Annotated in this window: 37 protein-coding genes; 22 read left to right on the top strand and 15 right to left on the bottom strand. The window is 36.3% G+C overall.

Translation table 11 applies throughout. The annotated features are described in order from the left end of the window. Positions 1–414: 414 nt before the first annotated feature. Entirely contained in the window at positions 415–1659 is a 1245-nt protein-coding gene (serA, locus tag BMW37_RS11580) for a phosphoglycerate dehydrogenase (RefSeq protein ID WP_093321250.1), read from the bottom strand. Positions 1660–1829: 170 nt separating this feature from the next. Next, positions 1830–3194: a Trk system potassium transporter TrkA gene (gene trkA, locus BMW37_RS11575; RefSeq protein ID WP_093321248.1), complete on the bottom strand. Its 1365-nt coding sequence runs from the start codon at positions 3192–3194 to the stop codon at positions 1830–1832. A 385-nt stretch (positions 3195–3579) separates the two neighbouring features. On the opposite strand from trkA, the gene recN reads away from it, so the two are divergent. Both recN and gorA read left to right on the top strand, forming a co-directional pair. Next, positions 3580–5265 (top strand): DNA repair protein RecN, encoded by a 1686-nt coding sequence (gene recN, locus BMW37_RS11570; RefSeq protein ID WP_093321246.1) that lies wholly within the window; start codon positions 3580–3582, stop codon positions 5263–5265. 218 nt (positions 5266–5483) lie between these two features. Then, positions 5484–6836, top strand: a complete 1353-nt coding sequence (gorA, locus tag BMW37_RS11565) for a glutathione-disulfide reductase (protein ID WP_093321243.1) — start codon at positions 5484–5486, stop codon at positions 6834–6836. A 93-nt stretch (positions 6837–6929) separates the two neighbouring features. On the opposite strand, the gene BMW37_RS11560 is transcribed toward gorA, so the two are convergent. After that, entirely contained in the window at positions 6930–7445 is a 516-nt protein-coding gene (locus BMW37_RS11560; RefSeq protein ID WP_093321241.1) for a C40 family peptidase, read from the bottom strand. 11 nt (positions 7446–7456) lie between these two features. Beyond that, positions 7457–8758 (bottom strand): glutamate-1-semialdehyde 2,1-aminomutase, encoded by a 1302-nt coding sequence (hemL, locus tag BMW37_RS11555; protein ID WP_093321238.1) that lies wholly within the window; start codon positions 8756–8758, stop codon positions 7457–7459. Positions 8759–9197: 439 nt separating this feature from the next. Between hemL and pyrB the strand changes: the two genes are divergently transcribed. Then, a complete protein-coding gene (gene pyrB, locus BMW37_RS11550) occupies positions 9198–10130 on the top strand; it encodes an aspartate carbamoyltransferase (protein WP_093321236.1) in 933 nt (310 codons plus the stop codon). 115 nt (positions 10131–10245) lie between these two features. After that, a complete protein-coding gene (gene pyrI, locus BMW37_RS11545) occupies positions 10246–10719 on the top strand; it encodes an aspartate carbamoyltransferase regulatory subunit (RefSeq protein WP_093321233.1) in 474 nt (157 codons plus the stop codon). 131 nt (positions 10720–10850) lie between these two features. Here pyrI and BMW37_RS11540 read toward each other — a convergent pair whose 3' ends face one another. The 3 genes from BMW37_RS11540 to BMW37_RS11530 form a co-directional block, all read right to left on the bottom strand. Continuing rightward, positions 10851–11609 carry a DeoR/GlpR family transcriptional regulator gene (locus tag BMW37_RS11540; protein WP_093321230.1) on the bottom strand — a complete coding sequence of 253 codons (759 nt, stop codon included), beginning with the start codon at positions 11607–11609 and terminating at the stop codon, positions 10851–10853. A gap of 29 nt (positions 11610–11638) precedes the next feature. After that, the gene (locus BMW37_RS11535; protein ID WP_093321228.1) at positions 11639–13624 is read right to left on the bottom strand and encodes an ATP-binding protein; all 1986 of its coding nucleotides are present in this window, start codon (positions 13622–13624) and stop codon (positions 11639–11641) included. A 112-nt stretch (positions 13625–13736) separates the two neighbouring features. Beyond that, the gene (locus BMW37_RS11530) at positions 13737–14678 is read right to left on the bottom strand and encodes a LysR family transcriptional regulator (protein WP_218139529.1); all 942 of its coding nucleotides are present in this window, start codon (positions 14676–14678) and stop codon (positions 13737–13739) included. Positions 14679–14838: 160 nt separating this feature from the next. Here BMW37_RS11530 and BMW37_RS11525 point away from each other — a divergent pair, with 160 nt between their 5' ends. From BMW37_RS11525 to BMW37_RS11515, 3 genes are all read left to right on the top strand, one after another. Next, positions 14839–15420, top strand: a complete 582-nt coding sequence (locus BMW37_RS11525; protein WP_093321225.1) for an NAD(P)H-dependent oxidoreductase — start codon at positions 14839–14841, stop codon at positions 15418–15420. Positions 15421–15595: 175 nt separating this feature from the next. After that, positions 15596–16216: a superoxide dismutase [Mn] gene (gene sodA / locus BMW37_RS11520; protein ID WP_093321223.1), complete on the top strand. Its 621-nt coding sequence runs from the start codon at positions 15596–15598 to the stop codon at positions 16214–16216. Positions 16217–16518: 302 nt separating this feature from the next. Beyond that, a complete protein-coding gene (locus BMW37_RS11515) occupies positions 16519–17658 on the top strand; it encodes an NADH:flavin oxidoreductase/NADH oxidase (protein ID WP_093321220.1) in 1140 nt (379 codons plus the stop codon). 181 nt (positions 17659–17839) lie between these two features. Here BMW37_RS11515 and BMW37_RS11510 read toward each other — a convergent pair whose 3' ends face one another. The 7 genes from BMW37_RS11510 to BMW37_RS11480 all read right to left on the bottom strand — a co-directional run bounded on the left by BMW37_RS11510 (position 17840) and on the right by BMW37_RS11480 (position 24781). Beyond that, the gene (locus tag BMW37_RS11510) at positions 17840–19387 is read right to left on the bottom strand and encodes a methyl-accepting chemotaxis protein (protein ID WP_093321218.1); all 1548 of its coding nucleotides are present in this window, start codon (positions 19385–19387) and stop codon (positions 17840–17842) included. Between the two features lie 53 nt (positions 19388–19440). Beyond that, positions 19441–20271, bottom strand: coding sequence for a thiol:disulfide interchange protein DsbG (dsbG, locus tag BMW37_RS11505; RefSeq protein WP_093321215.1), 831 nt, complete (start codon positions 20269–20271; stop codon positions 19441–19443). A 155-nt stretch (positions 20272–20426) separates the two neighbouring features. Continuing rightward, entirely contained in the window at positions 20427–22295 is a 1869-nt protein-coding gene (locus BMW37_RS11500; protein ID WP_093321212.1) for a protein-disulfide reductase DsbD, read from the bottom strand. A 334-nt stretch (positions 22296–22629) separates the two neighbouring features. Next, entirely contained in the window at positions 22630–23445 is an 816-nt protein-coding gene (locus BMW37_RS11495; protein WP_093321210.1) for a sulfite exporter TauE/SafE family protein, read from the bottom strand. Then, a complete protein-coding gene (locus tag BMW37_RS11490) occupies positions 23445–23870 on the bottom strand; it encodes a DUF6691 family protein (RefSeq protein ID WP_093321207.1) in 426 nt (141 codons plus the stop codon). Before BMW37_RS11490 ends, BMW37_RS11495 begins: the two co-directional genes overlap by 1 nt. 44 nt (positions 23871–23914) lie before the next feature. Further along, positions 23915–24343 (bottom strand): YeeE/YedE family protein, encoded by a 429-nt coding sequence (locus tag BMW37_RS11485; protein ID WP_093321204.1) that lies wholly within the window; start codon positions 24341–24343, stop codon positions 23915–23917. Between the two features lie 150 nt (positions 24344–24493). Further along, positions 24494–24781: an ArsR/SmtB family transcription factor gene (locus tag BMW37_RS11480; protein ID WP_093321253.1), complete on the bottom strand. Its 288-nt coding sequence runs from the start codon at positions 24779–24781 to the stop codon at positions 24494–24496. 305 nt (positions 24782–25086) lie between these two features. Here BMW37_RS11480 and BMW37_RS11475 point away from each other — a divergent pair, with 305 nt between their 5' ends. The 3 genes from BMW37_RS11475 (at position 25087) to BMW37_RS11470 (ending at position 26914) form a co-directional block, all read left to right on the top strand. Beyond that, positions 25087–25950, top strand: a complete 864-nt coding sequence (locus BMW37_RS11475; RefSeq protein WP_093321202.1) for an MBL fold metallo-hydrolase — start codon at positions 25087–25089, stop codon at positions 25948–25950. A 141-nt stretch (positions 25951–26091) separates the two neighbouring features. Next, positions 26092–26247: a hypothetical protein gene (locus BMW37_RS15160; protein WP_177168656.1), complete on the top strand. Its 156-nt coding sequence runs from the start codon at positions 26092–26094 to the stop codon at positions 26245–26247. Positions 26248–26569: 322 nt separating this feature from the next. Next, positions 26570–26914: a protein tyrosine phosphatase family protein gene (locus BMW37_RS11470; protein WP_093321199.1), complete on the top strand. Its 345-nt coding sequence runs from the start codon at positions 26570–26572 to the stop codon at positions 26912–26914. Between the two features lie 33 nt (positions 26915–26947). Here BMW37_RS11470 and BMW37_RS11465 read toward each other — a convergent pair whose 3' ends face one another. Next, positions 26948–27550: a YhgN family NAAT transporter gene (locus tag BMW37_RS11465; protein ID WP_093321196.1), complete on the bottom strand. Its 603-nt coding sequence runs from the start codon at positions 27548–27550 to the stop codon at positions 26948–26950. 870 nt (positions 27551–28420) lie between these two features. Between BMW37_RS11465 and BMW37_RS11460 the strand changes: the two genes are divergently transcribed. From BMW37_RS11460 to BMW37_RS11405, 12 genes are all read left to right on the top strand, one after another. Beyond that, positions 28421–28711, top strand: coding sequence for a co-chaperone GroES (locus BMW37_RS11460; protein ID WP_093321194.1), 291 nt, complete (start codon positions 28421–28423; stop codon positions 28709–28711). Between the two features lie 95 nt (positions 28712–28806). Continuing rightward, positions 28807–30450 carry a chaperonin GroEL gene (gene groL / locus BMW37_RS11455; RefSeq protein WP_093321192.1) on the top strand — a complete coding sequence of 548 codons (1644 nt, stop codon included), beginning with the start codon at positions 28807–28809 and terminating at the stop codon, positions 30448–30450. A 415-nt stretch (positions 30451–30865) separates the two neighbouring features. Continuing rightward, a complete protein-coding gene (locus tag BMW37_RS11450) occupies positions 30866–32107 on the top strand; it encodes a pyridoxal phosphate-dependent aminotransferase (protein WP_093321190.1) in 1242 nt (413 codons plus the stop codon). A 57-nt stretch (positions 32108–32164) separates the two neighbouring features. Next, entirely contained in the window at positions 32165–33379 is a 1215-nt protein-coding gene (gene metC, locus BMW37_RS11445) for a cystathionine beta-lyase (RefSeq protein ID WP_093321187.1), read from the top strand. 112 nt (positions 33380–33491) lie between these two features. Beyond that, positions 33492–34649 carry an alcohol dehydrogenase gene (gene yqhD / locus BMW37_RS11440; RefSeq protein ID WP_093321184.1) on the top strand — a complete coding sequence of 386 codons (1158 nt, stop codon included), beginning with the start codon at positions 33492–33494 and terminating at the stop codon, positions 34647–34649. 43 nt (positions 34650–34692) lie between these two features. Continuing rightward, the gene (locus BMW37_RS11435; protein ID WP_093321182.1) at positions 34693–36354 is read left to right on the top strand and encodes a Na+/H+ antiporter; all 1662 of its coding nucleotides are present in this window, start codon (positions 34693–34695) and stop codon (positions 36352–36354) included. A 93-nt stretch (positions 36355–36447) separates the two neighbouring features. Beyond that, complete coding sequence (locus tag BMW37_RS11430) at positions 36448–37719, top strand: CynX/NimT family MFS transporter (RefSeq protein ID WP_093321180.1); 1272 nt, start codon at positions 36448–36450, stop codon at positions 37717–37719. 135 nt (positions 37720–37854) lie between these two features. Further along, a complete protein-coding gene (locus BMW37_RS11425) occupies positions 37855–38634 on the top strand; it encodes a hypothetical protein (RefSeq protein ID WP_143047644.1) in 780 nt (259 codons plus the stop codon). 100 nt (positions 38635–38734) lie between these two features. Then, positions 38735–39781, top strand: coding sequence for a hypothetical protein (locus BMW37_RS11420; RefSeq protein WP_093321174.1), 1047 nt, complete (start codon positions 38735–38737; stop codon positions 39779–39781). Between the two features lie 169 nt (positions 39782–39950). Next, positions 39951–41078, top strand: coding sequence for a hypothetical protein (locus BMW37_RS11415; protein WP_093321172.1), 1128 nt, complete (start codon positions 39951–39953; stop codon positions 41076–41078). Beyond that, positions 41071–41661 carry a hypothetical protein gene (locus tag BMW37_RS11410; RefSeq protein WP_093321169.1) on the top strand — a complete coding sequence of 197 codons (591 nt, stop codon included), beginning with the start codon at positions 41071–41073 and terminating at the stop codon, positions 41659–41661. Before BMW37_RS11415 ends, BMW37_RS11410 begins: the two co-directional genes overlap by 8 nt. Before the next feature lie 52 nt (positions 41662–41713). Next, positions 41714–41997: transposase (locus BMW37_RS11405; RefSeq protein WP_143047643.1), on the top strand; the 284-nt coding region annotated here is incomplete at its 3' end.

Raw genomic sequence — 41997 nt, 5'->3', positions numbered from 1 at the left:
CGATAACTAAGATTTATAGCGTTCTTGGTTATCTGTTTTTTGTCATATCTTGCGAGTGCCCACACAGATTGTCTGATAAATTGTTAAAGAGCGTTCGGTATATTGACCGAAGGTGTCGGGAAGTTTCTTCTCATCGACAGGGCGCGTATTATACTCACCCAATTTAGCGTGTCAAGTTAATTTTTAAAATTATTTTAACTTTTCTCGCTACGATTGTGTTTAAATTTTGCTATTTTATTTCACGAAACTTAAATCAACCGCTTGTTGGCTCTATTTGCTTATTCTATTAAGAATTTGCTTAGTGGCTAACAGGCGGCGAATTATAGGCGATAATTTTTATTGCGCAAGTCTTTTTTTTCAATAATATAGTTATATGAACAAAAAACAAACCGAAAGACTAATATAAAAGCAATGTTAGTATAACAAACGCGCTTTTATGGTGCCTTCAATTGCTTTCATTGATTCAATAACCTTCTGAGCAATTTCTTTCTCAGCTTCTAAATCGATTACGACATATCCTATTTCAGGCGTTGTTTGTAAATATTGTGCGGCAATATTAACGCTATTTTCAGCAAATACTTGGTTAATCTGGGTCATAATTCCAGGCCTATTTTCATGTATATGAAGTAAGCGACTAGTGTCACCTGTATGAATAGGAAGTGAAACCTCAGGAAAATTGACCGCTGATAGTGTAGAGCCGTTATCAGAATATTTAGCAAGTTTACCAGCGACTTCAATCCCTATATTCTCTTGAGCTTCCTCTGTCGAGCCGCCTATATGTGGCGTCAATATTACATTATCAAACTCACATAATGGCGAGATAAACGGATCGCTATTTGTTGCTGGCTCTTCAGGAAATACATCTATAGCAGCACCTGCAAGATGCTCATTTCTTAATGCATCAGCTAGTGCATCGATATCAACCACTGTTCCTCTTGAAGCATTAATTAACATAGCACCTTTTTTCATTTGAGCTAATTGCTCTTTAGAAATCATATTTTTGGTTGATGCATTCTCAGGGATGTGCAAAGAAATAACGTCAGACTGAGCTAATAGTTCATTGAGTGACTGCTCTTGCTGGGCATTTCCAAGCGGTAATTTATGCTCTATATCATAAAACTTAACCTGCATACCCAGACCTTCTGCTAAAATACCAAGCTGAGTACCTATATGGCCATACCCTATAATGCCAAGTTTTTTACCTCGTGCTTCAAAACAGCCAGAAGCGAGTTTATGCCAAATACCTCTATGTGCTTTTGCATTCGCGGCTGGGATCCCTCTGAGTAACAAAAGAATTTCACCAAGTACCATTTCAGCGACAGAACGTGTATTAGAAAATGGTGCATTAAAAACAGGAATACCTTTACTTGCCGCAGCATTTAAATTAACCTGGTTTGTTCCAATACAAAAACATCCCACAGCTATTAATTTTTGTGCTTCATTAAGAATATCTTCTGATAAATGTGTTCGTGAACGAATCCCGACAAAATGAGCATCTTTAATTGCTAATTTTAGTTCATCATCTTTTAGCGCACCTTTATGATATTCAATATTTGTATACCCTGCATTCTTAAGTACTTCGACAGCACTTTCGTGCACTCCTTCTAATAGTAGAAACTTAATCTTATCTTTTCCTAATGATGTTTTTACTCTGTTCACTTATGCCTCACTTATCTTTAATCGACGGTTAACAATTACTTTGTTTCATTCTTACATTGTTTTGAGTTTTGAAATTTACACATCTGGTAAAAATAATATTGCGCTGCTTGATTATTTTTATATTATCACGAATGGAAAGACACTTTATTTAAATTTTTATAACTGATCAACTAATCAACTTGGAATAATCGCTCAACATCTGGTACTACGCGCTTATCTGTCAAAAATAAAATTACTCTATCATTCGCCTCTATCACAGTTTGATTATCCGCGACAATAATGTCTTCATCTCTTGCGATAGCACCAATAGTTGTACCTGTTGGTAGTTTAATTTGATCGATTCGCTTGCCAACAACATGAGAGTGATTTTCCTCTCCATGAGCAATCGCTTCAATCGCTTCAGCGACACCTCTTCTTAAAGAGGCGACGCTTACTATATCTGCCTTACGAACATGAGTTAACAACGCTGATATTGTTGTTTGTTGCGGAGATATCGTCACATCGATATCGCTATCTTCCAGAAGTTCAAAATAAGCTTTATGCTGTATTAATACCATAGTCCTTTTTGCACCTAAGCGTTTTGCTAACATAGAAGACATAATGTTATCTTCATCTCGATTTGTAAGCGCAACAAATAAATCTACCTGTTCAATATTTTCTTCTTTCAACAACTCTTGATCTGATGCATCACCACAAAATACAGTTGTATGCTGCAACGACTCAGATAAATATTCCGCCCTACCTTGATCTTTTTCAATTAATTTAACCCGACATTGCCGTTCAATTCTAGCAGCTAAACCGGCACCAATATTACCACCACCTACTATCATAATATTCTTATATGGTTTTTCTAATCGTTGTAACTCATTCATTACAGCCCTAATATGCTGTGTTGCACAAACAAAAAACACTTCATCCCCAGCTTCAATAATCGTCGAACCTTGCGGCTTGATTGGGCGGTTGTGCCTAAATATTGCTGCCACATGTGTATTAATGTGAGGCATATGCTCTTTAAGAGAGGAAAGCGCATACCCGATGAGAGATCCACCATAGTAAGCTTTTGCAGCCACAATACTGACTTTTCCCTCAGCAAAATTGACGACTTGCAGCGCACCTGGGTACTCGATTAAACGATGTACATAATCAGTGACTAATTGTTCTGGAGAAATTAAGTGATCAATCTCTATTGCATTTTGATTAAATAATTCTTCAGCTTCCTCAATATATTGTGGTGAGCGAATTCTTGCGATTTTCTTCGGTGTTTTGAATAATGCAGAGGCTATTTGACATGCCACCATATTCGTTTCATCAGAACTCGTTACAGCAACTATCATGTCTGCGGTTTCAGCACCCGCTTCACGTAATATTTGTGGGTGAGAGGCTCGGCCATGCACAACCCGTAAATCAAGTTTATCTTGAAGCTGCTTTAATATTTCATTGTTATGGTCAACGATGGTCACATCATTCTGCTCACCAACGAGTATTTCGGCAAGTGTTCCACCAACTTGCCCAGCTCCGAGTATAATAATTTTCATAGTGAATCAAGATTGCTCATTAAAGTAAAGTTCAAATACGCCATAGGGTATAACAAAAAAATCTAAGTTCAGTTTAGGTATAGCTAGAAAAATAATTACAAACATCAGCAAGACAGCACTTAGCTAATCTTTTACCGAATAAAAAATCAGCCGCCAGAACTTATCTCAATCAGTTTTTTTTCAAAAAATTATTGCACTTGTTGTGCGACTTTTAAAAAGGGAATTTACGCCAGATTGATTAGAATGTCATGCGAAAATATCGTTTTTTTATGTTTAATAACTTTTTTCGAAAAAAATTTTACAAATAGCGCAATAATATCTTGCAGAGTTTTTTTTTGTCTTCTATTATACTGTACAAAAAAACAGTATATATTGAGGTTATCTAATGCTAATACAACTTAACATACAAAATTTTGCAATCGTTGAACAACTAGAAATCGATTTAAAAAAAGGAATGAGTGCGATTACAGGAGAAACAGGTGCAGGTAAGTCAATCGCAATAGATGCTCTTGGATTGTGTCTAGGGAATCGTGTTGAAGGCAATATTGTACGTAAAGGTGCCACTAAAGCAGATTTATCAGCCCGTTTTTTATTAGATAAAAACCCTGATGCAGTTAAATGGCTTGAAGAACATGAACTAGATGATGAATTACCCAAAGAATGTTTATTAAGAAGAGTAATTGGGGAAGATGGCCGGTCAAAAGGGTTTATCAATGGCACCCCTGTTCCTCTATCTCAATTACGAGAAATTGGGGAACTACTAATTCAAATACATGGTCAGCATGCTCATCAAACCTTATTAAAAAGTGATAACCAACGGAATTTACTAGATGCCTACCTTGATGATACTAACCTAGTCAAAGCAATGCGTTCCGCCTACAAAACATGGAGTGAGAGCTGCAAGGCACTGTCACAGCATCAAACTTTGGCTGCTGAACGACTTGCAAGAGCTGAACTATTAAACTATCAATTAGAAGAACTTGAAGATTTCTTACCTGTAGAAGGTGAGTATGAATCTAATGATGAAGAGTACAAGCGCCTCTCAAATAGTGGTGATTTACTTTTAACAAGCCAGAATATTATCAATTTTCTTCAAGATGATGAGCATGTAAATATTACAACGTTACTAAATAAAGCAAAACAACAATTACAAGGCATCATTCGTTATGATAAAAAACTTGGCGACATTCTTACAATGTTAGAAGAAGCCGACATCCAAATTAATGAAGCATGCGAGGAATTGCGTCATCATGCAAGCTCGCTTGAAATGGATCCGCAAAGGCTTTACGAATTAGAAAAACGTTTATCTAAACAATTACAATTAGCCAGAAAACATCAAGTCACTCCTGAAGCCTTACCTGCTTATTATGCCCAATTAAAACAAGAATCCCTACAATTTAAATCTCAGCAAGAAAATCAAGAGACACTTGTAGCGAAAATAGATGAACAATATAAAATTGCACTTTCTGCAGCCAGCAATTTAAATCAAGCCAGAAGAAAATCAGCGCAGGAGCTCAGTGCTAAAATCACTGAAAGTATTAGAGAATTATCTATGCCACATGGCCAATTCGAAATACTGATTGCCCATGAACCTGAGTATCTAAGTGCTTATGGTGCTGATAAAATTGAATTTGTAGTAACCACAAACCCAGGTCAACCTCTTGCTAGTCTAGCAAAAGTCGCATCAGGCGGTGAATTATCAAGAATGTCATTAGCAATACAAGTTATTACTGCTCAAAAAATGGCAATGCCAGCATTAATTTTCGATGAAGTGGATGTGGGAATAAGTGGTCCTACCGCTGCAATTGTTGGCAAACTATTGAGACAATTGGGAGAAACAACCCAAGTGCTGTGTGTTACACACTTACCACAAGTTGCAGCTGCTGCACACCAACACTTTTATGTCAATAAAACAGTTGAGCCTGATGCTAATCAGGAAATGATGACAACAACACAAATGCATGCATTAGATCACCAAGGTCGATTAAATGAACTGGCTCGTTTATTAGGTGGTACCCAAATTACGGAAAATACACTCGCTAATGCAAAAGAACTAATTGACAGTTTTTAGTAGTTGATAATTGATTTGGCAGTATCATACATATCTTTGATGATACTGCTTTAAAGTACTACACCAACATTATTAACATTGAAATTAGCTACCTATCCCTTACTCTATATTTCTGCCTAAAAGACCACATATTTAACGTCACACGACTATCTCTTTTCATTTTAGATTAAATATAATACCATCGTTTAAATTATTAACTTTTCATTAGGAGAATACCAATGTCTAAACATTTTGATTACATCGCTATTGGCGGTGGCAGTGGCGGAATCGCATCAATTAATAGAGCTGCGAGTTATGGTAAGAAGTGTGCCATTATTGAAGCTAAATTTTTAGGAGGAACCTGCGTTAATGTCGGTTGCGTGCCTAAAAAAGTTATGTGGAATGCTGCTCAAATTGCCGATGCGGTGAAACTTTATGGTTCTGATTATGGATTTGATCTAACTTTAAACGAATTCAATTGGTCCAAACTTATTGAAAATAGAGAAGCTTACATATCACGCATTCATGCTTCATATGATACTGTCTTAAATAGAAATAAAGTAGAAGTTATCAAAGGGTTTGCAAAATTTACGTCTCCAAATAGCATAGAAGTAAATGGTGAAATTATCACAGCGTCCCATATTTTAATTGCAACAGGCGGAAGGCCCACATTACCAAACATCCCTGGCGCAGAGCATGGAATAGATTCAGATGGTTTTTTTGCTTTAACTCAACAACCTAAAAGTGTAGCAGTCGTTGGAGCAGGCTATATTGCTACTGAACTGGCTGGTGTGTTAAATGCCCTTGGTACTGACACTCATCTCTATGTCAGGCAGCATGCTCCACTTCGACAATTTGATAGTTTAATTGTCGACACTTTAACTGAAATCATGAAAAACGAGGGACCAACCTTACACACCCACGCTGATATTGATTCAATAGAAAAGTTAGATAATGGCTTATTACAGGTTAACGCTAAAGATGGTAGCCATGTTATTGTAGAGCAGCTTATCTGGGCAATAGGCAGAGAACCTATGACTGACAGCATTAATCTTGATGCCGCTGGCGTAAAAACGAATGAAAAAGGCTATATTATTGTCGATAAATACCAAAATACTTCTGCTGAGAATATCTATGCCGTTGGGGATAATACAGGAGCGATTGAACTGACCCCTGTTGCAGTTGCAGCCGGTAGACGTCTCTCTGAGCGATTATTTAATAACAAGCCTGATGAACACTTAGACTATGATTTAATCCCAACTGTAGTTTTCACCCACCCACCGATTGGCACTATAGGCCTGACTGAAGCGGCAGCAATCGAGCAATATGGAAAGGAAAATATCAAAGTTTATACATCCTCTTTCACTGCGATGTACACAGCAGTAACACAACACCGCCAACCATGCAGGATGAAACTTGTCTGCTTAGGTGATAATGAAAAAATTATTGGTTTGCATGGAATTGGATACGGGATGGACGAAATGCTACAAGGATTTGCAGTAGCCATCAAAATGGGAGCAACGAAAAAAGATTTTGATAACACGGTTGCTCTTCATCCAACCGCTGCAGAAGAGTTTGTGACGATGAGATAATTATTCCCTTTCAATTAATATATTTCAAAAATAGAAAAACAAAGTGAAGCGATTAATATCATCTTCTGATTAACATTAATCGCTTAGCTTGATTTAATTTAGTACCCTTCTTGAATACAAATAATTTTTTTTCCAATACTCATTACTTAGATTCGAGCGAGTCACACCTTTGCTGGTTGAAGCATGAATAAATGTGTTATTTTCAGCATAGATACCAACATGATTAACCGATTTAGAACCATCAGTTCTGAAAAAAATCAAATCCCCAGCTCTATGTTCTTTAGGGTTTATCTTCTTTCCTAACTTAGATTGATCAGTTGTACTTCTTGGTAAATTTTTTCTAAATACATCTCTAAACGCTATTTGGACAAAAGCAGAGCAATCAATCCCCTTTTTAGTCGTACCACCATAACGATAAGGCGTGCCTTTCCATTCATTTAAATGGTTACTCAGTGCTTTAGCAATCGGCCCTTCTTTCACCACAGGTGTTTGCTTACTCGAACAAGCTGTTAGCAAACACACTAATAAAATAGATAAGTACCTAAGAAATAGTCCCCGCTTAAATGGGCTTATTGAAAAAACACTATTTGGCGTTAAGCTGATTGCCATGGTTTATCCTCTTATTGAGCTAATAATTTTTGAAAACAACGGCGTGCAGCATCAATCGTATGTTGAATATTTTCATCTGAATGCGCCACTGACATGAATCCCGCTTCAAATGCAGAAGGGGCTAAATACACGCCTTCGTCTAGCATAAGATGAAAAAATCGTTTAAAGCGTTCAGTGTCACATGCGATTGCATCTTGATAACTATTTACAGAAGGCGCATCTGTAAAGAAGATTCCAAACATTCCGCCTACATGATTAATCACTAGCGGAATGCCAACTGTTTGAGCTGCATGTTTTAATCCTAATGCCAGTTTTTCAGTTAATTCACTTAATCTTGGATAAATGCCATTTTGGGTGAGTTCAGTAAGGCAAGCTAACCCTGCTGCCATAGCAACGGGGTTACCAGATAATGTACCAGCTTGATAAACAGGCCCTGTTGGCGCAAGTGCTTCCATAATTTCTCTTTTTCCACCAAACGCACCGACAGGCATTCCTCCCCCGATAATTTTACCAAGGCACGTCAAATCAGGCACAACATTATAATGAGCCTGTGCGCCCGCTAAAGCAACCCTAAACCCTGTCATCACCTCATCAATTATCAATAACGCGCCAAATTCATCGCATAATGCTCTCAAGCCAGGTAAAAAATCTTGATTAGGTAAAATACAATTCATATTACCGGCAACAGGTTCAACAATAATACAGGCAATATCTTTCGGATGAGCTTCAAAAGCTTCCCTCACAGACGCTAAATCATTAAATTGACAGGTTAATGTATGTTTTGCAAAATCTGCTGGCACCCCAGGAGAATTGGGTTGACCAAATGTTAATGCTCCTGAGCCAGCTTTAACTAATAAACAATCAGCATGACCATGATAGCACCCTTCAAATTTGATAATTTTATCACGTGACGTATAGCCTCTTGCTAACCTAATAGCACTCATAGTCGCTTCTGTACCAGAATTGACCATCCTGACAAGTTCTATATTTGGCATTATCTCGGTAATTTTATGCGCCATAATCACTTCAATTTCAGTTGGTGCACCAAAACTTAATCCATTATGAACCGCTGATATCACTGCATCTTTAATAGCAGGGTGATTATGACCTAATACCATAGGTCCCCATGACCCAACATAATCAATGTACGCTTTTCCATCCACATCATATAAATAGGCGCCATCTGCTTTGCGGATAAACAGTGGTGTGCCGCCTACACTTTTAAACGCTCTGACAGGTGAATTGACGCCGCCAGGGATAACAGTTTGGGCATCTTGATAAAGTGATTCAGATAAATTTTTATTATGATTCATAAGGACATTCCTTTTTTATTTAAGTATGCTAAAAACATATAAGCTATGTTGAAATCTATTAAGAAGGGCTATTGCATTACATTTTTGGCTATAATAGCAGATATTTCAGAAAATTTATTTGCACATTTTTATTCAAAGCGTATAATCCTACGCCGTTTGCGTCTAATTCAATTTGATAGGCGAGTTTAAAGTCAATTTTTCTTTCTCAATTCTACGCAAACTCTCACATAATAAAGACTAAATAGGAATAACCATGGATATGACAACTAATACTAAGGCTTACACGGAAAAACTCAAAAATATGTTTTTTTGCCATTTTGTCACCGTTGATATTTTTATTTAAGGCCCCTTTTAAAGGGGCTTTTTTTTGGACTCAATTCCTAAAAATCTAAACGCTATATTTAATTGTTATCCTATCAATTTTGACCAAGGAGCCTGTATGCAACACTCACTTTATCAAAAAAATATCATTTCGATTAATGATCTTTGCCAAGAAGAATTATTATTAGTGCTAAAAAGAGCTGTTGCTCTTAAATCTAAACCAATGCCAACAGCATTAGAGAATAAAGTGATTGCGAGCTGTTTTTTTGAAGCTTCGACCCGAACAAGACTCTCGTTTGAGACTGCTATTTTACGATTAGGCGCTAACGTTGTTGGATTCTCAGATGGTGCAAATACTTCGCTTGGTAAAAAAGGTGAAAGTCTTGCTGATACCATTTCTGTTTTAAGTACTTACGTCGATGGTATTGTGATAAGGCACCCTCAAGAAGGCGCAGCTCGATTAGCTTCTCAATTTTCAAATGGTATCCCTATTTTTAATGCTGGGGATGGTGCAAACCAGCACCCAACGCAAACACTGCTTGATCTGTTCACAATACAGGAAACTCAATCAAAACTCGAAGGCTTGCATATTGCAATGGTAGGTGACCTAAAATACGGCAGGACTGTTCACTCACTTGCACAAGCACTTGCAAAATTTCCTAATAATACATTTCATTTCATCTCTCCACAAACGCTTTCAATGCCACCGCATATTTTAGCTATGCTAGATGAGAAAAATATTGAATATTACACCCATCCCTCTATTGAGGCCGTTATCAGCGAAATGGATGTACTGTACATGACCAGGGTACAAAAAGAGCGGTTAGACCCCTCTGAATATGCGAATGCTAAAGCGCAATTTATTTTAAAAGGTCAAGATCTTGAGAAGGTCAAAAATAATTTTAAAGTCCTACATCCATTACCTAGAATAGATGAAATTGCAGTCGATGTGGATAAAACTCCTTATGCATATTACTTTCAACAAGCAGGCAATGGTATTTTTGCAAGACAAGCTTTACTGACTCTGGTACTCAATCCAGAACAATCCTAAATAACACTGAAAAAATGAGTACATACTTGCAAATGTAGATATTAAAAATCGCATAAAAATAATTCTTTATCAATTAAATACACTATAGTACTTCATAGACCAAAGGGAGTTAACCATGCCTTCAAATAAAAGTTTAGATAATAAATTGCATGTCGAAGCCATATGTCACGGCACTGTGATTGATCATATTCCAGCAAATATTGGTTTTAGATTGCTTCATCTATTTAAATTAACAGAAACACATGAAAGAGTAACAGTAGGACTTAATCTACCGTCAAGGGAGATGGGCAGAAAAGATTTGATTAAAATTGAAAATACTTTTTTGACTGATGAACAAGCAAATCAACTTGCTATGTATGCACCTAAAGCAACCATCAACCAAATCCAAGATTATGAAGTCATCAAAAAATTTGTCGTTAGCCTACCTGCTAATATTGAGGATGTATTAGTATGCCCTAATAGCAACTGCATTAGCCACAATGAACCAGTAGTTTCAAATTTTGCCGTACTAAATCGTAGTGTTGGCCTACATTTCAGATGCCATTATTGCGAAAAAGAATTTGCGCAAAAAGCGATTATGGATGTTTAGTTTTAACCGTTAAATACGATTCGCCAATGCATTGATAAGATAAGTAGTGTGTCAATGAATTGGCGAAAAACAACAGAGCTCATCTAACTCGGATAAGATTGCTTTAGAACAAGCATGTAACGGCATATTTATTAACAAACAATCATCTCAACATTATGTTTTGAAAATGCCTCTGCAAATGTAGCTTCAGGTTCTTGGCTTGTAAAAAAATAATCTATTTTTGTTGCATCAGCTACTTTTGCTATCGCACTTCGACCAAACTTTGAGTGATCACTGACCAGAATCGTTTTTCTTGAATTTTCAATAATTGCTCGTTTTGTCCTAGCTTCGTGATAATCAAATTCCAGCAACGTACCTTGTTCATCAATACCACTTATTCCAAGTATTCCAAAATCCAGTTGAAATTGATTAATAAAATCAATTGTTGCCTCACCAAAAATCGCACCATCACGAGTTCTTACCTCTCCACCTGCAATAATCAACTGACTATCTTCTTTGCCACTAAACAATGTTGCGACATTAATATTATTCGTCACAATTTTTAAACCATTATGATTCAATAGAGCAAAAGCAACCGCTTCTGGTGTGGTGCCAATATCAATAAATAAACTTGCACCATTAGGGATAAGCTTAGCAACATTTTGTGCAATCCTTGCTTTTTCAGAAGACCACATCGTTTTTCTATCCGCGTAAGCTGCATTAACAGAACTCGATGGTAACGCTGCGCCACCATGATGACGTAAAATCTTATTTTGCTCTGCTAATTCATTTAAATCGCGTCGAATGGTTTGAGGGCTGACAGAAAAGTGCGCAACAAGCTCATCGGTTGAAACATAATTCTTAAGCTGAACCAATTCAATAATAGCATTATGCCGGGTTATTTGTTTCATAATATTGTCTCATTTAGCGTAAAAATAGCTTACTTAGATTTTAAGTTTATCCATGATTGTAACGTACTGACATCCTGTTGCCAGTGAGCCAATAATTGTTGAGTTTGATCGGATATTTCAACCCAATCTACAGGTTCAACTTGATCTTGTAAAATTTTAGCAATTGCTTGTAATCTTATCAAACCTAAAGAAGCGCAGGCACCCTTAATTTTATGTGCTATAGATTTCACTTCCTCTAAATTCATTTCAAGCAAAGACTCATTCAATTTCTGTAGGTAGTCTTTTATACTCTGTGCAAAAACATCTATATTCGAATTTAAGGCATCACTTCCAATCATTTGGATATATTCAAGTAAAATAATTTCATCTAAAATAGGAGTTTCTATTTGTTGAGTCAATTTTTGATTTTGTCCAGATGAATGATAGGCTTCTGAAACTAACATTTGTCCATCAATTCCAGTCAGAACAGAAGCTAACGCAGGAATTGATAAAGGTTTATTCAAAACAGCCTCAATTCCTGCGTTATGGTACTCACTATAATCTTCAAGTACATTCGCAGTTAAAGCAATTAATCTTGGTGTGGCACTAAGTTTCATGAGTTTAAACTGCTTAGCAATATCTAAACCTGTCATATCTGGTAATTGAATATCCAAAAGTACCATATCAAATTGATTATTTTCAAGATAAAACAAAGCTTCTTTTCCAGTTCTGGCAACCGTAACCAGGCAGCCTAACTTTTCAAGCACTGAACTGGCCACTAAAATATTAAGCTCAATATCTTCAATCAATAAGACACTTAATCCTTTAAATTTATAAAGTTCAGATAGATTTTCTTCAATTAATTCAGTTGTAGGTGCATTTAAGGTTAAATAAAAACAGGACCCTTTTGCAGGAATACTTTCAACTGTAATATCTCCCCCTAACTTTCTAGCTAAGGTTCTCGAGACTGCTAAACCAATTCCGGTACCGGTTGCAGGTTTTCCTCCATATTTATCTTTCACTTGATAATACATTTCAAAAATGGCTTCGTGTTCTGTAGTAGGGATACCTGAACCACTATCCTCAACTTCAAATACCAATATTTGCGAAGAAAGTGGTTCGTTATAATAAACCCGAATTTCCACATAACCTGTTTGGGTAAATTTAACAGCATTACTAATTAAATTCCAGAGTATTTGTCTGAGTCTTGTCTCGTCGGTAGCAATACTTAGAGGCATAACTTGGGCTTTTTCCTCAAACAAAAGCTTGAACCTAAATTGAATGCCTTTTTGCTGGACTAATAAACTTGCGATATTTTCCAGATCCGCTAAGAACCTAATAAAATCGATTGGCTTAATATCCATTTTTTGTTGCCTGCGTTCTAATTTATCGACTTCAATAATATCATTAAATATATTACCAAGCGTAACGGCGCTAACTTGGATAGTATTCAGGTAATTTTGTTGAGTCGGCGTTAACGGACTATCTGCTAAAATTCGGCTCAATCCAATAATGCCATTTAAAGGGGTTCTAAGTTCGTGGCTAATTGTTGAAATAAACGTTGTCTTTTCACGGCTCGCTTGTTCAAGTGCATCTTGATAGCGCTTTCTTTGCATGACTTCTTCTTTTAACGTTTCTACAATCTGTAATCTTGCTTGCTCAGCTTTAATCCTGTCAACAATTTCTTGATTAAGTTGCTTAATATTTCGATTAAGCTGCTGATTTTGTTTTGCTTCTCTTTGATGTAATGTTTCTAATTCATCAACAAGTTCGGTTAACTGCCTCCTCGATTCTTCTATTTGGTCGACAACAACTGATAAAAAATAAACTGCCCAAGGTGTGACAACAACCCCAAAAAAAACTGAGCGAATTAAATCTATTTTTTCTACCCTTCCCTCAAACATCCAAGTTACACTCATCTGAATAACCATGCCAAACACAACAATGGCGAGCGCAAGCAACATTGAAAATTTCCAAATTCCTAATTTAACGAGTAAATCGACATAGTATTGTGCTAAACGCCTTAAAGGTTTCATTTTAACGACCTGTTGATAAGTTTTATATTAGTGATGTCAATTAAAATATGACATCAATATCCATCATACTAGCTAATAATGTTAGATAGCAAACATGTGAAAATTTTAACTGCTATAAGCTTAAATTAGCTTGTAGAAAATCAATAAACACGGAAATACGTTTTGAAAGTGCTCGATTTTTATAATAGACCGCATTCACTTCATTACGTGGATGATTGCTAGAAATTAAATCTGGCATGATTTTAATCAGTTGTCCACTGTCCAAATATGCTTTTACCGTAAAATTAGATAACAGCGCAATACCGTGTCCAGCCAAGCAAAGTTGTAATACAGCTTCACCACTGCTAGCTGTTAAGCATGGTGTAATCTGTAAATACTCACCAGCAAGTTGAGAATGGTGGCAATGTTCAGGATGAAGGGATAAATACGCTTTTGAAAGCGGCCAGCGATTTAATTTACTTTGGCGAGTAAAGCCAATCATATCATGTGATAATAATTCAGATAATGTGTCGGGTATTTTTTTATCTCTAAAATAATAAGGTGAGGCAACAATATGCATCTGACTCTTGCCAAGTGAGGTCGCATATAAATTTGAATCAGTTAACAAACCGACTCTAATTGCGACATCAGTTTTTTTCTCGATTAAATCTATAATATTATCATTAGTCATGAGTTCAATCGAAATATCAGGATATGCTAACTTAAATTGACTCACTAATGGTACAAGTTGATGCAACACAAATGAACTCACAGCATCGACTCTTAGCCAACCTCGCGGTTTGACATGAACCTGCATTAATTCTTGCTCACTTGCTTCTAAATTCAATAAAATCTGCCGTACTCGCTCAACAAATCGATGACACTCTTCTGTTGGCACAATCCGCCTAGTCGTACGAGTAAAAAGTGTCAACTGATATGCTAACTCTAAATTGGCAATCGCTCTTGTAATTTTTGCAATTGGATAAGTTAATTGTCTGGCAGCAGCAGAAAAACTCCCTGCATCATACACTGCAACTAAGATTATCAATTCGTCTGTTTTAGCTTCTATTTTCAACTCGTGTTTCTCTTATTTAGATCATTTATGAAAAAATCTTTTACTTATTATGCTATTTTTAGACAAAAATAAATAGTCTAAACTATGTGGTAGATAACATGTTTGTGGCAACATGAATTCCTTATTGAAAAATAAACTTATACATACTTGGAGTAAAACAATGAGCCGTGTTTTTATCATTAATGCTGGAGAAGCATTTGGGCACTCTTTTGGCAAATTAAACGCTACCTTAGCTGAATTTGCTCAATCAGAACTTAGTCAATTAGGTCATGAAGTTAAATTGACTAATATAGCTGATGGTTATGACATAGAAAATGAAATCAATCATTTTCTATGGGCAGACGTTATTATTTATCAACAACCAGCATGGTGGATGGGCGCACCCTGGACCCTTAAAAAATATATTGATGAAGTATTTACAGCAGGCCATCAAAAATTATATGCAAGTGACGGTAGAAGTCGAACTAACCCAAATAAAAATTATGGTAAAGGAGGATTACTTCAAGGTCGTCATTATATGATAAGTGCAACTTGGAATGCGCCTGAAGCGGCATTTGACGATGCCGATGAGTTTTTTGAAGGAAAAGGCTTTGATGCTGTTTACTTTCCTTTCCATAAAGCTAATCAATTTATAGGTCTGGCACCACTTGAGAGTTTCTCTTGTCATGATGTAATTAAATCACCATCAATTGAATCTGATTTAGCACGCTATAAAACGCATTTGCAAACAGTTATCAAATGATTTTTTGAGTGAGATATCCCGCTAAAAACAGCTCTGTACTTTCTTTAGGGATATATTTGCTTAAAATGTAAAATTCATGAAGTATTTTTGTCCTATTTTAGGTATCATCATAAACGGCACCAATTAGTATTTTTTAATTTGGCGCATTCATTTAACAACACTTTTGGAGATGATTATGAGTTACTCTTTACCTGAATTACCTTATGCATATGATGCACTTGAGCCACACTTTGATAAAGAAACCATGGAAATTCACCATAGCAAGCATCATCAAGCTTATGTCAATAATGCAAATAATGCATTAGCAGATTTACCTGATCTTGCTAAATTAAGCGTTGAAGCGCTTATTGCTGATTTAGACAAAGTTCCTGCTGAAAAACGTCCTGTTCTTCGTAATAACGCTGGTGGCCATGCGAATCACAGCTTATTTTGGAAAGGTCTAAAAGTAGGTACAACTTTAGCAGGTGATCTTAAAGCTGCGATTGAGCGTGATTTTGGTTCTGTTGACGCATTCAAAGAAAAATTTGAACAGGCAGCAGCTACCCGTTTTGGTTCTGGCTGGGCTTGGTTAGTATACCAAGATGGTAAACTTGCCGTTGTGTCTACTGCAAATCAGGATAGTCCACTTATGGGCCAAGCTGTTGCTGGCTGCTCTGGTTTTCCAATAATAGGTTTAGATGTGTGGGAACATGCTTATTATTTGAAATTCCAAAACCGTCGTCCTGACTACATTAAAGCATTTTGGAATGTTGTTAACTGGGATGAAGCGGCTAACCGTTTTGCACAAGTAAAATAATATAACCTACTACTATTGTAACAAGTATATTAATAGTAGTTCGTTGAAGTTTTTTGATATGAAAGAAGAGATCATTTTCTCTTCTTTCATGATAATTATTAACGAATCAATCAAGCTTGCTAGATTAAAGCATTTGATTTCTCATCATTTTATATACCTAAAACTATTTAGCCAGTTAATAACTATTTAAACACTCAATTAGGCTTTAAATTTCATAACAATACAATTAAGACACATCCAATTAAATCAAAATAATAATGCACGTTCATTTTGAACACCCCATAAATATTAAGGAAGATTTTATGTCTCAACTCTTTACTTCATTTACTTTTCCGCAATCAACGCTAAATTTAGATAATCGAATCGTTATTGCTCCAATGTGTACTTATTCTTCCATAGATGGTTTTGCAAATGATTGGCATTTTCAACACTGGAGCTCAATGCTGATGTCTAGTGCAGGCCTATTTATCATTGAAGCAACAGCAGTTACGCCAGCTGGTCGTATATCTGAGGCTGATTTAGGTATTTGGGATGATGAGAGAGCACAAGCAATTAAACTTCACTTAGATAAAGCCAGAAAAATAGCGAATGCTCCTGTCGGTATTCAATTAGCACACGCAGGCAGAAAAGCCTCCACGCCTGTTCCTTGGAAATCTGATGTCAAAAAACCATGGCAAGTTGTCGCTCCCTCGGCTGTACGCTACCATGACTCTTATCCTAATCCTGTTGCACTTACGATTAATGAAATAGAAATTATTATTGATGAGTTTGTTCAGGCTGCGTTAAGAGCTCAATCTATCGGGATTGATATTATTGAAATTCATGCAGCTCATGGGTATCTTTTACACGAATTTTTATCTCCTATTACTAATCTTCGTACGGATGAATATGGTGGAAGCTTAAATAATCGTATGCGTTTATTGCTTGAGATTATTGATAGATTAAATGCTCACCCAGATTTTAAATTACCAATTGGTGTCAGAATTTCAGCAACTGATTGGGTTGAAGGTGGATTTGATATTGAAGAGGCGATTGAAGTTGCAAAATCTATCCAAGCAAGGTCGTGTGCCTATTTGCATGTATCAAGCGCTGGACTCAGTGACCAACAAAAAATTCCAGTAGGCCCACTCTATCAAGTTCCGCTAGCACAAGCGATCAAGCAAGCTGTTCCTGATCTACCAGTTATCGCAGTAGGGTTAATCACAAAGCCAGAAGAAGCAGAGTCTATTTTAACCAAGCAACAAGCGGATTTAATCGGATTAGCCAGAGCGATACTCTATAATCCAAGATGGCCATGGCATGCTGCGGAAGTATTAGGAGCAAAAGTAAATGCACCGTTACAGTATGTTCGTTGTGCACCAAGAGGAAGATCTGACCTATTTAAACCTCATCCAGACATGGATATCTCGACAACTAATGCCACTGATGCATTAAACAAATAAACTATTTAAAGAATAACTATTTGCCTTGTGCATAAACACTAAAATGCTAGAGCATTTTGCCTCAAAAATGGTCTAGCATTCCCTTTAATTTGCTCAATAACATTTAATTCACAGTGGTTTTTTAAATCGTAATAGCACGTACTTCACCGTTGTTATAGATGACCGTGTGAAATTAAATCTATTAATTGATATCACTTTCTTGTCCATTCAACAAATTAAATAACTTAGAACACCTCTTACCACTTCGACAAAATGCAAGCGTAGGTTTTGGTAAACTATTTAATAATCGCCCAAATTCATTCACATCCATTTGATTAATTTGGCTACCAACCACAGGTTGATGTTTAATTGTTAAACCTTTTATTTTGCCAATTGCAATAATATCTGCTGCGGTAGGTTGGTGCTGATTAATTTCATAGTCAGGTAGATTGATAATGACACTTTTAAATCCCGCTCTAGCAACTTCTTCCATGTCATCAGGGCCCAATTGAGGTGCTACTGCTAGCGAATCACTAATAGGCATAATTGGCAAAGAACTTTTGATATGTAATGTCGGTGCGTGTGTTTCATCCGAATCAACCACTTTAAACTGACCGATTAGATGGGAGAGCTTGGATGATTGCTCTTGCATATCTGTTGCGGCTGTGGCGGCATGATCAACTAAAGAACTATTTTGTTGAGTTCTTTGTTCCATTTTCAAAATTAACTGATTTATTTGCTCTATGCCAATGCTTTGCTCTTCACTTGCTTGACTTATACTGTTAATAATTGTGGTTACTTCATCCACTCTATCGACAATGTCATCCATGATTGTTCCTGCATGGTTTGCCACTTCACGACCTATGTCAGCATTCGTTACTGAGTGATCAATTAGGGTTTGAATTTCTTTTGCTGCACTTGCAGATCTTTGCGCTAAATTACGAACTTCAGTTGCAACCACAGCAAACCCGCGGCCAGCTTCGCCAGCTCGTGCCGCTTCTACAGCGGCATTCAAAGCAAGTATATTTGTCTGAAATGCAATACCATCAATGACACTAATGATATCCACAATACGTTTTGATGAATCATTAATTTTTTCCATCATGCTAATCACTTCATCAACCGCCTCTCCCCCTTTTTTAGCCACATCAGAGGCGACATGAGCAAGATCGTTTGCCTCTTTAGCATGATCTGAGTTCTGCTTAACTGTAGCTGTCAACTGTCCGATAGCCGTTGCTGTGATTTCTAGTCCTTCAGCTTCTTCAAGTGTTCTTCTGGCTAAATCTTGATTACCTATCGCAATTTCATTTGCAGCAGAAAACATCTTATCCATGCCACTTCGCACAGCAACAATTGTGCTTAGCAAAGTTGCTTGCATTTTAATGATCGCACCCATGATAGTATCTGGCTTAACGTTTTGCATGCCCTGTTTATTTTCTAATGTTAAATCGCCTGAAACAATTTTATTTGCAACAATTAAAATGTGTTCAGGATCGGCGCCGATATGATTAAAAATATAGCGAATAGTCAATATCCCTGTGATGATTAATATTGCAATCACACTCGCTATGCTCAGTAAAATAAATAGCATATGCCCTTTAAGATTATCATTCATGTTAGGAGCCCGCTCTAAAGCAGCAGGTTGATTGGCAAATGACTGCCAAAAATCAAAGCTAATCACTCCACCTAACCCTAATACTAAGAGACAAATACAGACTAATGAAAGGTATAACCGAGTTTGAATACTCATTTATTCATCCTTTTTATAATTGACCAATGCATAATTAGTTTAAAGTGAATGTGCTATTCTGGCTCGCCCATAATTGCTTTTAACTGCTTATCATCTGGCATACCAAGTTGTTGTTGTAATCTACCCTTAGGACTTAAATAGTAAATTGCAGGAGTAGCGCTTGCTCCTAATGCATCCATGATCTCTAAATTTGATTCAAGATTTGCAAGTGTCTTTTCATCTATCTCATTAGGTAACGCTAAAGCACCTTGCCCATTAGATTGCTCGTACGCCAATAAGGCAGCAGCGGGGTCTTTATCATTCAAAATTGCAGCAGCTTTTAATGGGCTTTCATCTGATAAAATACCCACTAAAATATGTCTTAATTGCACTTTACCACTTTCAACCCAAGGCCTTGATGTCTGCCAAAATTCCCTACAGTAGGGACAATTAGGGTCAGTGAAGACATAAACAATTTGCTTCGCTTCAGTGCTACCATCTTGTACCCAAGTGCTTTTTTCCATTCTTTCCCATAATTCAGCAGCCATTTTACTATAAATAGCCGCTTCTAATGCTTCTGCGGATAAATCTGTTCCTTTTGCATCATATAAATCTCCCCATAATACATGTTCTCCATCAGCCATAAGATATAAGGTAATTCCTACCCCTTCATACATCGCTGTAAAACCACGCATACCATTAGGAGCTTTAAATTCAGAGACAATCGATACTCCCTCTTGCTGCCAACGCGCAATTGGTTCTGGGTAAGTGACTTCCTCTGCTAATGCAATGGCAGGTATGAAAGTCATCGCAAGTAAGGTATGTTTTAGTTTAAATTTTGTATTAAGCAGAGCGCTTGATAATATGCCTGTTGACTTTGATAGATTGGTGTTCAAAATTGTCATTTAAGATCCTTTGCTGAGTATTCTGTTAAGCTTCGATGATATTATTAGAAAATCGCACCGAGACATGTATCCTCTAGCGATAGAGACTTGTTTGTTATAATGATAAAACTGTTTTGTAAATAGAAACACCATTTTCCAAACTATTCCCACCCCTATTAATTTAGATAAAAAGTCTTGATTTGACTGATAAATTTTTGCGCGGATAAAAACCCATTTATCCTGGTTTTCTCTTCCCCTTTGCCATCGATGATTAAAATAGCGGGCAATCCAAGTATGTCATAATTTGCCAATAGCGCTGTATTAGCATCTGTATTTTCGGTAACATCTAATCGAATGAGTTTCGTATTTTTTAGTAGTTCCTGCACTTTTTGATCTGAAAACGTATATTTTTCAAATTGTTTGCATGCCGCGCACCAATCAGCATAAAAATCAAGCAGAACCATTTGATTCGTTTCTTGGCTAGTCATAAGTTCCTCATTCAATTGTTCAAGTGTGACCACGTCAATAAACTTTAACTCAGCTTGATGCGAATTTCCTTGAGGCGTAGCTAACAAGTAAAAACCAGTTTTTTGAGTGATCATTTGCCAAGCCACTTGTTGCAAGGGATATGCACTTATCAATAAAATCAAGCAAAGTCCTATTTGAACAATTCTCGCTCTCGGTTTTTGAGATTGCAAAGCGATAAATAATGCCCATGCAATAAATGCGGTTATCAGTAATGCCCATAGTAATTCACTGATTTGTGCGGGTACAAATCGTTCTAACAAAAATAGCGGTAACGCTAAAATAATAAACCCGAACGATTCTTTCACATATTGCATCCAAGCACCTGCTTTAGGCATTAATTTATGTCCAAATAAAGCAAATCCCATCAGAGGTAATCCCATTCCAAGCGCGTACAAATAAAGGGCTAATCCACCAATCTGTATATCATTACTTTTAGCTATATAAAGTAATATTGCGGAAAGTGGCGCGGTTGTACAGGGAGAACAAAGTAGTCCTGCAATCGCCCCCATAAAAAAAACACCAATAAACGAGCCACTTTTTTGCTGATTACTCCAATTGACTAATTTAGTTTGAATTGAGCTTGGCATATTTAATTGATAGAATCCAAACATGCTACCGGCTAATATCAAAAATAAAATGGCAATACTGCCTAATAAAATAGGGTGTTGTAGTGCTGCTTGAAATTTAATACCTGCAAGCGCAACAATAACACCTAATATCGTATAACTTAAAGCCATTCCTTGAATATAACTAAATACTAACAATCCTATTTTAGTTGTCGACTGACTATTTTTTCGCCCTGCAATTAAGCCAACCATAAGTGGATACATAGGTAACACACAGGGAGTAAACGCAACACCGAGACCAAGAAAAAATGCCCACCATACTGAAAAACTTAATTCTCCTGCTTGGTCACTTATTTTATTTTGAAGTTGATCTACCTGACTTTCTTCTAATAACGACGAATCAATTTCTGTCTTAGTTTCCCCTATAACACTAGCAGAATCTAAAGGACGGTCTAATAATTTAAGAGGGATATCAATTTTTTTCGGTGGATAACAAATCCCTCTATCAGCGCATCCCTGAAAAGTTATACTTAAACTAGGGTTATCTCCTGTTTCATAAATAGTTAATGGTAAACTAACCTGATCCCGATAGATTTGTACTTCACCAAAAAATTCATCAACATGTGACATGCTGATAGGAAAGGTAATATCACTAACACGACTATCTTTCGCTTTAATTTCAAATTTATCTTGATATAAATAATAACCAGGGGATATAGCCCAAGTTAAAACAAGAGACTCATTTTTTTGAGTAAAATCTAAGACAAAAGCCTGATTTGCTGATAATACATCTTGGCCATTACCCTTTGTGTTACCAAATAAGTTTGCCTCTACTGAATGGGATACGCTAAGTAACCCAATCAATAAACTTAAAAAGCAGGCTATAACAATTCGTTTATGTAATAAATAGGCATAAATACGTTCAGATAAACTACTCTGGCTTAATAACATAGTATCGTTCCATTTAGTGTGTGTTCCATTTATTTGATATCAGACAATAGATCATCCGATATTATAAACATTCTTTGGTTACATTCGAATAATTGAGAATCAAGCAATAAAGTTAGTTAAACACCGAATTTTCTATTAAGTATATCAAAATCATCTCTCAATGAAGTAAATTATTGAAAATGATTAATTAAGATTTAGGGTTCATCCCCGCATAAGTAAACCATTTGCTAAATCGTACACTAGCAAACCCAACTCAGATAAATGATTTGTCTACCGTGCTAGTTAACCTACTCAGCTTGTTGTAAAACTAGCCATGTTCAAAAGAATTATTTAGCTATTTAAGCGCATACTGACTAAGCATCATTAAAGCCACTAGTATCAATAGAATTGAAAAACTCCGTAAAATCACTTTATCAGATAGATGCTGCGTTATACGCCGGCCTAATAATAGACCTATTATAACAGTGATAGTAAACCAAATTGTAAACGGCATAGGAAAATGAGCGCCCTTCATCTCTGCACTAATAACACCCACTGTACTGATTATTGCTATCACAAGTAACGAAGTGGCACTTGCTTGCTTAATATTTAGCTTTGTTAATTGAGTCAGCAAAGGAACAATGATAAATCCGCCTCCTACTGACAATAACCCTGTCATCAACCCAGAGACCATACCGATAAAAATAAATACACTAAAAGAACTGAGTTTTGATTGACTTAACTTAAAAGATGAAAGAAAGGAGGAACTTTTCTCAATTAATGAATGATTATTCTGATTATTCCTTAATGCGAAATCACTAATTGTGCTCATCCACATTCGAATCGCCACAATAAAAATAACAAAAATAAATAATATCAATAAAATCCAATAAGGTATAGATCGTGCTAGTAATTGACCTAGAGGAGTGATAGGCATACCAAAAAGGGCCATAATTATACCCGCTTTAAAATTGAGCATGCCTTGTTGATAAGCATAATAAGCACCAACCCAAGCACCAAAGGCGATTGCAATTAAAGCAACTGGTCCTGCAGTTAATAAATCCCAATTAAGCCCATACATTAAGACTGGAATAGCAATAATCCCACCTCCAGCCCCTGTTAAACCGAGTACTAATCCGACAAGAATTCCTAAACAATAAATGATGATCATTAAAACTGTTTGCTTATTTTATTGACAGTCAGTTCAAATAGAATCATTCCAACTAGCATAGCACCAACAAAAGCGATTCCCTTTGGGATTCCCATCGCAAACAAAACTAAACCTGGTCCAGGGCATATACCAGCAAGCCCCCAACCTAAACCAAATAAAATAGCCCCTACCACTAATTTTTTATCAATACTGGTATTTGTTGGTAGAGAGATGGGTAAGCCTAGTAGTGATGTTGTTTTTCGTTTAGCTATAAAAAAAGCAATCACACCAATAATAATAGCGCCGCCCATAACGAATGCTAAAGAAGGATCCCAGCGCGCTGTAATAGATAAAAATCCAATCACCTTAGCAGGATTAGCCATACCACTTATCACTAACCCCAATCCAAAGACCAAACCGCTAATTAAACAAACAATCTTTTCCATATCTATTCTCTTTACATGCTCTCACGATGCAGAATTAAATCTCATTATTTAAAAAAACCGACTAAAAAAACCGTTAAGATTGCAACGATCATAAAGATCAATGTTGAAGCTAACGATCTTAAAGAAAATCTTGATAAACCACATACACCGTGACCACTGGTACAACCTGACCCTAACCTTGTGCCAAATCCAACAAGCAGGCCAGCTAAAATAATTACCCACCATGACGCTGTTATTTCTACTACGGGTATGGTTTGGCTGAGCGTTTGATAAAGCCAAGGGGCACTGAATAATCCGACTAAAAAAAAGACCCGCCACAATACTCCTGAATTTTTTTGAAATATTCCACCTATGATGCCACTGATCCCCATAACCCTACCGCAAAATAGTATTAAAATCATGGCAGCAAGTCCAATCAAAACCCCACCAATTAAACTCTCAATAGGCGTAAATGCCTCTATATCAATCCACATATTCACCTCACTTCTGCATAATAATGTTTTGCTAGTATTAGCTAACTTTAAACTGTCAAGCTGGTTATATCATCCTAAAATTTTACACGCTAACACATGAGGCTGTGGAAGTACTTAAAGTTATTGATGTATCAAGTTACCAAAGCACATTTATGCTTGTTTAGGGCAGTACAGCTCATACATTGTTTGCAATAATTTAAAGATTTTAGGATCTTCAATTCTATAATAAATATGCTTTCCCACACGGCGTGTTTCAACTACCCCTTGCTTTCTCATGACGCCAAGTTGCTGAGATAAAGTTGGTTGTTTGATTCCCAAGGCTACTTCAAGCTCCCCTACATTCGCTTCCCCTTGACTCAAAAAGCACAACAAAAGTAATCGGTCATCATTCGCAAGCACCCTTAAGACCTCGGCGGCCTCTTTTGCAGCAACCTGCATAGCTTCTTGCAGTGGTGTCGTTGTTGATTGCAATGTAGCTAATTGCAATGAAGTAGTTAATTCGGCCATGTTTCCTCACCAAGTTAAATTCAGTTATGACTGTTAGATTGCTCTAATGCAAATGACCTATTGTATACATTTAAATAACAGTATGACATCACAAATCATGACAAAATTTATTGGAAAACATTTTACTTTTTTATATATTATATTTATCTTATCTATAAAGCAAATTCTAATTCCATTCATTAAAACAATAAAATTTATTAGGTTAACGTAACATGCACAATTACTTAGGAGGATATATGCAAGTACCTATTATTCAAGAATTTTTTGATAACGTAACTGCAACTGTCTGTTATGTCGTTTATGATAAACCAAACGGGAGTGCTATCATTATTGACTCAGTACTAGACTATGACCCTAAATCAGGCAGAACGTCTACGAAATGTGCTGATGGCGTTATCTCGTACATTAAAGACCATCAACTTACTGTGCAATGGATATTAGAAACCCATGCGCATGCTGATCACCTCTCTGCAGCACCTTATTTAAAAGAGCACTTAGGCGGTAAAATAGCTATCGGTGAAAAAATTACTGAAGTCCAAACAATCTTTAAAGACATATTTAATTTAGAAAAAGAATTTTTACCTAATGGCTCTCAATTTGATTATTTAATCAAAGCTGGAGAATCGCTTTCATTTGGAGATTTAACGCTTGAAACAATTGCCGTACCTGGCCATACGCCAGCTGATTTAGCTTACAAAATTAGTGATGCTATTTTTGTTGGAGACAGTCTATTTTTACCTGATGTAGGCACTGCTCGATGTGATTTTCCAGGTGGAAGTGCTAAAACATTGTGGCAATCTATCCAAAAATTACTGAGTTACCCACCTGAAACAAAATTATTTATGTGCCATGATTATCCACCTGCAGGAAGAAAACCCATGTTTGAGACAACACTTGGGGAGCAAAAACGTGCCAGCATTCATGTTAGGGATGGCATTACTGAATCTGAATTTATTGCGCTTCGTGAATCGAGAGATAAAACATTACCGATGCCAGTTCTGCTGTTACCTTCCGTGCAAGTGAACATTAGAGCTGGGAAGTTACCACCTAAAGAAGACAACGGGGTTACTTATCTTAAAATTCCAATCAATTTATTATAGAAGATGGCTGTCAATAATTAAACATAGAGTTACATCGCGATTATTCTATAACATTGATTTAAAATTAATAATTAAAGGTTGGTTAATTTAATCATATTCAAACGTAGAATGAAATTGTAGAGCAAAAAAGGAGTATCTAAAATGCTAACATCCATTTTATTTCATGCCGCTGAATTAGAAAGATGCAAAGCTATATTCAATAATATTAATAACTTGGTTATAGAGAATAAAGCGAGACTCAATACTGAATCTTATTTAGGGGATCTGCTTATTCATGTTATTTTTAATGGTGATTAGGTAAAATCCCTTATTAATTCGCCTCTTAACCATCTAGATGATGTAATCCCTTGGGCGGAAATTTCACCTCATGCCACTTTATTAGCCTGTGAAAATTCCCTTCGTTCAGCTAAAATTACGCAAGATATGCTGCCAGATTATATTCAAATTATTCCATCTAGTGTTTATAGCTTAATTACACACCAAAAAGAAGGATTTTGTTATATAAGACCTTAGTAATTAAATCACTTAGAAGTAAACAACCTCATGATATCCTCTGGTGCCTAGCAATTGGCGAAACTCAATTAGAGGATAAATGGGCAAAACATACGAAGGATAAACTATGAACAACACACCTCTTAATATCAAATATCTGACTGAATATCTCGCTGTCAGCCCACAATTGCTTCCTTCGGACATGCAAAAAGTCATGAATGCAGGCTTTAGAAGCCTTATTATTAATCTTCCAGATTTTGAACTTGGTGATACGCAGCCTACAGCGGAGTCTGTAATGAAAGAAGCTGAGATGCTTGGATTGGTCTGCGCCTATTTACCGGTATCGACACCTGCAATCACCCCAACTGATTGTCATAGATTTAAAGAATTAGTCAATTCATTACCACAACCTATTTTAGCATTTTGCCGTTCTGGCAATCGCTGCACCATATTATTTAATGGGTTGGGTTAAGCTGAAGAATCAATATCACCGCTATTGACTAAACTAGGTGGTGAAGTTGCCTAAATAAGATTTAATTCCATCTAAGAACATCTGGGTAGAAATCATCACCAACACTAGTCCCATGAGGCGTTCTAGTGCATTAATACCTTTACTACCTAGTATTTTCAGAAAGAAGTTTGACATCAATAAAATAACAGCAGAAAGTCCCCATGCCATAAATAAAGCGAACACTAAATTCCCCATGTCAGCTGTTTTTTGATTTGAAAGCAAAATCAAGGTAGCTAAAATAGAAGGTCCCGCAACTAGAGGTATTGCTAGTGGAACAATAAAAGGTTCTTCCCCAACACGTAATCCAAGACTATTACTTTCGCTAGATGGAAATATCATTTTAATTGCGATTAAAAATAAAATAATCCCACCTGATATAGAAACTGTTTCAGGTCTTAAGTCTAAAGTACTTAAAATTCCATTACCTGCAAATAAAAATAATAACATGACAAAAAGGGCGATCAACAACTCCCTCATGACAATTATTCGCCTGCGCTTAGGCTCTAAATACTTAAGTGCGGACATAAAAATAGGAAGATTACCTAAAGGATCCATAATCAAAAAAAGCAGCATCGTCGCGGAAAAAAGATCAGTCATGGGGCTTACCTTAACATTATTAGAGTGTTGTAAAATTATACACTTTTACTACCTCAAGCACATCTCAAAATTTAGGGTATTTTACTTTATATCTGAAGGTGTTTGAATGATGCATTTTTTCAGCAATGTGCTTAATGCTTAAGAAAGGCAGTAAAAACAAATTCTCTAATACGATATTTGATTGTTAACCGGTGAATCCTACAATAAAGCAAATAATATCACTATAGAAATAGTTGAAACATTATTTACAAGATCATCCACAGTGGGAAGCATCACACCACAGCCTTTAAATTACTTCTTGAAAATATACAACAATCAACGTAGCTATCAATAACACGATTCTATAGTGCCTAGACAGCATCATCTTTTGTCATCAAAAGTGAGGGCAGTTAATAAACATTCTCCACCCCAGCCCTTTTATAGCCTAATCACCATCTAAACTCTCTATAATCTTGACCATATCTCGCTGTTATTCAGCTGTACACTCCTTTTTCAAATAATTACAGATTAACCTAAAAAATTGTACTATTACAGTTTAGCCGTCACTAAACTTGTATTTTTTAAAATTGAATATAGATTGTTCCAAAATATTTGGCTCTACTCACCATTTTAATTATTTGAGTAATTTACTATTTCCACTTTTTTTTCTTCTACCCCTTGAACATTGTATTTTCACCCCCACATAACAGGCAGTGGTAATGAATCCATTACCAAAATAAAGTCGGTCTGGGTAAAATTAACCCTACCATAAATTTTAAGCAGTGAAATTATCTTACTATAATCATACTTAAGTCATTTCATGCCTAAGTATAAAGTAAAGGTAATTATTTTAAATTAACATTTGTCATTTAAATTACAGGAGCATTATTAATGAAAATTCGTCCTTTACATGATCGCGTTATTGTTAAACGTTTAGAAGTCGAATCAAAATCAGCTGGCGGAATTGTTTTAACAGGTTCTGCAGCAGGTAAATCGACACGTGGTGAAGTAATTGCCGTTGGAACAGGTCGTATTTTAGAAGATGGTAAAACAGCACCAATGAACGTTAAAATTGGCGATACTGTGATTTTTAGTGATGGTTATGGCGTTAAAGTTGAAAAAATAGATAACCAAGAAGTTTTAATTATGTCAGAAAACGATATTCTTGCAATTGTAGAATAATTAAAACGTTCAATTTTTTACTTCAAAACAGCTGATTGATATATTCAATCACTATTGTTAATTAATTACTCATTAATAAAAATAAAGGAAATAACATGGCAGCTAAAGATGTTAAATTTGGAAATGACGCTCGTATCAAAATGCTAAATGGCGTAAATATTCTTGCAAATGCAGTTAAAGTAACTCTAGGTCCTAAAGGTCGTAATGTTGTATTAGATAAATCATTTGGCTCACCAACAATCACTAAAGATGGTGTATCTGTTGCTCGTGAAATCGAATTAGAAGATAAATTCGAAAACATGGGTGCTCAAATGGTTAAAGAAGTTGCTTCTAAAGCAAATGATGCCGCGGGTGATGGTACAACTACTGCAACAGTATTAGCCCAAGCAATTGTTACCGAAGGTTTAAAAGCTGTTGCTGCTGGCATGAATCCAATGGATTTAAAACGTGGTATCGATAAAGCAGTTATCGCAGCTGTAGCGGAACTTAAAAAATTATCTGTACCGTGCGCTGATAGTAAAGCAATTGCACAAGTAGGTACAATTTCTGCTAACTCAGATGAAACAGTTGGTAAATTAATTGCACAAGCAATGGATAAAGTAGGTAAAGAAGGTGTTATCACTGTAGAAGAAGGCACTGGACTTGAAGATGAGCTAGATGTTGTTGAAGGTATGCAATTTGATCGTGGTTACTTATCACCATATTTCATCAACAAACCAGAAACAGGTGCAGTAGAATTAGACTCTCCTTATATTCTATTAGTTGATAAAAAAATCTCTAATATTCGTGAATTATTACCAATTTTAGAAGCAGTTGCAAAAGCTGGTAAGCCACTTGTCATTATTGCTGAAGATGTTGAAGGTGAGGCATTAGCAACATTGGTTGTTAATACTATGCGTGGTATTGTTAAAGTAGCAGCGGTTAAAGCACCAGGCTTTGGTGATCGTCGTAAAGCAATGCTTCAAGATATCGCTGTACTAACAAAAGGTACAGTCATTTCTGAAGAAGTTGGTTTAGAGCTAGAAAAAGCAACTTTAGACGATTTAGGTCAAGCAAAACGCGTTGTTATCAATAAAGATAATACGACTATCATCGATGGCGTGGGTGACGATGCTGATATTAAAGGCCGCGTTGCTCAAATTCGTCAACAAATCGAAGAAGCAACTTCTGACTACGACAAAGAAAAACTACAAGAGCGCGTTGCTAAACTTGCAGGTGGTGTTGCCGTGCTTAAAGTAGGCGCAGCAACTGAAATCGAAATGAAAGAGAAAAAAGCACGTGTTGAAGATGCATTACAAGCAACTCGCGCGGCAGTAGAAGAAGGTGTTGTTCCTGGTGGTGGTGTTGCGCTTGTACGTGCTGCTGCAACTATTGCAAGCTTAACAGGTGATAATGAAGATCAAACAGTTGGTATCAGAGTTGCACTTCGTGCAATGGAAGCACCATTACGTCAAATCGTAACTAACGCAGGAGAAGAAGCTTCTGTTGTGGTTAACCAAGTTAAAGCAGCTAAAGGTAACCAAGGTTACAATGCAGCAACTGAAGTATATGGTGATATGATTGAAATGGGTATTTTAGATCCGACCAAAGTAACTCGTTCAGCTCTTCAATACGCTTCTTCAATTGCAGGCTTAATGATTACAACTGAATGTATGATAACTGACCTACCAAAAGAAGATAAAGGCGCTGACATGGGTGCTGGTATGGGCGGCATGGGTGGAATGGGCGGCATGATGTAACCCCTTCACCTAAACATTTTAGGTTAAAACCCGCCTATATGGCGGGTTTTTTATACCTGCTTCATAATAATCATTTTTTGCTGAATGTATTCATATTGCATATATTAATCTAACCCTATTTTTAGCGCATGCTTTAAGTTATTATGAAGATGAAATTGTTATCAATTAATATCAGAATTGAGTTAATTAATTTGTTATACTAGTCGTAATTAAGTTATAAAGAAAACAATTTACGTTTTTTTCTTATTTTTCTAGTTTAGCCTCTTCATTTCTGTTCGACTTAATGATAAAAAGTAACTGTAATTCTATTATCTATCCTCATTTATCCCTAAATAGGATGAACTAGAATATTTCAACAAGTCCACAACAACGCAAATTGACGTTGCTATCTCAAACTTCATGCACAGGGATATATATGCAAAATAACTCTGCTTCAACACTACAACAATTTGATAAATCTAAAAAACTTGATAATGTCTGTTATGATATTCGTGGACCTGTACTCAAAGAAGCAAAACGAATGGAAGAAGAAGGCCATAAAATCATTAAGCTCAATATAGGTAATCCTGCGCCTTTTGGATTTGAGGCACCAGATGAAGTCTTAGTCGATGTCATTAAAAATCTCACCACCTCACAAGGGTACTGTGACTCGAAAGGACTCTTTTCAGCCAGAAAAGCGATTGTCCAACACTACCAAAAACGTAATATGCGTGATATGGATGTTGAAGATGTTTACATAGGTAACGGCGTATCAGAACTGATTGTCATGGCCATGCAAGCGCTCTTAAATACAGGTGATGAGGTATTAGTACCTGCACCTGATTACCCCTTATGGACTGCTGCTGTTACCCTATCAAATGGTAAAGCAATGCACTATATGTGTGATGAAGAAGCAGGCTGGTTACCTGATGTGGAGGATATTCGCAAAAAAATCACGCCAAGAACAAGAGCAATTGTGGTTATCAATCCCAATAATCCAACAGGTGCGGTATACAGCAAAGAAGTCTTGCTTGATATTATTGAACTCGCTCGCCAGCATGGTCTTATCATTTTTGCTGATGAAATCTATGATAAAATTTTATACGATGGTGCAGTTCATCATTCTGTTGGCACACTTGCCCCAGACTTACTCACGATTACATTTAACGGGCTATCCAAAACCTACCGTGTGGCTGGATTTAGACAAGGTTGGATGGTCATTCATGGTCCTAAAAAACATGCAAAAGGGTATATTGAAGGGCTTGAAATGTTAGCCTCAATGAGATTGTGCGCAAATGTGCCCATGCAACATGCGATTCAAACAGCACTAGGTGGTTACCAAAGTATTGAAGAGTTTATTCATCCTGGTGGTCGTCTTTATGAACAGCGAAATTTAGCCTGGGAATTAATTAATCAAATTCCCGGTGTTTCGTGCGTAAAACCGCAAGGTGCGCTTTATATGTTTCCGAAAATAGATATTAAACGATTTAATATTCACGATGACCAAAAAATGGTGCTTGATTTCTTACTGCAACAAAAAGTATTACTTGTCCAAGGTACTGGATTTAATTGGCCAAGACCTGACCATGTAAGAATCGTAACGCTACCAAGAGAAGATGAACTCACCACTGCAATTACGCGATTTGGGCAATTTTTACAAACGTATAGCCAGTTATAACTTTATACTGAAAAATCACATTATTTATTTTATCACTGAGTGCTTTTGGAGCTAAGAATGGCAAATCCTAATGACAAGGCTAATTTTACACAAGAAACAGGGTTAATTCATACAGGTAGAGATCCTCGCTATACCCTACAAACAGTCAATCCGATCGTACAAAGAGGCTCATCAATCATTTTCGATTCCTTAGCCCAAAAGCAGTTTGCTGGTCAAAATAAGCATAAAACAGAACTTTTTTATGGTAGGAGAGGTACACTTACCCATTTTGCCCTAAAGGAAGCCTTATGTGAATTAGAAGGAGGGGCGGGTTGTGCACTTTTCCCTTCTGGCGCGGCTGCTATCAGCCAATCCATTCTTGCCTTTGTGAAAACAGGCGATCATGTTTTAATGACAGGCTCAGCTTATGAACCATCACAAGATTTTTGTCACCATATTTTAACAAAATTTGGTGTCGAAACCACATTTTTCGAAGCCAGTATTAGTCATAAAATTATTGACTATATCAAGCCTAATACCAAAGTGTTATTTTTAGAATCGCCTGGTTCCATTACCATGGAAGTACAAGATATTCCAACCATAGTGCAATTAGCTAGAGCCAAAAACCCTGAAATCATTATCATGATTGATAATACATGGGCTGCAGGTTACTTATTTAAAGCGCTCTCTTTTGGAATAGATATCTCAATTCAGTCAGGGACTAAATATTTAATCGGCCATTCTGATTATATGCTTGGTACGGCAGTGAGTAATGAAAGATGTTGGGACCAATTGAGAGAACAAGCCTACACATTAGGCCAAACAGTTGATGCAGATACAGCGTATATGGCCTCTCGTGGTCTTAGAACGTTAGCTACTCGACTAAAACAACATGAAGCAAGTAGCCTACAAGTTGCAAATTGGTTAAATTCACATCCTTTGGTAGATAAAGTGTTTCACCCTGCATTAGCAAGTTGTCCTGGACATGAGTTTTTCAAGCGTGATTTCCAAGGTTCGTGTGGTTTATTTTCTTTTACGCTCAATCATAACCTCTCTGAGGAACAAATAGCGCACATGATAGAGCCTGCAAAGCTTTTTAAAATGGCTTTTTCTTGGGGTGGATTTGAATCTTTAATTTTGGCTATTGAACCAAATGCACTTAAAAGTATGAGACCAAAAAATAGTGTTGATATCACAACGACCCTTATACGTCTACATATTGGTCTGGAATCACCTGAAGATCTGATTCATGATCTAGGTAATATGCTTAAACGTATTGAAAATTACCTTTAATGCTTGACTCCCAAAGCTGAGCAAGGGATAACAAAAGTTCAGCAACGTATTACAGACTGAAAATAAAATCATTTATATTCAGATATACTTACCATCATTAATGGAGTGAATAATGAATAATTTCCAACTACATATGCCAACAAAAATTTTATTTGGTGAAGGTCAAATAGCTGCTATCTCTCAAGAAATTCCACAAGGTGCTAAGGTTTTAATTCTTTATGGCGGCGGTAGCATCATGAAAAATGGCGTATATGCACAGGTAAAAGAGGCGTTGACCGGTTTTGATGTGCAGGAGTTTGGTGGCATTGAAGCGAATCCAACTTATGATACCTTGATGAAAGCAGTTGAATTAATTCGTGCAGAAAAACTTGATTTTTTACTTGCTGTTGGTGGCGGTTCTGTTATTGATGGGACTAAGTTTGTGGCAGCGGCAGTAAATTACAAAGGCGACCCTTGGGAGATTTTAACTAAAGGCGGCGCTAGTGTGACTAATGCACTTCCATTCGGTAGCGTGTTAACTTTACCTGCAACAGGATCTGAAATGAATTGCGGCTCAGTGATTTCAAGACCAAGCATAGGCGCCAAACTTGCATTTCTATCACCACTGTGCTTTCCTAAATTTTCTGTTTTAGACCCCACATCAACCTATTCATTACCAACTCGTCAAGTCGCTAATGGCGTAGTAGATGCATTTGTGCATACTATTGAACAATATCTAACCTACCCTGTTAATGCTCCTATCCAAGATAGATTTGCTGAAGGTATTTTCTTAACACTTATTGAAGAAGGTCCCAAAGCACTTGCTAACCCACTTGATTATGGTACAAGAGCAAATATTATGTGGACGGCTACTTTAGCACTTAATGGTCTAATAGGCGCAGGCGTACCACAAGACTGGGCAACTCATATGCTAGGGCATGAATTGACTGCACTGCATGGATTAGATCACGCTCAAACGTTAGCCATTATCCTGCCTGCATTAATGACAATTAAACAAGATACAAAACACGCAAAACTGTTACAATTTGCTAATCGTGTTTGGGGAATTACAAAAGGTACTGATGAAGAAAAAATTGCCGAAGCAATTCGAAAAACTCGTGACTTTTTTGAAAAAATGGGTAATAAAACACGCTTATCTGATTATGATATTAGCGAAGAAAGTATTCCTAAGTTAATTGCTAAACTCAAGGAGCATGGCATGACAGCATTAGGAGAAAATCAAGATATTACATTAGAAGTAAGTGAAGATATCTTACGCCTAGCACTCTAATATTTTATTAATCGTTTTAGTATTTGAGGTACATTAAGTCTCTATGGATATATTTTTAACCATTCTGGTGCTAACACTTGCAGTATCACTATCTGGGGTTGTAACTCGCATATTGCCTTTTCAAGCGCCTTTACCGATTATTCAAATCGTAATTGGGGCGATATTGGCGCTGCCTTATTTCGGCATGCATGTTACCTTTGATCCAAACCTTTTCTTACTCTTATTTATTCCACCATTACTTTTTTCAGATGGTTGGAAGACCCCCTTAAGAGAATTAATTGCTAATTCAAGAGAAATTATCGGTTTAGCCCTGGTTTTAGTTCTGATAACTGTCATCGGAATTGGTTATTTAATCCATTGGATGTTGCCTGGTTTACCCTTAGTTGCAGCATTTGCCTTGGCTGCAGTTTTATCGCCAACAGATGCTGTCGCACTATCTGGTATAGTCGGTAAAGGTAGAATGCCTCACCGTTTAATGGGTGTATTAGAAGGAGAGGCGTTGATGAATGATGCCTCTGGTCTAGTCGCCCTAAAATTTGCCATATTAGTAGTAACTGGCGTCATGGAATTTAGTGTTTCCACTGCTTCAGTAGAATTTGTTAAAGTGGCATTTGGTGGATTATTTGTCGGTATCGCAGTAACTTGGCTATATTCAAGAGCATTAATGCTGATGATAAGATGGCGTGGTGACGATCCTGCTACCCAAATCGTGATGCTACTATTACTCCCGTTTGCTTCGTATTTAGTTGCTGAGCATTTACACACATCAGGTATTTTAGCAGCGGTTGCCGCTGGTATTACCTTCAATCATACAGGAGTAATGCGCCAAGCCTCTATCGCAACAAGACTTCGTGCAAACGGAGTATGGACCATGCTGGAGTTTGTCTTCAACGGTATGGTATTTATTATGCTAGGATTACAGTTACCAGATATATTAACGTCCTCTTTTAGCCAGGCTGAAGCTGATAAAAGCATTGAAACTTGGACACTTTTTTTATATGTTCCGTTAATTTATATTGCACTATTAGTATTGCGCTTTATTTGGTTTTTTTGCATGAAGAAAGGTGGGGATCTCATGTTTAAGAAAAAGCCAATGATTCTTTCACAATACTCAATAAAAGATATCTTTATTGCGACTTTCTCAGGGGTTCGAGGTGCAATTACACTTGCAGGTGTACTATCTATTCCCTTATTGACCGATATTGAAAATGGCATTCCTTTTCCTGGTCGTTACCAGTTAGTCTTCATTGCAACTGGTATCATTTTAATTTCAATTATTGTCGCGATTGTGATTCTGCCGTTTTTATTAAAAGGTGTACAAGCAGTTGACCATAAAGCCCTAGAAGCAGAGCAGCGCATCGCACGTCTCGCTATGGCAGAAGCAGCGATTCACACGATTAATAAAATGCAAGAGCATCTTTCTCATGATGCTGAAGAAAATTATGATGACGAACTATTACAAGAAGCGAGCATGAATGCAACGACAACGCTCAGAAGGCGACTTGATAATCGTGATAATGAAGAGAGGTCACTTGCTTTAGAAGGATTAGAACGCAGATTCATGCTTGCGGGTTTAAGAGCTGAACGATCCAAACTCTATAAGCTACGAGCAAGAAAAGAAATCAGTAATGATACAATGAATATGATATTACATGACTTAGATTTATTAGAAGCAGTGTTAATTGATAAAGACCCACATCATTAAGCTAAGCTGCCTTTTATGAGTATTATTCCATCTAAATGAATAATACTCATCTTGCTTTTAATTGTATTTTTACCTATGCCCTAAGGGAGCACTATGGCTAATATTACCCCATCTTTTAAGCTTTCCATAAAACAAGGACGCGTGCTGATTTTAATTAGTATTTTAGTCACTTCATTTAACTTACGAACGGCGGTCACCTCCCTGACTCCATTAGTTGAAAAATTACATGAAAGTTTTGAATTTGGAAATTTTTTAGTGGGTGTGTTTGGTATGCTTCCGACTATGGCATTTGCAGCTGCCGGCATTGTTACCCCTGCCTTTATGCGTAAAATCAATCTAGAAAAAACAGTGATTGCCGCAATGTTGTTTGCCTTTATTGGTTTACTCCTTAGATCATACAGCATGAACATCCCCTTTTTTTTAGCAAGTTCATTAATTGCACTACTAGGAATGGGCATGGGTAACGTAGTTCTGCCGCCATTGGTTAAACGTTATTTCCCAGAAAAAATAGGTTCAATTAGTATCTATTATATTGTCATTTTACAAATCGGGACCTTGCTCCCTGCATTTACTGCTGTACCTCTTGCAAATTTAGTGGATTGGCGATTTTCATTAGGAATATGGGCTGTGACTGCTTTTATTAGTCTTGCTTTATGGCTTTATGTCTGGTTTGCATACCCTGCAATGCGTGAAGCATCAGTAGCTTCTTCTTCATCAAACAACAAAGCGGCAACACCAGAAATACATAATAATGAAGAAGACCAGCTAGAGAATCATAAAACACAAGGTAAAGTCTGGCGCGCTCCACTTGCCTGGGGGTTAGCGTTAATGTTTGGCATGACCTCACTCAATACCTATTCTATGTTCAGTTGGCTGCCTAGAATCTTTACTTCAGCGGGCGCTACTCAAGTTTTCGCTGGCAATATGGTAGGTCTGTTTTCAGCGCTTGGACTACTCAGTGCATTTTTAGCACCGCTTGCTGCAGTAAGGTTAAAAAATCCTTTGCCGTTTGTACTGATATGTATTTTTTGCTTTGTAACAGGTTATTTAGGTCTACTATTTGCACCTTTAGCCGCTCCTCTAATATGGGTCACGCTAGTGGGGCTTGGTCCTAGCACTTTTCCTTTCGCATTAACCTTAATCAATTTGAGGACTCGCACAGCGCAGGGTTCCGCCTCCTTATCCTCTTTTGGCCAAGGAATTGGATATTTACTGAGCTGCGCAGGTCCTCTCATGTTTGGATTATTCCACGATTGGTTTAATAATTGGCACGCCCCTTTTATTTTTCTAGGGTTTTGCTTATGCGTCTTATTCATCGGGGGATTAATTGTTAGCAAACCCCGTTTCTTAGAAGATGAATGGTAATTAATTCATTACAAAACAAACAGTTACCACAAGACAGATGGTATACTTGATAATTTTGATGTTATTTCGTTCGTTTAAATAGTACATTTAACACAATAAAAACTAACTATCTACTTAACTTAAATGAATTTAATGATGAAAATCCCATGTAAAAAAATCGCTTTATTTACCCTACTTCTCTTTTTCTCAATCGGGAACGTGATGACTAGCTGGGCTAAAGTCGGAATTTCTGTTGAAACAATCATAGCTGAGTATGAAAAACAATTTCCATTTATGGATATTTTAGATTTTGAAATGCTTCATAATGAAACAGAATCCCAGCAATTTGAAGGGTTCGCAAATTACGCATTGAAAGAAAATATTTATGCTTGTTATATGCAATTTCCAAATCACATAGTTTTAAAAGAACTAAAATCAGGTGTAGCTGAGGAACCTTTATTTATTTTTGGAGACTTTTATGGAAAAAGTAAGGTTAGTTTTACTCCACCTCAATTTTATAGTAAAGAACAAGCTTTAATGCTTGATAAGGTTCCTTTATTTATCAGTATAAATAACAAAAAAGATGACTTGAATCATGCAAGTGATAAACTCAGTTCTTTTTATGAACAAAAAAACAAAGAGATATCAAACTTCATTTCTCAATTAGATTTTCGATTATCTGAAATAGAAAAACAAATCAATCTGGTAGAACATGATTTCACACGTGCAAGTCAGCACGATAAATTAATTGCACCTTATCGATATATCCTATCAGATTTAAATAGAAAACATATTAAATTAATTAGCCAGCGTACAGCTCAAATGGAAAAATATAGACATTTAGAGGCAAAGGGGGCTATTGAAGCGCTATCCGAAGGTGAGTATTTGAATGAAAGCTATTGTTTAGAATCTTATGAGTTTAACTATGATATGTAACAATATATCCTCGCTTGGAATATGTTGCTCAATTAATAAGCGGTAGCAGATTTTTCCCTAAATAAAGATGTAAGACTTATAATCTATTGAGGCTTGTAACTTGAAATACAAATATCTGATTTTAATTTTTTATTTATTTATACCTTTTACTCATGCGAATTCGACTGTACTTTCTAGAGAATTACTGAATTCTGAAATAAACGCTCAGCTAATAACAGGGGTAATTATTGAAGAAATTCAAATCGAAGAAAATCATGAATTAGACGAACTGACTAGTCAGTTACCGCAAGAGTATGTGTTAAAAGACTATAATATTCAAGGATCATTCGTATTAACCAAGGAGTTTTATTTAGAGTTTCCTAGCCTAGGGAGCAATAAAAGCATCTATCAAAAAATTGGACTGATTAATGAATCTAAACCATTTAGCGCCTCAGTGCAAAGTTTAACGACAGATGAGTCTACCAAATTATTCATTGACGACTTAAAGACGCCAATATTTGCACCTTACATTACGAATGACAAAATTCCTCCTGAAGCGTTATTAGTTGGGACCAATCGTTTTTTGCAATATGTGGCTGAGCGACAAGATCATTATGCTAAATTATATGAATCTCTCTCCCCAACCTTAATTAAAATTAAAGAGTTAAAGGAAAAAGAGAGGCAATTATCCACGGAATTAGAAGCCTATTGGTCAGCTATCACACTAAATGGAAATCATTTCAACTCGAGAGCAGATTTTTTGAGGTATGCCAATACTGAAGTTAAAAACCATATCGAGAATGAAAATCCAAAACAGTTTGCTGAAAATTATATTAAAGAAAAATATCTCCCTAATGCAAAATACTATGATTCATGGGATCCTACTATTGACAAATTGAAACAACAAATGGATAAAGCAATAGACAACCAATTAGAACAATTCAATAGCAGCCTTAGAGTCCTTAAAGAAAAAGAAGAAAAATTAATAGCCCAATATTATATGCCTGTTATAGGAAAATATAATGAACTTGATAAAATTTCTTTGGATATTGAAACTTTATCATCGGAGATAAAATTAAAACTAATTGAATATAAACAGTATTGCACGAATTTATCGTCTTACTCTGAATTAATGACGTTAGAGCCGACTCATTGTGATGATATTTAATTGAGATGATGAACCTGTTTAATCTCATTTACTGTTAATAATCAAATAGCATTAACATTCCAAGGTACAATACACTACTAAACTGTAGGCAATGACTGCATTTTTTACAATTTTAGCAATGAACTGTTTCAGTAAAAATTGCACATGACAAAGCAACAAAAGAGTCAATATGAAAATAAAAATTTTAATTCTCTTATCCGCCCTATTTTTAACTAGATTTGTCACCGCTGACTATACTGAAAATGCGGTTAGGCGTATTTTATTAGAAAAAATGCCACAATTTGAATTAGTCAATTTCAGCATCACCAATACCAATATCGTTGCGACCACTGCACCAAAAAGTTCATTACACGTTAAAGGTGAAATTAAAGCACTTGAACCGTTATACCAAGAATTGAACTACTTCCATTTTGTTAAAGATTGGCATGAAGGATATCAACCTGTTATTTTTTATGAAAAATTCATAAATGAAAATGATACATTAGACTTTATAGCTGTAGTCGATTCGGTCAATAGAGGCTCTGCATTTATAAATAGACAATCTCCCTCCTATTCATTAAGCAATATTACTGTTACAAATAAACAGGGTGTTTCGATCGATATTAATCCAGACACGCTAGTCACTCAACAGTATCTAAGCAGTCCCCCTTATGCACAAGGCAATAAAATACGCTACCTCGTTATTGATGATCCTGATGCCAGTGAAAATTTTGCTAAGCTTGTTGCATCATTTAAATTGGATATTGAAAAATTTAACACTCAGATGGCTGAAGCTCAAGCCTCTATAGCCAAGCTTGAATCCGAATTAGAAGCTATCAAACTTGAACAGCAAAATTATTGGAAAAATATCAACATTTTTGGTCAAGAAATTCAAAGCAAAGAGGATCTGTTAAAAGTATTTGATAACGAGATAAACCAATTTAAACGGCTAAATAACCCGTATGACAAGATAGCAAAATACGATCTAGAAATATTTAAAGCCCATGAGAAAAGCATGTCTTCTCATCATGAAAATGAAACAATTGAAGCTTTAGAATTAGAAAGAACAAAAACCATCCAGAATATTTGGCAAGAGTATCATGATAGATTAACTCTAATCACTCAATCCTTAGTAGATTTGGTTGAACGATATGAAATAGAGTACGCTTTTTTAGACACTCATATCCAACATATTGAACAAAAGATAAAAATCGAAAAACTCACAATAAACGACATTACTAAGCAAAATAACATTTATGAGCAAGAACTCAATGAATTTTTACTCCACATGAAAACCAGAGGACTTTCAATTGAATAGCATATTAAAAAAATTATTTAACTTACTATTTATATCTTCTGGTTTACTATATGGTGCTTATGTGAATGCCATAGAAGAGTCGACAAATTGGGCATTTTCAAGGATTCATACAAATGCACTCCCCTCTTCTTTGAATATTGACTATGATAGCTTAAGCTTGTATTTTAAACAAAGACCGATTCAAATTAGCCAAAAAAATTTAGTCATCGGTAATATCTGTACGATTAAACTTTCTAAAGAAGATATTATTCCACTTGACTTACAAAAAATGTTAACCGTTGATGTTAATCAATATTTCATAGATAAAGCCACCGATTATCCTTTTATTCAACTTTTCACTAATTTAGAAATTAAAGCCCCTTATGATTTTTATCAGTTTAATTTACCTGGCATGCAAATTGCATTTCCTGATTGGATGAAAAAAAACACAATCAAGGGATATGAGACACAAGCGTTTGGAAATCCATTTGAACTATCTCAGTCAGATTGCTCGATGAACCTTATTTCCAATCATTTTCGCAAAGCTGTGTTTAATGAGAAATACTTAATCATATTTTTCAGTGTTTACTCTGTACTGGTATAGTTTTCTTGTAGGCAATTATAGCCTACAATGACAATCAAACTGGAGACATTACATGACAGATAAAAACAGAAAAGTGCGCCAATCTTTTACCCCAAAACAAAAGAATGAATTCGCTAAACTCATCGTTGAAGATAATCATTCAATTAAACACGTTATGGAAATTTCTGGTGCATCTCACTCAGCTGTTACGCGCTGGAAAAGTCAGTATTTAAATGAGACAGCCGGTAATTTAGCTGAGGGTAAAGTTCCCCTGAATGAAGACAAAAGAGAAATTTATGAGCTCAAACGCCAGTTAGCTGAAGCCCGCGAGGATATCCGCATTCTAAAAAAGGCAAC

The sequence above is a fragment of the Thorsellia anophelis DSM 18579 genome, from assembly GCF_900111395.1.
Lineage (GTDB): Bacteria > Pseudomonadota > Gammaproteobacteria > Enterobacterales > Thorselliaceae > Thorsellia > Thorsellia anophelis.
Note: the sequence above shows the minus strand (reverse complement) of the source record. Positions and strands in the feature narration are given on the sequence as shown.

Coding starts and splice junctions, on each gene's coding strand:
- trkA (WP_093321248.1), bottom strand. CDS start 3,194: ATGAAAATTATTATACTCGGAGCTGGGCAAGTTGGTGGAACACTTGCC.
- recN (WP_093321246.1), top strand. CDS start 3,580: ATGCTAATACAACTTAACATACAAAATTTTGCAATCGTTGAACAACTA.
- gorA (WP_093321243.1), top strand. CDS start 5,484: ATGTCTAAACATTTTGATTACATCGCTATTGGCGGTGGCAGTGGCGGA.
- BMW37_RS11560 (WP_093321241.1), bottom strand. CDS start 7,445: ATGGCAATCAGCTTAACGCCAAATAGTGTTTTTTCAATAAGCCCATTT.
- hemL (WP_093321238.1), bottom strand. CDS start 8,758: ATGAATCATAATAAAAATTTATCTGAATCACTTTATCAAGATGCCCAA.
- pyrB (WP_093321236.1), top strand. CDS start 9,198: ATGCAACACTCACTTTATCAAAAAAATATCATTTCGATTAATGATCTT.
- pyrI (WP_093321233.1), top strand. CDS start 10,246: ATGCCTTCAAATAAAAGTTTAGATAATAAATTGCATGTCGAAGCCATA.
- BMW37_RS11540 (WP_093321230.1), bottom strand. CDS start 11,609: ATGAAACAAATAACCCGGCATAATGCTATTATTGAATTGGTTCAGCTT.
- BMW37_RS11535 (WP_093321228.1), bottom strand. CDS start 13,624: ATGAAACCTTTAAGGCGTTTAGCACAATACTATGTCGATTTACTCGTT.
- BMW37_RS11525 (WP_093321225.1), top strand. CDS start 14,839: ATGAGCCGTGTTTTTATCATTAATGCTGGAGAAGCATTTGGGCACTCT.
- sodA (WP_093321223.1), top strand. CDS start 15,596: ATGAGTTACTCTTTACCTGAATTACCTTATGCATATGATGCACTTGAG.
- BMW37_RS11515 (WP_093321220.1), top strand. CDS start 16,519: ATGTCTCAACTCTTTACTTCATTTACTTTTCCGCAATCAACGCTAAAT.
- BMW37_RS11510 (WP_093321218.1), bottom strand. CDS start 19,387: ATGAGTATTCAAACTCGGTTATACCTTTCATTAGTCTGTATTTGTCTC.
- dsbG (WP_093321215.1), bottom strand. CDS start 20,271: ATGACAATTTTGAACACCAATCTATCAAAGTCAACAGGCATATTATCA.
- BMW37_RS11500 (WP_093321212.1), bottom strand. CDS start 22,295: ATGTTATTAAGCCAGAGTAGTTTATCTGAACGTATTTATGCCTATTTA.
- BMW37_RS11495 (WP_093321210.1), bottom strand. CDS start 23,445: ATGATCATCATTTATTGTTTAGGAATTCTTGTCGGATTAGTACTCGGT.
- BMW37_RS11490 (WP_093321207.1), bottom strand. CDS start 23,870: ATGGAAAAGATTGTTTGTTTAATTAGCGGTTTGGTCTTTGGATTGGGG.
- BMW37_RS11485 (WP_093321204.1), bottom strand. CDS start 24,343: ATGTGGATTGATATAGAGGCATTTACGCCTATTGAGAGTTTAATTGGT.
- BMW37_RS11480 (WP_093321253.1), bottom strand. CDS start 24,781: ATGCAGGTTGCTGCAAAAGAGGCCGCCGAGGTCTTAAGGGTGCTTGCG.
- BMW37_RS11475 (WP_093321202.1), top strand. CDS start 25,087: ATGCAAGTACCTATTATTCAAGAATTTTTTGATAACGTAACTGCAACT.
- BMW37_RS15160 (WP_177168656.1), top strand. CDS start 26,092: ATGCTAACATCCATTTTATTTCATGCCGCTGAATTAGAAAGATGCAAA.
- BMW37_RS11470 (WP_093321199.1), top strand. CDS start 26,570: ATGAACAACACACCTCTTAATATCAAATATCTGACTGAATATCTCGCT.
- BMW37_RS11465 (WP_093321196.1), bottom strand. CDS start 27,550: ATGACTGATCTTTTTTCCGCGACGATGCTGCTTTTTTTGATTATGGAT.
- BMW37_RS11460 (WP_093321194.1), top strand. CDS start 28,421: ATGAAAATTCGTCCTTTACATGATCGCGTTATTGTTAAACGTTTAGAA.
- groL (WP_093321192.1), top strand. CDS start 28,807: ATGGCAGCTAAAGATGTTAAATTTGGAAATGACGCTCGTATCAAAATG.
- BMW37_RS11450 (WP_093321190.1), top strand. CDS start 30,866: ATGCAAAATAACTCTGCTTCAACACTACAACAATTTGATAAATCTAAA.
- metC (WP_093321187.1), top strand. CDS start 32,165: ATGGCAAATCCTAATGACAAGGCTAATTTTACACAAGAAACAGGGTTA.
- yqhD (WP_093321184.1), top strand. CDS start 33,492: ATGAATAATTTCCAACTACATATGCCAACAAAAATTTTATTTGGTGAA.
- BMW37_RS11435 (WP_093321182.1), top strand. CDS start 34,693: ATGGATATATTTTTAACCATTCTGGTGCTAACACTTGCAGTATCACTA.
- BMW37_RS11430 (WP_093321180.1), top strand. CDS start 36,448: ATGGCTAATATTACCCCATCTTTTAAGCTTTCCATAAAACAAGGACGC.
- BMW37_RS11425 (WP_143047644.1), top strand. CDS start 37,855: ATGAAAATCCCATGTAAAAAAATCGCTTTATTTACCCTACTTCTCTTT.
- BMW37_RS11415 (WP_093321172.1), top strand. CDS start 39,951: ATGAAAATAAAAATTTTAATTCTCTTATCCGCCCTATTTTTAACTAGA.